This window comes from Paraflavisolibacter caeni (assembly GCF_025628885.1).
GTDB classification, from domain to species: Bacteria; Bacteroidota; Bacteroidia; order Chitinophagales; family Chitinophagaceae; genus Flavisolibacter; species Flavisolibacter caeni.
Window position 1 is genome coordinate 57,672 of the sequence record NZ_JAOTIF010000021.1, and the last position, 57,671, is coordinate 115,342.

The following is a 57,671-nucleotide window of genomic DNA, read 5'->3' on the forward strand; positions in this document are numbered from 1 at the left end:
GGGCATCTTCATCGGTTAACCTTACGTTATTGATTACTTTTTGGCCTATTGCTTTTAATTCTGAAGGCTGATTTTCCACTAAGACTTCAACAGGTTCTGTACTTATTGATACCATATTAAAAAGTAAAATATTGCAGGATTGGTTCTAATGAATTGAAAGTCCTGCTCTTGTACAATAATCCGGCAAAATTACTGGAATAACATTAAAAGGCCTTTTTAATCTCTATTGATTATTATCACTTCCTATTTCTTTAAATAAGAGCATAAACTTAGCATTTCTGGATTTGATCTAAAGCTTGGAGGCTCAATACCTAAAATCCTTATCTTAACGCACCTTAAATAATCTTAAAAGTAAAAAATAATGGATATTAAAAAACGCCTCACTATAATGAACTTTATGGAGTTCTTTGTCTGGGGGGCTTGGTTGATTACAATTGGTGCTTATTGGTTTCAGAATAAGCAATGGAAAGGCGATGACTTTGGGAGTATTTTTTCTACAATGGGCGTTTCTGCTATTTTTATGCCTGCCGTTATGGGCATAATAGCCGACCGGTGGATAAATGCTGAAAGGCTTTTAGGATTATGTCATTTAATAGGTGCTGTTATCCTTTACTTTATTCCTCAGGTAAATGACCCTGGAACCTTCTACTGGGTTCTGCTGTTATATATGCTTTTTTACATGCCTACTATTTCCCTGGCAAATACTGTTTCTTATACAGCTTTGGTAAAAAGAGAAAGAAATATTGTAAAAGACTTTCCTCCAATTAGAGTGTGGGGTACAATTGGATTTATTGCTGCTATGTGGACTGTAAGCCTATTGCATATTGAAACATCGGCAAAACAGTTTTATGTCGCAGCAGCCGTATCATTTTTATTGGGCATCTATTCTTTTACACTTCCAAAATGTCCGCCTGCTGAAAGAAGAGAGGCTAATCAATCCTGGATTGATATATTTGGTTTGCGTGCGTTCTCTTTATTCAAGGATTATAAAATGGCTTTGTTTTTCATTTTTGCAATGTTGCTGGGAGCAGCTCTGCAGTTAACAAATGCCTATGGTGATACTTTTTTACACGACTTTGCCAAAATAGATATTTATAAAGATACAATTGCAGTGAAGTATCCCGCCATCATAATGTCTATTTCTCAGATTTCTGAAACTCTATTTATCCTTGCCATCCCATTCTTTCTCCGGCGATTTGGCATCAAGCAAGTAATGCTCATAAGCATGTTTGCATGGGTGCTAAGGTTTGGGCTATTTGCCTATAGCAATCCCGCTGATGGCTTATGGATGATCATATTATCCTGTATAGTTTATGGGATGGCGTTTGACTTTTTCAATATTTCTGGTTCTCTGTTTGTTGATACGCAGGTGAAGCCTGAGATCAGGGCAAGCGCTCAAGGCATTTATATGATGATGACCAATGGCTTTGGAGCTTGGCTCGGAAGTAGGTTAAGCGGTATCGCTATTGCCAAATACTTTACGAATAGTAACAATGAATTGAACTGGCAAGGCATTTGGACAGCTTTTGCCATATATTCATTGTTAGTCGCCTTGTTATTTGCCATATTATTCCGGTATAAACATAAGCGCCCTTCTGACAAGGAGATAGAATTAGCAGAAGCCTTGGAGATGACACCACGTTAATTAAATAATGAATAAATAAAAAAGTCCCGGTTCTCATATATCCAGGACTTTTTTATTTATTATTATCGTAGAAAGACAGTCTCTTTGAGACGGACTTGTATTAACAATTAATTGGTCCGTTTAATTCGAAAATTACAAGTAATTGGGAATAACCTGTTTAAGGAGTCCCTTTTCAAATTACCAGTAAAGTTTCCTGAGACATAAGCCCCCTTTGCTCCATATTCTGTGACATTCACAAAAATGGAATCTTGCATTGTATATTGTTTCCCTTCAACTGAAATACCTGAGGTATAGATGTAATACCTGCCAGTAGTGGCAGTGCCGTTAAATTTAAAATAAAAGTCCTGCCAACCTGGAGTACCGCTTGTAAAGGATTCTACATAGGTAATATTGCTATTGCGGTAGCAAGCTAAACTATCCCCTGGCCTTACTAAAGTATAGTTGGTTCCATCCAAATTGTATTTAATAAATTCACTGGCAGTGGCGCCGCAAGCCTTCAGTGATACCGTATGGTTTGATCCTCCGGATAGCGAAACTTTAACCGAATCTGTGAGTATGCTCGTACTGTTGTCAAAACCGGAAATCGTTGCCTGGCCTAAATTGTTGCTACAGGTTATTACAGATGTTGAATAATTTCCGTTGGTCACTTTGGTTCTGTAATTAGCCCCATTGATGAAAATATTGACAAATCCTTCTGTTACTGGTTCGTCATTACAGTTCTTCATAGTTCCGGAGAAATTGATAACTGTATTTCCCTTACTTGGAACCGTGATCGTTTCAAAGTTGGTGTTGCCGCTGAATGGTCCAATGGGAAGGCTTTGAACTATCTGGTTGCATTTATTATAAATATTTAATTGCAGCTTTTGATTGGCTGGTATTTTACCCGAAACTTTTCCGTTTATATCTGTATACCCCGAACCGGAAGTTGAAGCTGAATCACCCTGCATTCTAATCTCCACTTTTGTTTGGGGAAGAAGTTGTTCATTTTCATCCATAATGACGGCTTCAAAATTTATAAGGGGATATGGTTTGTCTACATTCCAGAATGAAAAGTGAGAAACCTTACCTATATAATTATTGCCTTGTTTGGTTGCAGATCCTTCTTCAGCCCATAGACCTTTTGCCTCATCAAAATACCAAAGGGGTATTGTTGGTGAAGCCTGGGCCAGGAGAGAAGCTGGGATTGGGAAAGTTAAAGTAGCCGTTTTACCTGCTGCTAATTGAAGCTGCTCTCCTCCGGAACCAGACAGTTCCACCACCAGCATTCCAAATGATTGTAATGCACTTTCCTGGTTATTGGTGGTGATGCCACGAAGGTCTCCTGGCATAGTAGCAGAAAAATTTACAGCAGAAGGATTGATAAAATGTGCTGCAACTGTCACTTCGCCTGCGTATGCAATTTGGGTGGCACCATTGATAATGCTGTTGGTTTCAAATAAAACCGATCCACCATTGGGAACCGTAATTGTCCCTCCGGCAGCAGCTACAAACTTGCCTGCAGTTTTTTTGGGAATGAGCTCAATTTCTGCAAAATGAGTGCTATTGGGTTTAGTAGCTATTGTTCGCGAACCTAAAAAGTACCCCTGTTTAACCACCTTTATATATCCGGTACTGCTATTCAACCTGATGTTCGTAAAATGAAAATTACCATCGATATCAGTTACAGTATTAGATTCACCTGCAGTTACTGATGCTCCTTTTACTGGAAGCCCATTTTCATCTAGCACTCGGCCTGAAACATTCGTGGTAATTATTTCTGCAGTTTTGGGAAAGTGGATTTCTTGCTGGCAGGAATAAATAATACTGGCAGGAATAAATAATAAATAAGCAGATGCTTAGCATCAATCCAATAGTATAGGCAAGTCTTTGTTTCATAAACAGTGGAATTGGCTTTTTGTAGATACCACAAAATAAAAAAACTGTTTCGCAATAGAAACAGTTTTTTATAAAAATGATCCGTTATTGATTAGGACATATGTGATTCTATTTTCTTAACAAAGTTTGACTTTGGCTGTGCTCCTACCAATTTGTCCACAACCTGGCCGTCTTTAATGAAAAGAATAGCAGGAATGCTAGTGATACCATAGTTCATGCTTAACTGGGGGTTTTCATCAACATTTACCTTACCGATATTCACTTTGCCTTCATATTCTTTCGATAATTCCTCAATTACTGGACCTATTGCACGACAAGGACCGCACCATTCTGCCCAAAAGTCAATAACGGTTAGTTTATCGGAACTCAATACTTCATTCTGAAAATTAGTGTCTGTGAATGCTTTTGCCATGATTATACAGTTTTAATGTTCAAACTTGATTTCTGCCTGCAAATATAAATCCAACAATCGGTTTATGCTTTGTTGGCAGTTTTAGCGTTCAGTGTGTCAGTTGTACTTTAACTATTTTACCAATTTAAACAGTTGTTACGCTGACACTTACCTCGGGCGTTTTGTCGAGGTAATCAATAAGTTCGTGGTTCATTTCAAATCCACTTTCCAGTGAGGAAAGGCTGATCTTCAGGTCTTCCTTCGGTTCTGTCAATACTACTTTTATACCGGCCTTACCAGGATGCGTTTTGAGGTTTTGTTCCAGGAAATCAATAACTCCTGGTTGTAGACTTCTTACATCCATTTCAAGTACCAACTGGCGAAGCAGCAGGCTTTTGGCATTTTCGGCTAGTGTAATTCCTGTCATACCAAATTCCAGTTCATCACGGTACTTGTGTTTATTGAAGGTTCCTGTTATGAATACGGTCTGCCCCTGTTGCAGGTAATTACTGAAGCGAACATAATTGTCACCAAAGAGGGTTACTTCTGCTTTGCCTGAATAATCCTCAATGGTAAATATGCCGAATTTATTCCCTTGCTTCGACAATCGATGGTTGGCGCCAGCAACTAGGCAAAGCAATTTCATAGCTTTGCCGGCCAGGTTGGGCGTGTTGGCTTCTTTTATTTCATTGTATTCTATAATCGTATTAATGCCGTAATGCCTGATCTCAAATTTATAATGATCCAGTGGATGCCCACTCAGGTAAATTCCTGTGATTTCTTTTTCTTTATCCAATTGTTCTACCAAAGGCCATGGCGCACAAGGGGCTATCACAGGTGGCTTGATCTCCATCACGGTAGGCATATCTCCAAATAAAGTGTTGGCCGCAGAACTAGCTTCTACTTGTACCATATTACCATATTTGACGATTTTTTCAAGTCCCGTAACGCTTTCCCCGTCAGCAACACTGAAATATTGTGCACGTTGCAACTCTGTAAAGCAGTCAAATCCACCAGCCAATGCCAAACTTTCCAGTGTTTTTTTATTGACAGTACGTTGGTTGATTCGGCGGATGAAATCATAAATATTTACAAATGGTCCGGACTTCATCCTTTCCTCAATAATACTTTCAACAGCAGCTTCACCTACACCCTTTAAGCCGCCAAGGCCAAAGCGGATTTCACCCTTCGAGTTTACTGCAAAACCTTTCAATGATTCATTAATATCTGGACCCAACACCTTAATACCCATCTTTTTACACTCTTCCATAAAGAAAGTCAGCTTTTCAATGGCATTGGCGTTGTTCAGTACCGCAGACATATATTCCCCGGGGTAGTGGGCTTTCAGGTAAGCAGTTTGATAAGCTACAAAAGCATAACAGGTAGAGTGTGATTTGTTGAACGCATATTGGGCAAATGCCTCCCAGTCGGTCCAGATCTTTTCCAGCTTTTCCTTGGGGTGACCTTTGGTCATAGCGCCTTCAACAAACTTGCCTTTCATCTTATCCAGCGTCTTCCGGTCTTTTTTACCCATGGCTTTACGCAGTACGTCCGCATCACCTTTACTAAAGCCGGCAAGTTTTTGAGCCAGCAACATCACCTGCTCCTGGTATACGGTAATACCGTAGGTCTCCTCAAGGTATTCTCCCATTTCCTCCAGGTCAAAGGATACTTCTTCCCGGCCGTGTTTACGGTCAACGTATTGTGGGATATAAGCCATTGGACCAGGTCGGTACAGGGCGTTCATCGCAATCAGGTCGGCAAACTGGTCAGGCTTCAGTTCTTTCAGGTATTTCTGCATACCCGGACTTTCAAACTGGAATGTTCCTATGGTTTCGCCACGTTGGTACAGTTGGTAAGACTTTTCATCATCTAATGGAATGTTATCAATGGTGATATCAACGCCATGGTTCTGCTTGATCATTTCCAGGGCATTTTTGATAATGGTGAGGGTCTTCAGACCCAAAAAGTCCATCTTGATGACGCCGGCATCCTCAATGATCTTTCCTTCAATCTGTGTTACTAAGAGATCTGAATCTTTTGCCGTACAAACCGGGATGATATTCATAAGGTCATCCGGCGCAATGATGATACCGGCAGCATGAATACCTGTATTCCGGACAGAACCTTCCAAACGTTCCGCTTCATGAAGTACAGTACTTCGAAGATCGTTTCCGTCGTAAATAGCTCGGAGCTGTTTTACGTTTTCCAGGTCGTCTGCTCCTAAGCCTTCTTTTTCTTCCAGCGATTTTTCGCCATCTTTTGCAGTGAGTGGCGCATGTAAAACTCTATCTAGTTCAATACCTGGTTTGTCTGGCACCAGCTTCGCCATTCCGTTAGATTCAATCAACGGTAGGTCCATCACCCGTGCCACGTCCTTGATACTCATTTTGGCAGCCATCGTACCATAGGTGACAATTTGTGCTACCTGGTTGCGGCCATACTTTTTCACTACATAGTCAATTACCTTTTGACGGCCTTCATCATCGAAGTCCGTATCAATATCGGGCATTGACTTACGGTCTGGGTTAAGAAAACGCTCAAACAGCAGCTTATACTTGATGGGGTCAATATTGGTAATCCCGATACAATAGGCTACCGCAGATCCTGCCGCAGAACCACGGCCAGGGCCTACAAACACGCCAAGGTCGCGGCCGGCTTTAATAAAATCCGATACGATCAAAAAGTATCCGGCAAACCCCATGGTTTTAATTGTAAAAAGCTCAAAGTCTAGCCGCTCCTGAACATCCGGTGTGATCTCGCCATAACGCTCTTTCGCTCCCTCATAAGTAAGGTATCGAAGAAACTCCCATTGATTCAGGTTACTGTCATTATGGGTCTGGAATTCTTGAGGTAAAGGAAAGGCAGGTAAAAGAATGTCCTTTTTAAGGTTTAACACTTCTACCCGGTCAACGATCATATTGGTATTATCAATGGCTTCCGGAACATCTTTGAAGAGCGTGGTCATTTCTTCCGTGCTCTTAAAATAGAATTGATCGTTCGGAAACTTAAAGCGTCTGTTCTTGATGTTTGAATCATCATTTACAAAATCGTCAAAACCAGGTGTGTTTTGCTTTTCTCCTGTATTGATACACAAGAGGATATCGTGGGCGTTGTAATCATCTTGATCCGTATAGTGGCTGTCATTGGTTGCAATTACCGGAACACCATATTTTTTGGCAAACTTCATCAACACCTGGTTGATGGTTTCCTGTTCTTTCATATTATGGCGCTGTAATTCAATGAAGTAGTCTTCTCCAAAGATGTCCAGCCACCATTTAAATTCTTGCTCAGCCTTTTCCTCGCTCTCGTGCAAAATGGTTTGAGGCACATAAGCCCCAATGCAACAGGTAGTTGCGATCAGGCCTTCATGGTACTTTTCGATCAGCTGTTTATCAATCCGTGGGTATTTGCTATATAATCCTTCAGTATAACCAAGCGAAGTCAATTTGATAAGATTTTGATACCCTATGCTGTTCTTGGCAAGTAACACCTGGTGGTACCGCGCATCTTTTTGCTCTTTGGTAAAGGTCTTACGGGTACGGTCAGCCACTACGTAAAATTCACATCCGACCACAGGTTTAACTTTCAGGCTGCCATCATCGTTTTTGTGCTTATAGGCTTCCGTTACAAATTCAAAGGCACCAAACATATTACCATGATCGGTAATAGCCATGGCCGGCATATTGTTCTTAATGGCCTTTTTATATAGTGATTGGATAGACGCCGCTCCATCCAGCAAAGAATATTGAGTATGAACGTGTAAGTGAGAAAATTTCATTTGATAAACCCTTCTAAATTGATTCCAGCAAACTTATTTTTATGAGATTAAGTTGAATGACCTTACGATCATGAATATATCCTAGCTAAAAGCTTGCAATTTATGACTGAACCTGTTAATAGTTGTTAACAAAAAACTCCCATTTAATTCACAACTCTGAAAGAGTTGCATTATTTTTGCTCTCATTCAATTTTAATCCTAAAACCCCTCCATGGTAAAAACCCTGATTGTATCTTTTGGTTTGCTGGGAATCACCGGTTTTAATCCTGTCTGCGCACAGAAATCCAAACAAAGTACCCACCATTCTTCTAAATCAGAGGTTAAATTTCTAGACGATATATTTTTAGATATTCCTCCTTCACCTACTGAAAAATTGGCAAAAGTTTCTGAACCTGTTATTGAAACAATAAAGAGTGAGCTAATTTCCTCTTCAATCATTGAAAGCCTTTCCAAGCTTCAATTTAAATATGCCATTTTGCTGGATGCAGAAGTCGAGCAGGTCCAAAACATTGCGCTATTTCAAAATATTGATAATTGGCTGGGGACACGTTACCGCTTTGGCGGCACTACAAAAGCTGGTATTGATTGCTCGGCCTTTGTTCAGGCAATTTTCTCCGCTCATTATAAAATAGGAATGCCTCGTACTACAAAAGAGCAATATGATGCTACCATGCCTATTACCAGAGATGAATTAAAAGAAGGCGACCTGATTTTCTTTAATACGAGAGGCGGTGTTTCACATGTAGGTATGTACCTTCAGAATAATAAGTTTGTTCATGCTTCTACGTCTGACGGCGTTACCATTACCAGCCTGGAGGATAGCTATTGGAGCAAGCGCATTGTTAGATATGGCCGTTATATCAAACAGGAAAGTAATATATTGGCAATGCTCAATTAATACAAATCATTTTCTATATTATTTGGAGGCGTATCATAGAATAGCTAAAGATCTGTGGTACGCCTTCAGCTTTTTACATATACTTATTGTTGTTTATTGCCTTTTAATTTATTGACTATTGCGTCCCATAAATGTAGCACATCAGGAGAAAGTTTCAGGATGATCGCGCCTGCACCAAACAAAACGAGGTAAAGCAAACTACGAACGATCATCCATTCGAGTCCCCTGTAAGAGTCAAACAACCAGAAGCAAATAATATAACAGCCCGCTGCAAGAATAATGGTATATAGGCTTTTGGCTGTAAATGGTTGCAGATTGAACCTTCTTAGTAAAAAGAGGTAACGGATAAAATTATAAGCAGTGAGTGCTACTAAGTTAGATATAGCGGGTCCAACAATTCCAAGGTGCTTGGTTAGAAAGTAATTAAGGGGTAACGAGAACCCCAGCAATACCAGGCTGGAAATAAACTCAAACCGCCAATATGTTGAAGTGCCAATGATCTGGCTGTTCAGACCTGTTCCCATGTCAATAATGCAGCTTAAGCCAATGAACAGGAATACATGTTTTGCTTGGAGGTAGTCCGGTTGCAAATGAAAAGTAGTAATGCCATCTTCAAAGTTGAGCCAGATCAGGCAAAACATAGCCGTTGAAAACACAAGCTGGTTGATGGAAGACCGGTGATACACCTGGTCGATCTTCTCCATATTTTTTTCACGCCACGCCTGCGAAAGTGGACCTATCGAAGCTGAAATGATGCCCCGTTGCGGTGCCTGGATCAGGCTGCTGATAAATTGACCAAGCGTGAAAATGGCGGCATGACCTAATCCATTGGGCAAAATGGCTGCAATTATTAAGGTGTCAAAAACCCTTGATACATTGGAAATCAATCCTCCTGTCCAGGTAAGAGAACAGATGGATAAAATTTTATTAAAGAACTTTTCGGTAACCCTGCTGATCTTGAAAACAAGTTTGCCCTTTTTCGTAAACAGGATATAGGCAAACAGAACTAATGCAATAAATAAGTAGTTAAACGAATATACTTTAATGAAAATATCAAATTTTGTTATAATACCAAATGTCATCGCTAATATTAAAGTTGTCGTAAATGCTCTGAAGAGAACTTCTCGAAGAAAGGTGGTGAGCACCGCTTTTCTGATCTGCCAGCCATATGATTCCAACAATGTATAAATGGTAAGACCAAAACCGAAAATAAATAACCAATTGTAATACACCTGGACATCCGGCGAGTTGTTAAAGCGTTCAATGACAATATCCTTAAAAGCAAAGCCAAAGATGATTACAAATAAAAATCCTATACAATTAAAAAGTAAAGCAACCCCAAGCATATCATTATTGCTTCGGTCAAGTCTCGCTTTATAATATGGAAAAAACTTGCTAATAAAAGATGGCATCCCAAGGCTTGCCACCGAATGCATAATATTAGCTATGGCGATGAATGTGGCTGTTAAACCATACTGTTCTTTGGTAAAGCCGCCACCTTCCCTGGTAAATAGGTAAGTGTTTAAAAAGCCGAGTGCAAAGCCAAAATAAACAACAAAAGAAGAAATAATACTTTGCCTACGGATGGTACTCATGCGGTAAAAGTAAGTCAGAACAATGATTTTGATCCATTATTTGAACTCAATCAATCTTTCAGATCTTTCCCAAAATCTTTATGCGCCATATCTATCAATTCTCCAACTTCTCTCTGAAAACAGACTTCAAACTCTGGCAAACTCGCGCCTAACTTCCTTCCAAATCCATGTTCCGATAATTCATCTCTAGTTGCAGAAGTCTACCTATCCCAATTTTCCAGACACTCCCTTCCTTTGTCCCATTCGTCATTCCGAACATTTTCCCACCCATTTGCAGTGGTTTTATAGAGCCCTTATAGTAATCTTATAGAAAACTTACAGTAAAGTTATAGTAAACTTATAGTAGAGTTATAGTAAACATTAGCCGTACCTACTCCCTAGATACTCCATATATACTCCGTATCTACTCCGTACCTAAGGCGTATCTACCATATACTTACGGCGGGGCCCTACTATGCCCTTAACTCCCCACCAACTCCAACTTCCTTTGAAAACACCCACTACAACCTTTTGACCGATATATAAAAGTTCTTATCCGCAGAGAGTCCCTTTGTCAATTCTTCTTCTGTTTTCAGCTTTCTCCATTCTGTGGTAGGGTAAAGCCATAGCCCATTCGATAGTTTTACAGGCATATTGAACCCTGAAATGCAATGACTCCATTTATATTTAAGGGAGGAGTCATCTATTTTTAACTCTAAAGTGGGTACTTGTGTTGTACGCAGATATTGGTCAAATGTTTTGGAAAAATCCTTTCCGCTTTGTTTGTTGATATAATTTTCAACCTGTTTGGTCGTAACAGTTTGATGATAGAATTCCTTATTCAATCCCCTTAAAATAGATCTGAATTGATTGTCATCATTAATAATTTGACGGATTGTATGTACCAGGTTAGCCCCTTTGTAGTACATATCACCACTGCCTTCCTGGTTGATACCATATTTCCCGATTATGGGCTTGTCGTTGAGAATATTTTTTCTTAAGCCCTGTATGTATGTGGCCCCTGCCTCTTTGCCGTAATAATATTCAGTGAATAGGGTTTCTGAATAATCTGTAAATCCTTCATGCACCCACATATCAGCAATATCTTTTGTGGTGATGTTATTGCCAAACCATTCATGCCCGCTTTCATGCACTATGATATAATCCCACTTCAATCCCCAACCGGTACCAGACAGATCCTGCCCTTTGTAACCATTTATATATCCATTTCCATAGGCTACGGCACTTTGGTGTTCCATTCCAAGATGTGGAGATTCAACTAGTTTATACCCGTCTTCATAAAAAGGGTAGGGGCCAAACCAATATTCCAGGGCTTTCAATGTTTGTATACCCTGGCTAAATTGTTTCCTTGCTTTTGATTCATTATAATCTAAAACCCAATAACTACAGGCTAGTGGTCCTTTTTCTCCTTGGTAGGTCTCAGTCCAATTTATATACTTACCTATATATGGTATAATATTATAATTATTGATTGGATTCCTGACAGTCCACTTATAGGTGGTCATTCCTGGTCTATAACTTTTTTGTTCTGCCAGTTGCCCATTGGCTACTGCAACCAGCGTATCGGGAACTTCTATTGAAATAGAAGCACTATCCGGTTCATCACTTTGGTGATCCTTACACGGGTACCAAACTGATGCGCCTAACCCTTGACAGGCAACGCTCATCCAGGGCCTTCCCAGTTTGTCTTTTGTAAAGATCCACCCTCCATCCCATGGTGGGTTATTAGCTATCCGGGGCTTCCCTTTATATTCGATAGTTACTTTTTCAATAGAACCAGGTTTCATTGCAGAAGGAAAGGTGATATGGTAAACATTCCCATTTCTAGTCATCGATAAGCCCTTACCTCTCCAGGTGACTTTTGTGATATCCATAGGGTGTTGAAGGTCTATTTGCATGACATCACCTGGCGCTGTTACTTTAAATTGAATATCATTCTTGCCTTCAATGCTCCTGTTAGTAAAATCGGGGGTTATAGCTATATCATAAGAAACTACATCCCACCAGGCTCTTTCCCGCGTGATACTTCCACGCAACGAATCCTGATTACTATACTCTTCTTTTTTATTTAAAGGTTGGGCGCAGGAAGTTTGGATCACAAACAAAATGCAAGTGAAAAGCATCAATGGGTAAGGAATAAGTCTGGAAGAAATAGGCATAGGGAGCACTTTTTTCATTTTTGTTGTTGGCCAATAAAACAAATACTTCGCTAATTTAGACGCTTGCCAGTTAAAGAATGTTCCACTCATATAAATATTTAGCATTTTTCTTTTCAATTGCCATCTTTTTGGTGTCCTGCTACAACAGTCAGAAAGAGCATGGTAGGTATTTTCATTATAATGAGGTTACTGGTATAGTGTCCCTGGACCCGGCATTTGCTAAGAACCAGTCTATTATGTGGCCTGTGCACCAATTGTACAATACTTTGGTAGAGGTAGACAGTAACCTGGAGTTGAAACCTTCTCTTTCAAAACATTGGACAATTTCAGAAGACAGGAAAACCTATTTGTTTTATTTACGCAATGATGTATTCTTTCATAATGATGCAGCATTTCCAAATGGCAGAGGCAGAAAATTGACGGCTTATGATGTTGTTTATAGTTTCCTGAGGTTAAGGGATCCCAAAACAGCCAGCCCGGGTGCGTGGATCTTTAATAACAAAATTGATTCCCAGGGATTTAAAGCCTTGAATGATACTGTGTTCCAGTTGAAGCTATTGCGCCCATATCAACCCATATTAGGCATTCTTTCTATGCAATATTGCTCTATTGTGCCCCGGGAAGCGATCGAAAAGTATGGTAAAGATTTTCGTAGACATCCAGTTGGCACCGGTCCTTTTCAGTTTGTTGCCTGGGAAGAGGGGCAGGCATTGATCCTGAAAAGAAACCCGGTTTACTTTGAAAGGGATAGTCTGGGAAGACGTTTACCTTACCTTGACGGCATTAAAGTAAGTTTTAATGATAGTAGGGCAACTGAGTTCCTTTTATTCAGACAGGGAAAACTAGAATTCATTAACGATATTGATGCATCTTTTAAAGACGAGGTCTTGACCAAGCAAGGAAAATTGCGCAGGAACTGGGAGGGAAAAGTGATACTGCAGACCCACCCTTATTTAAATGTAGAATACTTTGGTTTCCTTGTAGATTCTTCAAATGCGCTGGTAAAACAATCTCCAACCCAATATAAAAAGCTGCGACAGGCCATAAATTATGGGTTTGATAGAGGAAAAATGATCCTTTATCTCCGGAATTCTATAGGAATTCCTGCCAATTCTGGTTTTGTGCCTGCTGGTTTACCTTCGTTTGATTCTTCAAAAGTGAAAGGATATCATTACAATCCAGAATTGGCAAGAAAGCTTTTACAGGAAGCTCACTTTGGGGCCGGCAATCCACCACCCCCTATAAAACTGGTCTCTATTCCGGTCTATGCCGAAATGGCAGATTATGTTGCAAAGCAAATGGAAGAAATAGGAATTAGGGTTGAGGTAGAAATTGTCCAGAAGTCTTTTCTATTAGAAATGACTTCTAACTCGCGTGCACTTTTTTTTAGAGGTAGTTGGATAGCGGATTATCCGGATGCAGAAAATTATTTATCAGTATTTTATTCAAAGAATCCGGCACCGCCTAACTATACCAGGTACAGAAACCCGGCTTTTGATGATTTGTTCGAAAAGGCTTTGGCGGAAACTAATGATACACTTCGTTATCAACTTTATAGATCTGCAGATCAGCTTGTAATAGATGATGCTCCAGTTGTACCGCTCTGGTACGATGTGGTAATCAGACTTGTGCAGCCTAATGTTGAAGGGTTTAAACCTAATGCATTGAATCTCCTGGAGTTACGACATGTGAGGATAATGAACTAAAAATAAAGAGAAAAAGAAAGATCAGGTTTTTATAAGAGTGAAGCCCATTGATCGAAGGGTAAATTTAACCTGACCCTCTTTTTCTCTTTTAATTGTTTTTCTTGAAACGGTTTTAGTTATTCTTCATCCTCCTCATAATAAGCGCCTTCATTATTATTGTAATGTTTTTCCCATTCTTCCACAGCTTCATCGGTCAAACATTCAATAATATCATGAATGGGATCGCCTTTGCGCCTCCAGCCGGTTACCATTTGGTCGTCATAAGTAAAAACATACATGCAATGATCAGTCTTCATGGTCACCTTGATCAAAGAAATAGCTGAATCACTTTCTTCCTGGATTAGATAATAACAACCCGGTTCCAGCAAACCATACGAATACATACACATCTCTCCTCCAAATTTTGGTGGTTTTATTAACTCTTACAATGGGTTTAGTCTGATATTAATGGGTAGTGGGGTAGGGGCATTACTGCCCTCTAAATAGCTGTAATCCGCGCCAAAATTAGGGTTTTTGGTTTTATTGATTCAGTGTAAATTCTAAGAAAAAGAAAAAATTTAGTTAATGGCTGATAATCAATATGTTACATGGCTGTTGCAAAGAATGGAATTATGGTTTTAGGCTAAAATTATTAGCAATTTAACCTGTCTTTTTTGTATATTTGCATGTATTTTTAAGGTGCCTTTAGGTACCCTCCAAACTGGAAATTTTATAGTTTGTTAGTAAAAAGTAGGAGAAATAAACCAATAGATAACCTAAGTTTGGAGCTTAATTTAAATAAACTTTTTCAGAGCGAGGATTCAAATGGCAGAAGTTAAAAAGCAGTTATTTGATTATACCGAGGATAGTATTAAAAGCCTCGACTGGCGGGAACACATCAGGTTGCGCCCCGGTATGTATATTGGTAAACTAGGAGATGGTTCTAGTCCCGATGACGGCATTTATGTATTAGTTAAGGAAGTGGTTGATAACTGTATTGATGAGTATACCATGGGGAATGGGAAGACAGTTGAAATTACTATTCAGGATAAAACTGTTACAATCCGTGATTATGGGAGAGGGATTCCTTTAGGAAAAGTAGTTGATGTAGTAAGCAAGATCAACACAGGTGCCAAATATGACAGTAAGGTCTTTCAGAAAAGTGTTGGATTGAACGGTGTAGGTACAAAAGCAGTTAATGCTTTAAGTAATTATTTTAAAGTAGCATCTGTAAGAGAGGGCAAAATCAAAGAAGCTGAATTTGAAAGAGGCTTATTGATTAAAGAGCATAAGGAAAGGGGAACAGACCAGAATAATGGTACTATGGTGACCTTTATTCCGGATGATTCTGTATTTAAGAACTTTCATTTTATTCCGGAGTACCTTGAAAAGCAAATCTGGAACTATTGCTTTTTAAATGCCGGCTTACGCATCATCTTCAATGGAAAGTCTTACGTCAGTAAGAATGGTTTACGGGACTTGCTGGAGAGGGAAGTGAATGAGGACGAGCGCCGATATCCGATTATTCATTTAAAAGGAGAGGATATTGAAATAGCCCTTACACATAATAATGATTATGGTGAGGATTATTACAGCTTTGTGAATGGTCAGCATACAACCCAGGGTGGTACGCACCAGGCAGCTTTCCGGGAAGCTTATGTAAAAGTGATTAGGGATTTCTTCAAAAAGGATTATGATGCTTCAGATATCCGCCAGAGTATAGTTGCTGCTGTAGCAGTTAGAGTAGTAGAGCCGGTGTTTGAATCCCAGACAAAAACCAAATTAGGATCCATTAATGTTGATGAAGGTGGTCCAACCATGCGTCAGTTTATGCAGGATTTCCTGTCAAGGGAACTGGACAACTTCTTGCATAAGAACCAGCCAATAGCTGAAGCTCTAAAGAAACGTATTGAGCAAAGCGAGAGAGAACGCAAAGAACTCGCTGGCATTAAAAAACTGGCAAATGAACGGGCTAAAAAAGCTAACCTGCACAACCGTAAGCTGCGCGACTGCCGTGTGCATTTTAATGATGAACCTCCGGTAAAAGGTAAAGAGGCCTTTTTTGCTCTGCAGAAAGAATCTACCATATTTATTACAGAGGGAGATTCTGCGAGTGGTTCTATTACAAAAGCTAGGAGTGTAGAAACACAGGCCGTATTTAGCCTAAGGGGTAAACCTTTAAACTGCTATGGCCTTACTAAGAAAGTGGTTTACGAGAATGAGGAATTGAACCTGTTGCAGCACGCACTGAACATTGAAGAAGGTCTGGATGGATTGCGTTTTAACCGCATTGTGATTGCTACTGATGCCGACGTGGACGGTATGCACATTCGTTTGCTGGTGATGACTTTCTTCTTACAGTTCTTCCCTGATCTGGTAAAGAAGGACCATATTTATATATTAGAAACGCCTTTATTCCGTGTTCGAAATAAACAAGAGACAATTTATTGCTATTCTGAACAGGAGAAGCAAAAGGCTGTCAAAAAGTTGGGTGGCAAACCTGAGATCACCCGCTTTAAAGGATTAGGAGAGATTTCTCCTGACGAGTTTGGCAATTTCATAGGTGATGAAATCCGACTCCAGCCTGTAATTCTTGACCATGGTGATCATATTCAGCACCTTCTTGAATATTACATGGGGAAAAATACTATGGAGCGTCAGGAGTTCATTATTAATAATTTGAAAGTTGAACTGGATGCAACTGATGTTGCCTAATGATTCCTTTTACCGCTATATGACCAAGGCTTTTAGTTAATGGGGTAAGAGAATGTCTTTTGAAATAAAATTGATCAAAATTGTCTGCTCAAATCAAAAATAACAAAGAGAGCAAGGGCCGGAAACGCTCTTCCTCTGAATCAGAGGCCCCGGGTGATCATTTGTCTGCTCTCCTCCACATCGTTTTTCAGGAAGCTGATATCGATGTACTGAAAAAAGCAATTGAGCTGGATGAAAGCCTGCAAGGAGAAGTGTTGTTGATTCGTGATGATTATGCTGTAGGCCCAATTGAAAACCTGGATGAGGCAGAAGGTTGGCAGCAACGTAGGGACTGGTGGAAGGAGTTGCTCCTATATTCTCCTTATGGTGATATTACTGATATGGTAAATGATCGCCTTACTGTCCATAATCTCAAAAAGCAATTAGAAGAAGATGCGGCTTTGAACATTTGGATCTGGATGGGCCAGAATCAGCATGATGTATGTGGTTATTATTGGTTGATATCCCAATTAAAAGAATTTCAGGGACGGATCTATGTTCTGTACATGAATAATCTTCCTTTTATTAATGATAAGGGATCAATTTTTTATCCCACAGCTATTCACGAAATCCCGCCCAAAGAGTTTCTAAAAGCTAAGAAGCTAAACCGGACTATTACGCTTAGCGAATTTGAAGTGGATCCTGATGAGTGGAGCCGTTTGTGCACAGAAAACGGGATGGTGCGTATATTAGAAGGAGGGAAAAAGATTGTAAGTAAAGAAGCCAGCTTTTATGATCAGGAAATCCTGAATGCGCTAACCCCTGAATGGCAAAAGGGCCACCGTTTTATGCATCATGTTTTAGGAAAGATGAAAATTAAAACAGGTGATGTTTTTATGCTTTGGCGCATGAAGGTATTGGCAGAGGAAGGTAAACTTGAAATTAATGGCGAGCCGGCAAAAGGTTGGAAGGAGTTCGAGGTAAAGGTGAAAACGGCATCTGACATCTTAAACACAGTAAACTCCAATTAAAATACTAAATAGTTAATTACTAGTTACAATAATGAGCACTACGAAAAACAAAAACTTCGAACACGTTCAAACAGACAATGGCATTAATGGCCAGTATAAAACATGGTTCCTGGATTATGCATCCTATGTTATTCTTGAGCGAGCTGTACCAGCATTAGAGGATGGTCTTAAACCTGTTCAACGACGTATCCTGCATTCCATGAAGGAAATGGATGATGGCAGGTTTAACAAAGTTGCCAATATTATTGGTCAGACAATGCAATATCACCCTCATGGTGATGCATCTATTGGTGATGCATTGGTAAATATGGGGCAAAAGGACCTATTGATTGATACCCAAGGTAACTGGGGGGACATACGCACAGGTGATGATGCGGCCGCAGCCCGTTACATTGAGGGACGTTTGAGTAGGTTTGCTCTTGATGTCCTCTTCAATCCAAAAACTACTGATTGGCAATTGAGTTATGATGGACGTAAGAATGAACCTATTACACTTCCGGTTAAATTTCCGCTATTACTGGCTCAAGGTGCAGAAGGGATTGCAGTTGGTTTAGCTACCAAAATTTTGCCTCACAACTTTGTTGAACTCTGCGAGGCCTCAATCAAATACTTAAAGGGAAAAAAGTTTGATCTCTATCCGGACTTCCTGACAGGAGCAATGATTGACGTTACAGATTATAATGAAGGTAAACGTGGTGGTAGGGTTAAAGTGAGGGTCCATATTGAAGAAATGGATAAGAAAACGCTTCTGATCAAAAGCGTTCCTTATGGTGTGACCACGGCTCAAATGATGGATAGTATAGTTAAGGCCAATGATCAGGGAAAGATCAAGATTAAAAAAGTTATCGACAACACTGCTGCCGAGGTAGAAATACAGGTTGATCTTGCACCAGGTATTTCTCCAGATATTACTATCGATGCCTTATATAAATTTACTGATTGTGAAATTTCCATAGCGCCAAACACTTGTGTTATCATTGACCAAAAGCCACATTTTGTTAGTGTAAATGAGCTGTTGCGGGTTTCTGCTGATAATACAAGGAATCTACTGCAAAGGGAATTGGAAATTAAGCTGGCTGAATTAGCAGAAAAATGGCACTATACCTCTCTTGAGAAAATATTCTTTGAGGAAAAGATTTACAAGGAATTAGAAAAGAAACATGAAACCTGGGATAAAGTAATTGATGCCATAGGAAAAGCATTTGTTCCTTTTGCTAAACAATTACGCAGGGCTATTTCCCGTGAGGATATTTTGAAACTTACAGAAAAGCCTGTTCGTCGCATTTATAGATTGGATATTGATGAATTAAACAATCAGATAAAAGGATTAGAAGATGAGATGGCCCAGGTGAATTTTGACCTGGAGCATCTGACTGATTTTACTATCAAATATTTTGATAATCTTTTAAAGAAATATGGAAAGGGTAAAGAGCGGAAGACAGAGATAAAAGTTTTTGAAGTTATTGAGGCCAAGCATGTTGCTATCGCCAACAGTCGTATTTTCTTGAATAGGATAGAAGGTTTTATTGGAACCAGTTTGAAGAAAGACGAATTTCTCGCTGAATGCTCTGATCTTGATGATATCATTGCTTTTACAAAGCGTGGCGTTATGAAAATTGTCAAGGTTCAGGATAAAGTGTTCATTGGCAAAGACATTATTTATGCGGCCGTTTTCCGTAAAGGCGATGAACGTACTACTTATAACATGATCTACACAGATGGCGAAAGTGGTATCACTTTCGCAAAGCGTTTTAATGTTACGGGTATTACGCGCGATAAAGAGTACGACCTTACCAAAGGAAATGAAAAAAGTAAGGTGCACTATTTTTCTGTCAATCCAAATGGCGAAGCGGAAGTGGTGAGAGTGGTTTTAAGTCCAAATTGCACTGCCCGTAATAAGGAGTTCGAATTCTATTTTGAAGAATTAGAAATTAAGAGCCGAAACAGCATTGGCAACCAGGTTACTAAATATCCTGTTCGACAAGTGAAATTTAAAGAAGCTGGTGTGGCAACCTTAGGTAGCATTAAATTATGGTTTGATGATAAGTTTGGAAGGCTCAATCATGATGGAAAAGGTATTGAGTTAGGCGACTTTAATGCCGAAGACAGAGTACTTGTTATTTATACTGATGGATCATATGAAATTACCGATCAAGAATTGACGCAACGATTCAAACCTGAGGAAGTTTTATTGGTAGAGAAGTTTGATCCTGAGCGCATTATTACTGCAGTTTATTATGATAATGATAAATTGCAATATAATGTAAAACGATTCCGTATTGAAACTTCCTCTTTGCGTTCGCGCTTTATTTTCATTAAGGAAGGTAAAGGCAATCTTTTGGAAGCTGTTTCAACTTTGGAAGAACCAGTACTGATTGTTCACCAGGGCAAGGGAGCGCAACTCCGCAGCACAAAATTCAAGTTAGCTAAGATGGTGGATGTAATGGGATGGAAGGCTGTTGGTGCCAAACTGATCGATCAAAATAAGAATGTCATGATGGAATGGGAGATCAAGCTGGATGGAAAACAGCCCGAACTGTTTTAATCTTTTTAATCCGATAAATATTTATGATAGCAACATCCAACTAGTTAAATAAGGCTGCTGTTATCATTAATTGAAAAGTAGATGTTTCAAATACAATATGATGGAACTGAGAATTGCTTAAATGAAAATTGATTCCATGACCTACCCAAATAAAAAGGGGCTGTATCAAAAGTATGATACAGCCCCTTTTTATTGTCAAAAAGTGTTTAAGGATGTGCACCGCTTGTTGATGATGTATTGGCAACTGGCTTGCGTTTTAACCGCACAGTAGCACTTTTTTGCAGGTTACTTGATAATCGGATATCAAATCTGTTTTTACCATCATTTACCAACATTAAAGCGGTATTTGGTGGAATAGAACCAAGGTTGTCGGCAAACATAGTTATCTCATTGACTTCCTTGGTTGGATCTAGGCCAAGTCTGAATTGAATAGACCTGGTACTAAGCTTCCTGTTAAAAGTGATCAGTTGATCATTATAAAAAACAGAAATAGAATCTCCATCAACTTCCCCATTATCGTAAAAGTCAACTGTCACAGAATCTGCATCAACCAAGATTTCTTTTTCTACAACCTTATCTCTTTCTTTATACTGCGCATTGACAACATAATTGACTACCGGCCGTTGAATCACTGTGGCAGCAACTATAGTATCTTCTGGAGCAGGTTGCCAAACTTGGTAAACTTCTTTAAACTCCTTTATTGCTGTTACGACTGAGTCATGTTGTGAAATATTTTTATCCAAAGCAAGGTTAAAGGAAATTTCAGGGCATGTCGCTCTATATTCCTTTTTACTCATAAAAGTTCCATTCAATATTGAGCCAGCTTGCGCAACACGTAGAGTCGCAATAAAGTCCATCATACAATCTACTTCCATAGTGCTGGTTGATGCAAAATAGGTGATTGGGATGTTTTGCAATGCTAACTTCCTGGTAGTAGGGTTATATGAACCATTGAGTTGTATGCTCCGGAAAGTATTGCGGAAATAATAATTTAAAATACCCTGAACGTTGCCTTGGTTTTGCTTTAGTATTAATTCAATTAGATAATTATTAGCAGAACCACCGTTAGTGATATTAGCATTCCCATACCAGAAGCCTACAATGTTTTGACTGTAAGTAATGCTGCTCAGAAAGAGTAGGATCGGAAAGAATATTTTTATTTTCATTTCAGTAAGGTTTGGGTTAACCTAGTATAAAATTATTTTATATAGCGTTTTAACTCTCTGTCCGACTCTCTCTGTTTGATTGTTTCTCTTTTATCGTGTAGTTTTTTCCCTTTGGCGAGACCTATTTCTACTTTTGCAATATTTTTCTCATTGAAAAAGAGTCTAAGTGGAACTATGGTATATCCTTGTTCTTTTAATTTATTTTCTATACGTTTTAATTCGCGCTTACTCAAAAGCAATTTTCGTTCCCTTAATGGATCATGGTTATTAAATGTACCATGTGTGTATTCTGCAATGTGGAAAGATTTAATCCAAAGTTCTCCTTTTTGAAAAATACAATAGCTATCATTAAAACTGGCCTTGCCGGATCGTAAAGATTTTACTTCCGTTCCTGTAAGTACAATGCCAGCAGTATATTTATCAATTATGAAATATTCATAAAAGGCATTTCGGTTTTTAATTTCTGCCATAACCTTAAACTAACAGGTTTTTTTATTGCTAACACAATTTGCAATAAAAGATAACATTCAGAAAAAACAGCATTGGATGAGCTGTTTTCAATTTTGGAATAATGAAAGTACTGTACTCAACTTTTGTTTCAACTCTTTCCTGTCTGCTATGAAATCAAGGAAGCCATGCTCTAAAATAAATTCACTTCGCTGAAATCCTTCAGGCAAGTCTTTCTTGATAGTCTCTTTAATTACCCTTGGACCAGCAAAACCAATTAGAGCTCCGGGTTCCGCTATATTCAGGTCGCCAAGCATACCAAATGAGGCTGAAATACCGCCAAAAGTTGGGTCTGTTAACATGGAAATATATGGAAGTTTGGCATCTGATAATTGGGAAAGTTTACCACTGGTCTTTGCTAATTGCATCAGTGAAAATGCACTTTCCATCATGCGGGCTCCTCCACTTTTGCTGATTACCATATAAGGAAGTTTATGCTCAATACAGTAATCAACTGCCCGACTAAACTTTTCACCCATGACACTTCCTAATGAGCCGCCTATAAATTCAAAGTCCATGCAGGCAATTACCATTTCTATTCCATTTACTTTACCAACAGCTACGCGCATGGAATCTTTCAGATCGGATTTTGCCCAAGTTTCCTCAAGCCGCCTTTGATAGGGTTTAAGATCTGTAAAGCCAAGAAAGTCTTTTGATATTATATTAACAAAGAGTTCTTGATATTCTTTGTTGTCAAATAGGATTTCATAGTATTCAGAACTACCTATCCGATGGTGGTAGTTGCATTTCGGGCATACAAAAAGAGCTTCCCGTAAATCACTAACTGTACAGATGTAATTACAATCAGGGCATTTTGTCCATAAACCTTCAGGAGCCTCTTTCTTTTCCGAAGAGGGCGTTAAAATACCTTTCTTAATACGTTTGAACCAGCGGGTTTTCGTCTCTTCTGTTTTTCCTTCTTCCCCGGCAAGATTCGCATCAAAGTCCTCGATTTGTTGAGCCATATTACGAGTTTGGAGGAAGCAAATATAATGGTGTAGTACGAACAAATTACAATGTGCAAAATTTGTATCTTTTATCAGCGGGCATTTTCACTCCTAATTTCAAATTTTGCGCATGTAAAATTTTAGATTCTTTCCTCTAAATACGGGTCAATAAATAGTCCTTCATATTATGATTGTTAAATTAAAAAAATAAATTTTTAAATGAATGGTAGAGTTTTTTAATTGTTTTTTGGTTTCTATATTTAAATTATATTAAAAAATAAGAAAAGTGGCCAAACGTCTATGAAGCTCTTTTACTGTAATTAAAATTAAAAATAATTTTAATTACAGTAAAATCAATAAAAAGCTATATAATTATTCTAATTAAAATTGTCCCGTTTCAATGGGAAATCAAGGATGTGATTATTGGTTGTTATTAAAACTATTTTAGGCTCCCAATTGTTTTCTGGGAGCCTAAAATAAAATTGTTAAATCCAGAGTTAGTGTAGTCGAACTAATTTATCATTGAAAGTTGAGTTTGACTATTCACTAACCTTCTCTCTTATTTCTTTGATCTTCTCTTTTGGTTTCTTTTTTATTATGCGTTGAACTATTTCCCTTAGCTAATTGTTCTTCGTTATTCCTACTGTCCAGGTTGTCTCTTATTTCTGGCCTTGGCCTGTGGCCAGTCACCTGTTTGTTTTGCATATTATTGCTACTTCTTGACCCTTTCATAACAATAAAGTTTTATGAAGGGATGTCAAAAAACCGTACCAATTGCCAAAAGCTTTATAATTATCAGTACTTTTCTAAAATTGTTCTTAATCTCTCATTTCCCATACCAGAGCGCTGGCACCGAGGATTGCTGCATCAGCTTCTTTCAGTTCACTAAAAATCAGCTTTACTTTATTTTGAAAAATGGGTAATAGATTTTTTTCCATGTGTTCTTTGGTGGGCTTCATAATTAAGTCTCCTGCCTTTATTACGCCCCCAAATAAAATAATGGCTTCAGGAGAGGAGAACATTACGAAGTTAGCTAACGCTTCGCCCAATATTTGCCCTGTAAAGCGATAAACTTCTTTCGAGATTTCATCCCCTTTCATTGCGCAATCATAAACTATTTTCGAATTGATTTTCTCAGGTTGGTATGCACTTAATAGACTTGATTTATCTGAGTTTTCCAACATTTCTCTTGCAGTTATGGCAATTCCTGTTGCTGAAGCATAAGCTTCCAAAGATCCGTCAAGGCTAGTTGACCAGTGTTTTCTGCCCCCAGGGCGAATAATTGTATGTCCTAGTTCACCAGCAAAGCCATCATGGCCATATATAAGATGACCATTTGCAACTATACCACTACCTACACCGGTTCCTAGGGTAATAACAATAAAATCTTTCATGCCCTTAGCAGCTCCATACATCATTTCACCAACAGCAGCTGCATTTGCATCATTGGTAAGAGAACTTGGCAATCCAAATCGTTCAGAAATCAATTTTGCAAGGGGGACAATGCCTCTCCAGTGTAAATTCGGGGCATATTCTATAGTGCCGCTATAATAATTGCCATTCGGGGCACCAATTCCAATACCCTTTAAATGGTTAATACCGATTTGATCAATTGCTGGCTTTAATGCGATATATAAAGCATCTACAAAATCTTCTACTTTTTTAAAAGTATTTGTCGCTATGTCATCGCCTTTATGAGAAATGACTCCTCTGTGGTTTACTATACCAAATTTAGTCCCTGTGCCTCCTATATCAATGCCAATTGCAAACTGTTGTGTTCTTTCCATTATCTGTTAGTGTTTAACTATATTAGAATCGGTTTGTCCATCGTAATCAATTCCTTGGGCTTTGAGAATAGCTTTCGCTTTTATTGCATAGAAAGCAAGGTATGCAAAGCATGCAACTCCAACCAAAAAAGACATTTGAATGCCTAGGAAGGCATCACCTGCAAGAAAGCCTTGAAGTAAACTAATAATTCCTCCCCCCATAATCATCATGATCAAAAAGCTTGCACCTTCATTTGTATGACTTCCTAATCCAGCAATAGCTAACGTAAAAATACATGGCCATAAGGTGGAGCAAAAAAGGCCAACACTTGTAAATGCATAAACACTTACCATTCCATCAGCTAAAATACCAATACTCAAAGAGGTAATACCTAAAAGCGATAGAATAAGCAGCAGGCGTGCAGGATTACCTCTACTGAGGAGGTCTCCAAGAATCAAAGCAATAATTATGAAAGCATATAAATAAAATGGAGAGGTATCGTGACCTGCGATTCTATTGATCAGTAAAAATACCCCAAATGCTAAGTAAGGCATGATAAAACGGAGAATAGATTTCGCTTTACTGCTGATGTCGAATGCTCCTACTGAAGTGGTCCATCTGCCCATCATAAGGCTGGCCCAGTAAAGTGAAATAAAAGGGGCAATTTTTTCAGTCGGAAATGGCTTCCCATCAGCAGTATGAACGTGCTGTTTCATAAATTCAGGCAGATTGCTGGCAGTCGCAACTTCTACGCCAACATATACAAAGATGCCAATCATCCCTAAAAGTAACTGGGTATAATTTAAAGCACTACGCTTTGTAGGCACTGCAATGGGTTCTGTGATATCCGTAGGTGTTGCTACTTTGCTGGTATCTTGTTCCAGATTGATTTTATTGGGAACTGATGAGAATCTAAAAATAATTGCAACTAAAATAAACACAGCACCTAGCACCAGATAGGGAATCTTCACCGCGCTTATATCGGCTACTTTTTCAGCGCTGCCTGTTACTGCACCAAATATGGTTAAGCTTACCAAAATAGGCCCTAAAGTAGTGCCCAGGTTGTTAATGCCACCAGCCATGCTTAAACGCTGTGACCCTGTTTGCATGTCCCCCATAACTATCGCCAATGGGTTTGCTGCAGTTTGTTGCAATGAAAAGCCAAGCCCAACAATAAATAGCCCACTAATCATCAATAAAAAAGATTCAGCTTCTGCTGCTGGGTAAAATAACAATGTCCCTAACGCTGAAATAATCAGCCCAAGTGAAATTCCATTTTTATACCCTAGACGGTTTAAAATGTCTCCACCGCTTGCTTTACTGATCAAAAAATAAATTATTGAACCTACTGTATATGCAACATAAAAAGCAAAAGAGATCATTTGTGACTGCCATTGCTCCAGATGTAGCTTTTCTTTAAAAACAGGGATGAGGATATCATTACTAGCGGCTACAAAACCCCAGAAGAAGAAAACGGATATTAATACGCTAAACTGAGGCCATTTGGTTTCTTGTGCCATAAGCAAGTCGTTTGAAGTATTTTAAATTATAAAAATTACTTCAAATTAAATACAATTTACTAAAGCAAACATTGATGAATGCTGATTATTCAAAAATGATCGGAATTGAATAAAAAAAGTTACATGTTTTTCATGAAATGCAAGTTTTAAATGTGTGGTAAGAAACGGATTGGATTAAACGTAAAATATTGATTATTAATTTGTAGCAATGAATGATAGGCTGTCTTTGGTATTATTTGTCTAGAATTATTTTGGATTTGGATACTAAGCAAACTCAAGAATTAGGGCATTAGGGGACTTCCTTTTCTTTATTTCTAAAGATGTAATACCTTTTTTCAATCTACATTCTTATCTTTCATTCTTTAATTATTATTGATAATTTACTTATCTATGGAAATAATTCATGTCACTGCTGAATGTTATCCTGTTGCAAAAGCCGGAGGTCTAGGCGATGTTGCCGGTGCCCTGCCTAAATACCAAAATGGATTAGGGCATACTTCAAAAGTTGTTATGCCCATGTATCGAACCAAGTTCCTGTATAATAATGAATGGGATCTTGTACATGAGGGGGGGCAATATTTGGGGCACCAATGGTTCCATTATAGTATTATTAAAGAAAGAACAAGCAAATTGGGCTTTGACTTATTTCTGGTAGATATTAATGGACTATTGGACCGGGAAAAGATTTATGGGTATGATGATGATACAGAACGGTTCGTGGGATTTCAGATTGCTGTTTGCGACTGGATCAACAGTTGGAACAATAAACCAGATATTATCCATTGTCATGACCATCACACTGGTTTGGTTCCGTTTATGCTTAAGTACTGTTATTCTTTCAACCGCCTGGAAGATGTTCCATCCGTTTTTACTATTCATAATGCAGAGTATCAAGGTTGGATGGGATGGGATAAATCCTATTTATTGCCATCTTACGATTCTTGGAAAAGTGGAATGCTTGAGTGGCAAAATACGATCAACCCCCTTGCTAGTGCTGTAAAATGTGCATGGGAAGTAACGACAGTAAGCCCTAACTACATGAATGAACTGCGGTATAATGCAAATGGCCTGGAAGCATTGTTTGAATATGAAAAAGGCAAGTGTAAAGGTATTTTAAATGGTATTGATAACGTAGTATGGAATCCGGCAACAGATCCACTTTTGGTCAAGAACTATGATAATGGAGGTGTAAAAGAAGGAAAACTGGCAAATAAAATAGAAGTGTGCCAACGTTTTGGCCTTGACCCTGAAAAACCACTGTTTATATTCATTGGACGATTGGTAGGTGAGAAGGCCGCAGATGTTTTGCCTGATGCTATCCGTAGCGCTAAATACCATTATCACGGTCAGGCATGCTTTTTAATCTTAGGATCAGGTGAGTCGGAAATAGAATCAAGATTAAATGCGCTTGTACATCAATTTAGTGGATATGTAAATACATTTATTGGATATAATGAGGCGCTTGCTCATCTAATGTATGCTGGTGCTGATTTCTTGTTAATGCCAAGCCGTGTTGAGCCATGTGGTTTAAATCAGTTGTATGCGTTGAGGTATGGTACTGTCCCCATGGTACGCAACACCGGAGGTTTGAAGGATACTGTAAAGGATTTTGAAGACTTTCAAGGTTTCGGTATTTGTTTTGAACAGGCCAATATTGAAGATATCTCTGATTCAATCGGACGTGCTCTTCACCTTTACAATAACCAGTCGGAAGTATTTAGTTGGATGCGTAATTACATGATGAAAATTGACCATTCCTGGAATACATCGGCCAAAGAATACATCGAACTTTATGGATCATTGAAAAAAGATGTTGGCAAACATTCTTTAGCAAATGTTATCGATAAAAAGGATAACACAGGTGGTGATGGAGCGCAAGAAGTGAAAACTCTATGATTTTTTTATTGAAAGATAAAATGTACTCTCTAGTTATTTAAGTTTTCTTGTATTTTTATCTCAATATGAAATTGCTTCGAAAGAGTTCTTAGCCTATGGAGATTTCACCAAACTAACATCTTTTATCATTAATAAATAAACCATGAACCAGGAAATTTTATCTGTTATCTTAGGTGGCGGTGCCGGAACAAGGTTATTTCCCTTAACTGCAACTCGTTCAAAACCTGCAGTGCCAATAGCTGGAAAATACCGTTTAGTTGATATACCCATCTCTAATTGTCTTAATTCAGATATGAGCCGCATGTTTGTATTAACAATGTTCAACTCGGCATCTTTAAACAGGCATATTAAAAATACTTATCGGTTTAGTGCTTTTAGTACAGCGTTCGTGGATATTTTGGCTGCAGAACAAACGCCAGACAATCCGGCTTGGTTCCAGGGAACTGCCGATGCTGTGCGTCAATGTTTGCGACACATCAATCCTTTTCCAAGTGAATATGTGTTGATTCTTTCGGGTGACCAACTTTATCAAATCGATTTCCAGGCAATGCTGCGTAACCATAAAGAAAGGGGTGCTGATATCACAATCGCAACAATACCAGTTTCTGAGAAAGAGGCTTCTGAATTCGGAATTCTTAAGCAAGAAGATGGAATTGTTAAATCTTTTATTGAAAAACCCAAGAGTGGGCTTGAGGACTGGGTAAGTGATACAGGCGACAGAATGCGCAGCATGGGTAAAGTGTACCTGGCTTCAATGGGTATTTATATCTTCAATCGTAAACTACTTTTTGACTTATTACAGAATGAGAATAAAGATTCTGCTGATTTCGGTAAGGAGATCATTCCCCAATCTATACACAAGTATAAAGTAGCGAGCTACCAATATGAAGGGTATTGGGAGGATATTGGAAACATCAAAGCCTTTTATGATGCCAACCTGGCGTTGACAAACGAAATTCCAGACTTCAATTTATATGATGTTAGCCATGCTATTTACACAAGGCCACGTATGTTGCCCCCTGTAAAATATAATGGTTCCACGCATACTTCTCATGCTTTGGTTGCTGAAGGTTCTATTATCAACTCTGCAACTATTGATCGTTGTGTGATTGGCATCCGCTCTCGTGTTGGTCAGGATTCCTATTTAAGTAATACTTATCTAATGGGTAATGATTATTATGAATCTTTAGAACATATAGCTATTGCTAAGGAAAGCGGTACTCCATTGATCGGGATCGGCGAACGTTGTGTAATCCAGGGTGCTATTATAGATAAGGACTGCCGCATTGGAAATGACGTTAAAATCTCAGGCGGGAGTCATTTGGCAGATACAGACAATAAATTATATGCTGTCAAAGAGGGTGTCGTTGTCATTAAAAAGGGGGCAATTTTACCTGATGGCTTTACCATTGGTCAGTAAATAGCAGACCTTTATAAGTAAATAGGAAAAGTTCAAAGTTCATTGCCAAAAACTAGAAATTGGCAATGAACTTTGAACTTTTCCTATTTTATGATTTAATCTGTTTAATTGGGTATGCTTACTTCAAGCCAAAAATGTAAATTCAATTCTGGATGATTATTTTATGGTTATATGCATTGTGTAATAAATACACTATCTTCATTTTTAATAATTACGATTGTTTATGCCTGCATTTTCAGTTCCAGAAGGTAAACCTAAACTTCGTTTCTGGCAAATCTTCAACATGAGCTTTGGATTCTTTGGGATCCAGTTTGGATGGGACCTTCAGCGTGCCAATATGGGACCAATCTATGAATTTTTAAAAGCCTCACCGGAAGAAATCCCATTACTCTTTTTGGCTGCACCTCTTACAGGATTGCTTGTTCAACCTATAATTGGCTATTTGAGCGACCATACCTGGCATCCAAGGTGGGGTAGACGTAGACCTTATTTCTTTATTGGAGCAGTGTTGAGTACTGTTTGTCTATTTTTTATGCCAAACAGCAGTGCACTATGGATGGCTGCTGGTTTGCTTTGGATTTTAGATACTTCGGGCAATATCGCTATGGAACCATTTCGCGCTTTTGTTGCAGATAAATTGCCTGACAGCCAAAGTACTAAAGGCTTTGCAATGCAAAGTTTTCTTATTGGCCTAGGGGGGAGTATTGCTTCTGCACTTCCCTGGATACTTTCCAATATATTTCATGTTTCCAGAATTTCGGTTGGTGGAGCCATTCCCAATTCAGTTAAATACGCTTTTTATATAGGCGGTTCTATTTTTTTAATAGCCATTTTATATACTATTCTCACTTCAAATGAATACCCTCCAACTGAAGACAGCCAGGAAGAGGCAAGTGCAGGAGGTTTTAGTCATGGATTAAAAGAAATTTCAAGTTCTATTTCTAATATGCCATCAAAGATGAAGCAATTGGCTCTTGTTCAATTTTTTACCTGGCCAGGATTATTTTTAATGTGGTTCTATTATAGTACTGCTGTAGCTAGAAATATATTTGGTGCAGAGAGTGAAAAAGACGTGTTATATACACAGGGAGTGGAGTTTGCAGGTCTGACACTATCTTATTATAGTATAGTTACTTTCTTATTCGCCTTACTATTGCCAGCAATAGCAGGACGCCTCGGACGAAAGCTTACCCATTCACTTTGCCTGATTTGTGGTGCATTAGGACTTATAGGAGTGGGGTTTGTGACTGATAAAAATATGCTTTATGTATGTATGACAGGAGTAGGAATAGCATGGGCAAGCATCTTATCAATGCCTTATGCAATGCTAGCAGGTAGTCTTCCGTCAAATAAGGTGGGCATTTATATGGGTATTTTCAATTTTTTTATTGTTCTGCCGGAGATCATAGCCTCACTTTTCTTTGGTTGGATCATGGAGCACCTGCTTCATAATAATCGAATGACAGCTGTACAGATTGGAGGTGTATTAATGATTTTAGCTGCGGTTTTTTGTTACTTTTTTGTCAGTGAAAAACATGAGAGAGTTTCAAAATCCAAAGTTGCTAAAATTGAAATTGAGGAGCAACGTCCTATTTGAGCTTCTTCTCCATAAGTAATTCTACATCCAACTTCAATTTTAAATTGTTTGATGACACAATGAGAAAGCTTATTCTTTTATTTTTTTCCTATTTGGTTTTTGTATGGGCTAACGCTAATGAATATAAAGTTGATGGTATATATCCTTCCAATTGGTGGGTTGGCATGAAGAACCCTAAAGTGCAATTAATGGTTCATGGCTCCAATATTTCTGAAAACACATTTACGATTAATTATCCCGGGGTAAAGCTTGTAAAGGTCAATAAGGTTGAAAATCCTAACTATGTTTTTCTGGATTTGACAATTGCGCCTTTGGCTAAACCTGGACAATTGAAAATCCATATCAATGGTTTTAATGGAGATGGTGATATTTCATTTGAATTGAAACAGCGGCGAAAAGGCAAAGGAACATTATATGCACAAGGTGTTACTTCTAACGATTTTATTTACCTGCTGATGCCTGATCGGTTTAGCAATGGCGATTATTCAAATGATAAAGTTCCTGGCATGAAAGATCAGTCGTTAAACCGTGATTCTTTGTATCACCGGCATGGGGGAGATTTGAAAGGTGTCATTAATCATCTTGATTATTTACAGGATTTGGGCGTTACAACTCTTTGGATGACACCAGTTTTGGAAAATGATATGCCAAACAGGACAGAACATGGCTATGCTATTACTAATCATTATAAAGTAGACCCAAGGCTGGGTGGAAATGATGTTTATAAAAGATTAAGCGATGAACTACACAAACGAGGAATGAAACTTATCCAGGATGCTGTTTACAACCACACAGGACTTCAACATTTTTTTGTTCAGGATTTGCCTATGAAAGACTGGCTAAACCAGTGGCCTAAGTACACGAACACTACATATAAAGATCAGCCATTGATGGATAGTTATGCTTCAATAAAAGATAGAGAAGTGATGAGCAATGGATGGTTTACACCACAAATGCCTGATCTGAATCAGAATAATCCCTACGTAGCTAATTTTTTAATTCAACATGCAATCTGGAGTGTTGAAGAATTTGGTGTAGATGGTTGGCGTATTGATACTTACATCTATAATGACTTGCCTTTCATGAATCGATGCAATAAGGCTTTAATGGATGAATATCCCAAAATAACCCTGTTTGGTGAAACCTGGGTACATGGCATGCTAGACCAGGCTTTTTTTACTCAGAACAACATGGGCAACATTCCATTTAAGAGTAATCTGCCTGGAGTAACCGATTTCCAAACCAATTTATATGGCATCAATCCAGCCTTGACTCAGAACTTTGGCTGGACGGAGGGGGTGAACAAACTTTATCAAACGCTGGCTAATGATTTCATATACGTTGACCCTATGAAGAATGTGACATTTTTGGATAATCATGATATGACACGTTTTTTGTCGCAAGTGGGAGAGGATATTGATAAATTAAAAATGGGAATTGGATGGTTGTTCACAACCCGTGGTATTCCCCAATTGTATTATGGAACTGAAATTTTAATGAAAGGAGTATCTAACCCAGATGGTTGGGTGCGTTTAGATTTCCAAGGTGGCTGGAAGGAAGATGCTCAAAATAAATTTACAAAGGAAGGAAGAACTGAGCAGGAAAACGAAGTGTTTAATTGGACTAAAACATTGGCCAATTTCCGTAAAAGGTCTTCTGCCTTAAAAACAGGGAAGCTGATGCAGTATGTTCCGGAAGATTGGGTATATACCTATTTCCGTTATGATAACAATCAAACTGTGATGGTAATCATGAATACTGCAACAGAAGAGAAAACTATAGATGTCAGCAGGTTTTCTGAGCAAACAAATGGTTTCCGAAAGGCTGTCAATGTAGTTACATCTTCTTCAAATGAATTTTCCAATATCAAATGGATAATACCAGCAAAGACACTCTGGGTATTAAATCTTGAAAAATAACCAGGATCTCGAATTTATCTGAACCTGGATTTGGGGGTTTGAGAGGAGATGACAGATGGCTAATGATAGAATGGATATTAGAAATTGGAGATTAGGAGATTGGTGGTGTAAGGCTGGTTTTGTAACTTTAGGCACAGTTCCATTGACTCCATTTAGCCCTTTCAGGGCGTTCTGCCGATTGGTTGTTTTCCCCTTCTTGATGAGCATTTTCTGAATTTTTATCGAAGCATAGTCGAAAGATGGTCGAAGGATGGTCGAAGTAGCCTAGGCTTAGATACGGCTAATGTATACCTAAAGTACGGTTTAAGTATGGGGAATGGAGGGATGCTGTTGGAATACTGTAGCCCTACTTTAGGTATACCGTATGTATACTGAATCTACGAAGGATGTGTTTTTTCTGGTTGCTTTATTCATTTTCAGTCAATATTGATTATTATTTAAATGTTTTTGAAAAAGGGACCGGTTGGGAGTTCCTGTTGTCTTGAATTTTGTAAGAGTATAATTGTGTCCTTTTTTTGTAATCATGTAGTATAATTTATAGCGAGTGGTGAAGGTATAAATTCTGCAAATTGTACTATTTCATAGGTGGTAATCCTACGAGTTGTTTCTGGTAAGATTTCTAGTGATTAGGGTTGGATTTCAGTAATTGCTGTATATGAAAATCGAGCAAAAGTGCAATTGCAGAGCTTGTTTTGGTTAATTATTTTTGTATTGAAGTTGATTGATGAATATCTCAATTATCCGTATCCAAAAGTCAAACCATTTTCGTAAGTAGTTATTTGAGAATCCAATCCGAGAAAAGCCAAAAGTTTAATCCAATATCAGTCAACTTCTTTTTTCCATTTTCCATATTTAGCGAACCGTTTTTACATCCGTATCTGTATCCAGTCCTTGAAAACGAAGGCGTCCCTCTGTCCGATGAAAATTTAGAGGAAAAATTATTAATCGCCTGATAAACAAGAGGCTGACTCAAAAGTATGAGTCAGCCTCTTGTTATTCGGGTACCTGATGGAGTCTAGTACGCATTTAAGTGATTCTCAGGGGCTTCATTTACTTTTGATACGGCCTCCTTCTTATTTCTGGCAAGTGATTAATGCTTGTTCAATTAGATGATTTTGAAAGCTTTGATATTCTTTAAGTGCCGTTTCTTTTTGATCCTTTCTATTGAGGAGAATCATATGTTTTTGAAATTTGATTTGATTTTTTATACTATGATCGTCGTAAGTTTGGCGCTTTAATTCCCAAAATAGTTAAGGTAGACAGATTTTTATTGAAACGGAAAATCAAAAAATGAGTATACAGCGTTTATTTGACCTTTCAGGTAAAACAGCATTGGTCACCGGTTGTGCTCGTGGTATCGGTAAGGCAATGGCTGCTGCTCTGGCTGAAGCTGGGGCTGATATAATAGGGGTGTCATCAGGACTAGCAAGTTCGGGAAGTGAGGTCGAAAAAGAGGTTACTGCTTTTGGTAGAAAATTCACCGCCTATCAATGTGATTTTAGTGACCGGAATGCCTTGTATGGATTTATTAAAAAGGCTAAAGAAGAGAATCCTCCTATTGATATTTTGATCAATAACGCTGGTATAATTATGCGCAAGCCGGTGGAGGAGCATCCTGATGAATATTGGGACCAGGTGATTGCTGTAAATCTTGATGCACAGTTTGTCATTACCCGTGAAATTGGTAAAGACATGTTGGTCAGGGGTTCTGGTAAAGTTATTTTTACCTGCTCGATGCTTTCATACCAGGGTGGAATCAATGTACCAGGATATACAGCAAGTAAGTCTGCCGTTGCAGGTCTTGTGAAAGCATTTGCAAATGAATGGGCTAGTCGTGGTATTAATGTCAATGGTATTGCACCGGGATATATAGAAACTGACAACACGCAAGCTTTACGTGAAGATCCTGAAAGGAAGCAGGCAATATTAAACAGGATACCTGCGGGACGTTGGGGCGCGCCGGAAGATTTTATAGGGCCAGTGGTTTTCTTGTGTTCAGAAGCCGGGAATTATGTAAACGGAACAATTTTAAATGTTGATGGGGGCTGGATGGCCCGATAAATTAAATTTACTATGCAAGTAAGATTTCAAATAGGTCCGAAAGAGACAAGCCAAATGAATACGCAGGAATTGCGTGATAATTTTCTGTTGGAAAGTTTAATGAAGCCTAATTCTGTTGAGTTGGTTTATACCCATTATGACCGGGTTATTTTTGGTGGCGCTGTACCTGTTGACGGTAAATTAGAGCTGCCAAATCATCCAGAGTTGAGGTCTGACTACTTTTTAGAGCGTCGCGAATTGGGTATCATTAATGTTGGCGGTGCCGGAACTGTAACTGTTGATGGTAAATCACAAGTTTTGACGAAGTTGGATTGCCTCTATGCTGGTAAAGGTAGCCAGGTAGTTTCTTTTGAAAGTGCTGATTCTGCTAATCCTGCCGTATTTTTCCTGCTGTCGGCTCCTGCACACCAAACTTATCCTGTTCAATTTTTGCCCAAGGAGCAAGCCTCTCCGATGAACCTAGGTGCAATCGAAACTGCCAACCAAAGGACAGTTTATAAATACATTCATGCGGACGGAATTAAAAGTTGCCAGTTGGTAATGGGGTTAACGGTGCTGAACACCGGAAGTGTATGGAATACTATTCCTTCTCATACACATACCCGCAGAATGGAAGCTTACTTTTATTTTGATATTCCTGAAAATCAAAGGGTATTCCACTTTATGGGAGAACCTACACAAACCAGACATATGTTGCTTGCCAATCACCAGGCAATTGTATCTCCGGCCTGGTCTATTCACTCTGGATGTGGTACCAGTAATTATTCCTTCATCTGGGGTATGGCAGGAGAGAACTACAATTATGCAGATATGGATGTAGTTGACATCAGAGAAATGAGATAATCTAAAATATTGTTGAATTCATTAAGGAAGCTGTCTCAAGACTAAAATTGAGGCAGCTTTTTTATTGTTATTGACTTCAGGTCATTGTAAATGCCCTTAGATAACATTATCTTGATGTACTCATTATTTTTCGTCATATTGGTTTGATTATCATGTTTAATCAGTAATCAGAGGTAGCTGGGTTAAATAGAAGATAACTGGAACAAAAGTCTTTAAAACAAACTGTAAGCTATTGATTCCTTAACACATATCGTTTTAGGGGCTTGCATAGGTGAAGCTATAGCAGGCAAACGACTCGGCAAAAGGGCCATGCTATTTGGTGCCATTGCACAGAATATACCTGATATCGATATTATTTCGTCCCTTTGGCTAGGACCTGCTGAAAATCTTCTTGCTCACAGGGGATTTACTCATTCCATACTTTTTGCAGTTTTAATAACTGGATTATTAGCTTTTATTGCAAAGCGATGGTATCAGCAAAGAATTTCTCTTCGAGTTTGGATGCTGCTGTTTGGTATTAATATTTTCGTTCATATTTTTATCGATGCTTTAAATGCTTATGGTACCGGGTGGTTCGAGCCATTCAGCCACCAGCGTATCTCTTTTCACACGCTTTTTGTTGTGGATCCATTATTTACTGTATGGCCGTTTATAGCCGCAATTGTATTGTTGTTTATTGTTAAAAACCATCGAAGGAGGAGGTTTTGGTGGAAAATTGGTGTTGGTTTAAGTTCATTGTACCTTGTTTATGCAATTATTAATAGAGTAAATGTTAGTGTAGAAGTAAAGCATAGTTTATCGAAACAGGATATTCCATATCAGAAGCTTTTAATAACTCCAACGCCCTTCAACAGCTTATTGTGGTATGTAGTTGCAGGTGATGCGCAGGGATTTTATATAGGCTACCGTTCTGTCTTTGATACAAAGGAAAGAATGGATCTGACGTATTTTCCTCGCAATGATTCTTTGCTCAGTACAGTTCATGACCAAGAAAGTTTACAGCATTTGCAACGATTTTCGCAAGGGTATTATACTATTGAAAAGTGGCATGATTCCTTAGTTTTTAATGATTTGAGATTTGGTCAAATGGCAGGCTGGTATAATCCAAATGAGAAATTTATATTTCATTATTTTCTTCAACATCCCAATGAGAATGAGTTGGTGTTACAGCGGGGCCGGTTTGCAAAATGGAATGAAGTAACTGTAAAATCTCTTTTAAAAAGGAGCAGGGGGAATTAGTTAATTGATATGAAATACGAGCTTATTCCTCCTGTTTGAAATAAAATGTAAACAGATACAAGAGCAAGCGGATCAATTCGTATGAAAGCCTTTGCAGAAGGGTGCCAGGAAAGGTAACATTGTTATTTGGATGTTTTATCCTAATGCAGTCATTTATAATAATTTGGTCTAATTCATTTTGCACATGGTTTGCAAAGGGTTTGTTGCGGATATCCAAATTAAGCTCAATACTTGCATAAGCACTAATGTTGTTAATGTTATAGGAGCCGATTGTTACCCAATGATGATCGACAACAGCCATTTTTGCATGAAGTATGGTTGGCTGGTATTCATAAATTTCTATATGATGTCGCAGCAGCCAATTGTATAAATACCGTTCTGCATGTTTGACGAACACCACGTCTGAAGGACCCGCCAGAATGATTCTTACTTTAACTCCTCTCTTAACGGCTTTGCTCAGTGCTTTGCGTAGTTCCTGACCAGGCAAAAAGTAGCTGCACATTATTGTAATGCTCTCCATAGCGTTATTGAAAAGGCAGAAATAGGTTTTCCAGATTTCCCGCTTTGCCTTTATCCAGTCATTACGCCTTACACGGACAGAGCATTTTTCATTATAGGGTATTAGGTGATGCAATTTTTCATAGTAAGGGGGCAGCGTGGTTGGTTCCTTTTCTTTACTCCATAATGAATAGCAATAATGATAGAGTTCGGCAGCAGCTTCACCTTCAACCATAATAGCCATGTCCAACCAGGCTCGACTGTTTGGAAGATCATTATATCGATTAGCAATATTTAATCCTCCTACCAAAGCGAACTGCGCATCAATAACAACCACTTTATGGTGGAGTCTCCGGCCGAAGTAGAAGTAATTGCTTTTAAGGATAGGCTCGAAAAACCGGAAGTTGATTCCTGCATTTTTCATTCTGGCAATTAAAGCGACCGGAATATGTCGAGAAGCATAACCAACAACAAGCAGGTAAACAGGTATCCCTCTTTTAGCCGCTTTTATCAAAGCTGCAGCAATTGTATTTCCTGTCTCATCAATGTTGAAAATGTAAGTTTGGATGTGTACTGAGTGGATAGCGGCATCTATCAATTGTTCTAATAGAGAAAAGTACTCCTTTCCACCATTAACCAGTTGAACTCTGTTGTTTTTATAATAGTTGCCATTGCTCTGTTTTGGGGTCCGATGCATATGTCCTACTATTATTCTTGCAATTATTCAATAGTAGTGTTTCAAAAAAAATGACGAACTGATGTTTGTCAGTTTGCTGTATGATGGTGATCAATTCGGAGTGCATTAAAAAATTTGTAAATTACATAAGAGTGCATTAAAGCTCTGGTAAAAAGGGTATTGTTTTCTATTGCATAAGTTTTAGGACTATCCATTAAAAAACTTAGGAATCTATGATTTTACGCATTGATGACAATAAGAGTATTTCAGATTTACAGGAAAAGTTTGAATTATGTTTTCCTGGACTGAAAATCGAATTTTACCGCAAGCCTCATAATTGGTACGAGGCAACTTCATCCAAATACTTATATCCAAGCGAAAGCTTAATAGGTGATATAAGAAAGATACATGATCGTGGGGAGTTGGAAATCAAATCATGGTTCAAGACTGGCAAAGTTGAACAAGACTTTAAAGAAGGGTTTGGTTTATATGTACAGGTTTTTCGATATAAGAATAATAAATGGGTACAAACTACATTATGCGATAATCTTACATTGGCGCAATTAGTTGGTAATGTTTTCGAAAGTAAGAGCGCGGTAAAATGATCTGCTAAAAATTATATGTAGTTATTAATAATTTAAAATGATGATTTTCGTTTTGGGGTGAGGAAGCGTCATCTTGAATTGATCACCTAATGAAATCTTAACGAATTTCTAAATTATAGATAACCACAATGGTGGAGATATATTAAGGTAAAACTAGATTAAATTTATATACTGTTTCCGATTGAAAAACACCTTAAACCCACGTACCATGCAGTCAAATGTATTAAAAAATGAAATGGCTGTTATTCGAGAATTGAAGGTTCAGCCTTTTATTACCCTCTTACTACCATTTGAGCCTAAAATGACTCCAAAGTACATTTTAGAGAAACGTATAAAGTCTACCCTAGAAAAGATTAAAAATGAGCTTTTTGAGCATTATTCTTTTGTGTCTGCAAAGGAAGTCAATGACAAGTTAGTGAGTATTATCAGTAATCTTGATTATAACACCCATAAAAAAAGCGTTGCAGTCCTGGTATCCTCTGAAGAGTGTAAAACCTTTTACATGGATGTGAATGTTGAAGAAAAGTTTTTTGTAACTACTTCTTTTCAATACAGGCAATTGGTAGGGCACCAAAAAGATGATAAAGAATATCTTTTGGTTGTTATGAATGACGATTATGCTGCTGTTTACAGAGGGCAGGGAGAAACAATATCAAAAATTTTACATAATGTTCCTGAATATAAAAGACAGGGAACATTATTGGATAAAAGTCATTCAAAGGATGCGGGAATTAAGGATCAACAAACATCATATTACAATTTTATACGCTTGATAGACAAAAGTTTGTCAATTTTGCTCAATGCATTTCCATTACCTGTATTTCTACTTGCACCCACAAAAATTGCTGAAAATTTCGGACAATTAACTCATAATAATGATTTTATTGTTGCAACTATAGAAGAAAATTTTTACAATATTTCAGAAGACGAAATTGAAAAATTTATTCAGCCTTTCATCAGTCATTGGCAAATCTTAAAAGATCGTTTTTGGTTACATCAATTAGGGAGTGCTCTGGAGAATGGAACACTTGAAGTAGGGATCGAAGATGTTTGGAGCCTGGCCAAAAGAAAAAATATAAAAATGCTTGTAGTAGAAGAGGATTATGAATATAAAGCATTTTTAGGAAAGGATCTCATTATCAGTGCTGAAGAAGCTGCCAATAATATTTATATCAAAGATGCTGTAGAGGATGTCATAGAAAAAGTATTGGCTGATGGAGGGAAAGTTACTTTTGTTTCAGGTGCAGCACTCCATAACTTTATGCATATTGCAGCCATCAAGAGTTACTAACGTAATATTGATATAAAAGCGTTTCAATAAAGTTATATTTTTCAGTATACTTGATTTATACTGATCAAGTACATACATAGCTGTAAAATCAAACAATATGGTAGGAAATTTGACAGAGGAAGAAATGAAGGAGGTTTTGAGAAACAATATTATTGGGAGAATTGGATGCAATGATGGCGAGAGGACCTATGTGGTACCTGTTAGTTATTTATTTGATGGAGATAATATCATAGCTCATTCTTTAGAAGGGATGAAAATCCATATGATGCGTAGAAATCCTGAAGTATGCTTTGAAGTGGATGAAATGACAAGTTTTACCAATTGGCGTAGTGTTATATTATGGGGCCAGTATGAAGAAATTAAAGACGAAAGGGAAAGAGTAGAGGCAATGGATTCATTTGTGCACCGTATGCTTCGGTTAAAAATAAGCGAGACAGCTCAAACACCTGAAACATCCCGAATAAGATTGCATCCTCGAACAGGGAAACTGAGAACAATTGTTTACCGAATAGTTGTTAATAAAATGACGGGGAAATTTGAAGATGATATTGAAAGGGTTGATTAGAGAAAAAAGGGCAGTTTTTTAATTCATAAGTTTTATTAATTTTTCTCTTTCCAGGATAATTACATTTCCTTCCCTGATATCAATCAGTTTTTCGTTTTTAAAATCAGAAAGTGTCCTTATTAAAGATTCTGCTGCAGTACCAGCAATGGCTGCCATATTTTCACGGCTGATATGAATGGGTGCATTCTCATTTTTTTCTTCAATCAACTTGTCTTGTATCATGATCAAAGCATCTGCTACTTTTTTGCGAAGTGAGTTGTAAGCAATATTCAGTAATTGCTGTTCTTTATCGGTTACATTTTTTGCCAGCATTTTAATAAACTTATTTGAAACAGCCTGGTTTTTATTGAGCAGGTTTTCAAAATCAGCCTTTGGAATAATGGCTATTTCGCATTCTTCCATTGTCTCAGCTGTTTCCTTGTAAGAAGATACTTCCATTAAGGCAACATATCCAAAAAAGTCTCCAGCATGATATAACTCTGTAACAAATTCTTTACCATCTTCATTTCTCTTATAAGTTTTTACCTTTCCCCTGATCAGGTAAAATAAGTACATAGGCCTGTTTCCTTCATAATATATGATCTGTTTTTTCTTGTATTTATTCAGGTTTCTTCCCTCCAGGAATAAGTTTAGTGTTTCTGTATAACCTTCAGAAAATATAGAACTGTTATTACTGTAATTTCCTGAAGTAAAATCCTGCATGATCAATTCATGTTTTTTTATTTGGGATTCTACAGCTTGTAATAATTCGGTAGCGCTGAAAGGTTTAGTTATAAAATCATCTGCTCCTTGTTCCATTGCAGCCCTGAAATCGCTGCGTTCCGTTTTAGCTGTTAAAAAGATCAGAGGCGTATGTTTTACTTCAGGATTTCTTCGCAGCATGTGTAATACCCCATAGCCATCCATTTCTGGCATGGCAATATCACACAAAATAAGATCAGGTTTTGAAAGAAGAATCTGTTTAATTCCCTGCATGCCGTCTTCTGCAGTAGTTACATTGTAGCTGGATAGTTCTAGAATTTCAGCAATGTTTTCTCTAACTGCTGCATTATCTTCTATAACAAGTATTTTTTTCATATGGAATGATCCCTATGAAATTACAACTATATTGTTTTATCTTATTATGATTTGCATCAATTGTACTTCTAAAGAACCGGGAGTGGAACTGCCTTTATCTGGATAATTTGCTGAAACAAGGTTGAAAAAAAATATTCTTATTTCAGGTATCATCTTGAATAACAACACCTGAAATAAGAATATTATACCAAGAGTCTATTTATTTTTTGTCTTTTACTACAAAAAACTTCCAACCTGGCATACCTAAAAACGATGGTCCCATTTGAATTATTTGCACTTCCATGTCAGGTTTATCATTGGAAGCTTCCATTGTGGTGTTTTTTCGAGGGGCTGAATCGTTTTCTATTCTGACATACTCACTACTCTTTTTTTCAATAGTAGTTTTCATGCTATTTTTTTTACAAAGCACTAAAGAAAAAACATTTTGTACAATGAAAGTGATCAGTACTAATTGTGATAATTGTCAATAATACATCAATATGTTATAAAGCGTTATTAATAAAGACTTTATTATACGAATTGAAGAGGTTATAAAATAATCAGTGAGGTCCATCAAAGAAATTGCTGATAGCGATCATTGCTTCTCCTTTTAAAGAAGTTATAAATTAGAATAATGCTTATAATTATCTAACTATGAAGCTGCATAACCAAGTTATTGTTTCATTACGTGATATGCTTTTAATAGACGGGAAAAAGATTGTTGATGTCGAAAACAATATAGAAGAAGTGTTGCCCGAATGGATATCAAAGATTAGTTCGAAGATTTTAAAGGAAGAGTTAGAGCACTATCTTTCTGATATACGATCTCACCAAAAGGAAATGAAGGACTGTGAAAAAAATGATAGTTCTATTCCAGATGAGTATAATAGCAGAATTGTGAAAGCATATTTAGATGAAGCAAATGATAAGCTAAGTGCCTGTGCCGATGCCAAGATTTTTGATGCCTACCTGATCTATGCTATACAAGCTATTAACCATTATAAAATAAATATCTATGGAACTTTAGCTACTTATGCTGATTCCCTCGGGCAACAAAAAACAGCAGAGATATATCATAAAGCAATGCTTGATGAAAAGGTTTCAGATATGCGCCTTTCAAATATTGCAGAAAGAAATATCAATGTGATCGCTACACTAACCTGTTGAAAAATCATTGTTTAAGACTTGATAATGTAAATTACTGATTACGCTCATGATTTTTGGTGATGGCGGTCTTTGGAATGCTCTTGTGTATTTATGTAGGTTTATAATGTCAAAATAATCCTTAACCAACATTTTAATAAGGAGGTCTATATGACAACTAAAGCATTATCAAGACCTGTAACATCCATTCCTGCTTTGTTTGAAGATTTTTTTAAGCCTTTAGATACCTGGTTAGATTACACAGGAACAGTTAGTAAAATGACAACTATACCTGCTGTAAATATTGTTGAGCTACCAAAAGAATTTAAAGTTTCACTTGCAGTGCCAGGCATGAAAAAGGAAGATTTTACTATTGATGTGGAAGATGATATGATCACTATCAGCTCCCAAAACGAAGAAAACAAGGAAGTGAAGGATGAAAAGTACACCAGGAAGGAATACAATTATTCTTCATTTTCCCGCAGTTTTACTTTGCCTGAAAATGTAAAGCAAGATGCCATAGAAGCAGTATATACGGATGGTGTTTTGCAATTGGTATTGCCCAAAAAAGCAGAGGCAAAAGCAACAGTAGCCACACGTAAAATCCCTATTAAATAATGCCGGTATATTAATGCGTGTATGGCTTTCAGGCTAGTTTTCAATAGCCCTGTTGCTACTGCAACAGGGCTATTGTTGTTTTATAATATATTATTCTATTTTAAAATTCAAGGTTATGCGTGGTTCAATTAAAATAGCGACTCTAAAAGATATCCATGTTTACATACATTGGACTTTTTTGCTTTTAGTAGGATGGGTGTTGATTACGAGTTTAATTGCTGGTTTTACTACTATGCAATTTTTATGGGCAATTATTTTATTACTTGGAGTTATTGCATGTATATTGCTGCATGAATTGGGCCATGTTCTTATAGCTGCAGGATATGGTATTTTTTCTAAAAGCGTCATTTTCTTACCTATAGGTGGAATAGGCTGTATTGAAAAGTTTCCGGATAGTCCAAAACAAGAATTAGCTATCAGTTTTGCGGGGCCTATTGTAAATATACTTATAGCTATGAGTATATCGGCATTTCTTCCATCGCATGTTCAATTTTGGGGTAAGGATGGATTCGAGGGAATTGTTCATAAGGATAACATTTTATCTTACTTGTTTGTTGTTAATATATTTCTTGCCATTTTCAATTTATTGCCTGCGTTCCCTTTAGATGGAGGAAGAATCCTACGTGCACTTTTGGGATTTAAGTTCAATTATATAAAAGCCACTGCTTTGACTACACATGTCAGTAAAATAATTGCCTGGTTATTGGTAGCAGCGGGCATTTTATTAATTAATCCATTCATTCCAATTGCAGGTGTATTTATCATTTTTCTTGCCAATACCGAAGAAAATTATTTACGCATCAACTCTTTAATTAAAGATATTCAATTGAAAGATGTTTTGATGTATGATTACAACAGCCTGGACGCCAATATGACGGTTGCAGAAGCTTCAAATTTCATATTGAATAACCATAGCAAATATTATATTTTAATGGAAGGAGCAGAACCTTATGGCAATATTAGAAGGTGGGAGATCATCAGAGCTATAGCTGATATGAATTACAATGCGAAACTGAAGGAACTGAAAAATAAGGACTTGAAATTTTTCGATGGGAACCAAACATTAGAAGATGTTCTTGGAAAAATGTCTGCTGACGAAGAAAAGATATACCCGGTTTTAGTCAATCATCAGTTTTCTGGGATAATCAGCTTTCAGCATATACTTGAATATTTATTGATCCATCAACATAAAACAACTGAATACCATAGGATAAGATCATTAGCAGGGTTGCTTTAATAGATAGAGTTCTACTATTTACAAAAATAAAAATGGCTTATGTGAAACGTGCCATATTGTTGTATTTCTTACTTGTTACTTTAATAAATGCACTGAGCCAAATATCAACTGATGGTATGCGGCAATTTGTGTTCAGTGCAGAATACCAATCTTTAAGCCTTCAATTTCCTGACCTGGTAAAATCTTTTTATGAGCAGCATCAATTTACACCTGTTTGGATGAAACCTGAAGGCCTAACAAGAAGAAATGCGATGTTTAAATTGTTACAGTCTGCTCCTGATCTTGGATTGTGCACCAGAGATTATCTTCCCAGGCGATTTTCTGGTTTAGGTTCGTATATTTCTTTTCTCAATGACCAGCCTGATTCCATTAGAACAGAAATCATTCTAACTGATGCCATCATTCATTTTTTACATGATGTAAAAAATGGAAATAATAAACCAATGTTAGATTTTGATGGCTTACAGTACACTCCATCTGATTCCGGTTTAATTTCCTGGCTAACCCTCGGCATTCGTCTTGACAGGTTTGATACCGTTGTTGAAAGACTTGAGCCCAATAATAAAATATACCGGCAGATGAAAATGAAGCTAATTGAATGGAATAAAGTTGTGGAGGATACCAATTTCCAGGAAGTCGTCATTGAATCTGATGATGTCAATTCCAGCAATAACATTCTAATGATAAAGCTGAAGCAATTGGGTTTTCTAAGTGCAAGTGATAAAATAGAGCAAAAGTTGATAATTGAGCGGTTAGTAGAAGCTCAAAGGTTCTTTGATTTATTGAGTGATGGCAATTTGGGTAAATATACACTGAGTGCCTTAAATGTGCCTCTGAAAACCAGGATATCTGAATTGAGCTTAGGAATCAACTGTTTTCGTTGGATTCATGAGATGAAAGAAAATGGAAATGTAGCCCTGTTGAATATACCCTCTACCCAGTTATTTATATTTAAGAAGGGTAGATTGATTTTCGACTCTAAAATTATTGCGGGAAAACCATCCACACCTACTGCAACATTAACCAGCTCCATAAACGAAGTTATTGTATATCCATATTGGAATGTACCATATTCCATTGCTACTAAAGAACTCTTACCTCAAATTAAAAGGAATATTGGGTACCTGAGTAGGAATAATTACCAGGTGCTCAACCAGAGAGGAGAGATCGTAGATCCTTATACAATAAAATGGAATGCATTGAGTGAGGCATATTTTCCTTACCAAATCCGTCAGTCAACTGGTTGTGATAATGCTTTAGGCATATTGAAGTTTAATTTTTATAATCCTTTTTCCATGTACCTACATGACACACCAGGCAAAAGTTTATTTTTATTGAACAGGCGTTTTTTTAGTCATGGATGCATGCGTGTAGAAAAGCCTGTAGAGCTTGCCAGATTATTATTGAAAGAAAAAATTTCCTCGGTTGAAGCATTAATCAATCAGTGCCTTGAAAATCAAAAACCCGTAACTATCCAATTGGAAAATCCGTTGCCAATAATTGTTTTGTACAGTACAGTTTGGTTTAATTTAAAAGGCCAGGTTAAATTTTATCCGGATATTTATCATAAGTTGATTCAGTCTGAGCTGTGTTACGATGCATTACAATGATTGTTTCAATACAGGTTTACCGATTCTGCTTTAATGTATGTTTTAACCTTTTCTTTAAATAGATCTCCAGCCTGATGTAGCGTGTATTTTTACATTTCCCTTATCTTACCGGCCGGAATACTATGATACAAACTATTTCTGCCGAGACTATCTACCGGGAACAATTACATGATCTCAACAGCAAACTAGCTACTTACAAAAAGAAGCAAAACCTGTTTGGATGGCTACGCCTTTCACTTTTTATTATTTCAGCAGTCATTGCTTTCAGTCTTTTTACATTTTCAATAACAGGAGGCGTTGTCAGTATTGTTTTAACCATTATTAGTTTTATTATCCTTGTTTCTGTTGACGCAGATAACAATAAAGAAATCATCAATACCAGGAACCTGATCCTGATCAATGAAGAAGAATTGTTGATATTAAAAGATGAATACAGTAATCGATACGATGGTAGTTCATATGCCCCATCTGTACATGATTATGCTAATGATCTTGATATTTTTGGTCCTTCATCCGTATTCCAATACATTAACCGGTGCAGTAGTGAGCAGGGAAGGGCTTTATTAGCAAACAACTTCTTAATTCCTTTAGATAAAAAAGAAATATTAGAGCGGCATGAAGCTATCAAGGAATTAGCGCCAATGCATCAGTGGCGACATCAGTTGGCTTCCTACCTACTGAAAACGCCTGTGACTGTAAAATCTCAAGAAAGGATTGAATCATGGATCGATGATCCTGACGAAATGTTTATACATAAAGCATGGGATTGGATTGTTCCTGTTTACTCCATAATATCGGTTAGTATTGGCCTGGCAACTATATTCGGCTTCATCAGCATCACTGTTTTTTCATTGTTTTTTATTTTATTTTTTCTTGTTTCGGGAAATTTCAGCAGGAAGGCGAGCAAAACATATTCACTATTAAATGGTGTTGCCAAGGAGATCGACACTATACAAGAGATTGTTGCCTGGGCTGAAAACAAAGAGTTTAAGGCTTCTCTACTATTGCAACTGCAGCAATCAGTAAAATCAAATGAAAAAACGGCATCCTTTCAGATCAAGCAGTTAAAAGATATATTAAACAGGTTTGACATCAGATTAAATTGGCTTGCTTTTATTTTTCTGAATTCCTTTTTACTATGGGATGTACGCCAGGTGAGAGCGTTGAATAGCTGGAAACATAAAAACAGATATAAAGTAAGAGGCTGGTTTTACTTTATAGGGCAATTTGAAGTTCTTCATAGTCTTGCTACACTCTTTTTCAATAACCCTCAATGGTCATGGCCTCTCTTCGAAAATTATTTTCAATTGAAAGGGAAGGCCATCGGGCATCCTTTAATTCCTGTATCAAAAAGAGTGACCAGTGATTTTAGTCTGAAGGGTTCTCCTAAAATAGCTATTATAACGGGGTCCAATATGGCAGGTAAAAGTACATTTTTACGTAGCCTCGGTGTTAATGTATTGTTGGCTCAAATGGGCGCTCCGGTTTGTTGCGAAAGTTTTTGCTTATCACAAATGCGTTTATTGAGCAGCATGCGCATTGAAGACAACCTGGCAGAAAGTACATCGACATTCTATGCAGAACTTAAAAAGTTGAAGACAATTGTTGATGCCGTAAATCGACATGAACCTGTCTTTATACTTCTGGATGAAATCCTTCGTGGCACCAATTCACTGGACAGGCACCAAGGTTCAAAGGCATTAATCAGACAGATGATCAGAAAGCGAGGTGTGGCTGTATTAGCAACACATGATGTCGAGTTGGCAAAAATGGAAGAACTGTTTACTGACGGAATTGAAAATTATCATTTTGATGTACAGGTGAAGGGAGAGGAACTATATTTTGATTACCTTCTTAAAAAAGGAGTTTGTACCAATTTAAACGCAACGATTCTTATGAAGAAGATAGGAATTGAACTTTAATAGCCAATCTACCCCCTTTAGCTGGTATAATTCTAAAGTAAACACTTATTCAGTGCAATTTTAGTTTAAAGTTTCCCGTTAAGCATATGACGTTTTATGGGAAACTTTTATTTTTGGATAAGCCGTTACTGCAAATAGTTATGGCCCGTAATCCTGACCATTGAAAACTATATAAAAATAACTAGTATCCATGCGTAAATTTATTTTGACAGCTGCTTTCGCTGGTATATCTACTGTGATGTTTGCTCAAAGTGATAGCGCTGCTATCTTTCTCCAGAAAGGATTAGAAGAAAAGCAAAAGGGACGCCAAATGGAGTCTCTGAAACACCTGGAGAAAGCTTATCAATATAACTCATCTGATAAGCAGGTTGTGATGGCATTAGCTGCTGCTTATTACGATTTACGCCGCTATGGACAATCACGGGAAAAGTACCAGAAACTGGAGCAGATGGGAGAAAACTCTGCAGCTACTTACAAGCAATTGATGCTTCTTTCATTTAATATGCGCCAGTTTGATGATGCCATCAAGTACGCTAACCTCTTAAAAAAGGTTGATCCTTCCGAGAAGGTTGCATTTTACATCGGTAAGGCTCATTATGAAAATGAAAATTATGGAGAGGGTATCAAGCAACTGGATATAGCAGCTAAGGAAGATCCCAATAATGCAGAAATTCCATATATGGTTGCACGTGCTTATGCCGATATGTTGAATTATAAGCAAGCTGTGCCTTACTTCCAAAAAGCGCTTACTTTAAACCCAACACAAAACAGGTGGATTTATGAATTAGCGTTGATGTATTATGGCATGCACGATGACCAAAACTCCCTTAAATATATGTTAGAGGCTGCAGAAAAAGGTTATAAAAGGGATAATGAGTACCTCGAAAATTTGGGAATAGCCTATTTGAATGCTAAGAAGTTTGATGAGGGTACTGCTATTTTAAAAGAAGCACTTCAAAGACGTCCAAGCGATATGAATTTGCTGAATATGCTGGCTGAAGCTCATTATGATGCCAAGAAATACGTGGAAGCTATTGATTATTGGGATCAAATTTTGGGACTGGATAAAGAAAATGCATCTGCTTTATACATGATAGGCCTTAGCTATCAAAAGAAAGGAGAAAAGGAAAAAGGAGTTGCATTATGCGATAAAGCTATCGAAATGGATCCAAGCCTTGCTAAGAACAAGAAAAAGATCGAAATGCCTTAATTCTCTGCAATTAGTTTAATAATAAAAAATGGTCCGCCAGAGGCGGACCATTTTTTATTCATTACATGTTTTTTTCACATTACATCCGTTCTGGGACTTTGATGCCTAATAATTGCATGCTGCTCTTGATCACATTTGCTGTCAGCTGGCAAAGTCTAAGCCTTAGTAGTTTCTTTTCTTCTGATTCTGCATTCAATACAGAATGTTCTGTATAGAAAGTGTTGTAAGCTTTCGCTACATTAAAGACATAAATGGCAATAACAGATGGATTATGTTCATCGGCTGCCTGTTGAATGATGCCAGGATATTGTTCTAATAAATGCAGCAATTCTTTTTCCAACTTCAGCAATCCTCCAGTTCCCGGGGCTAATGGCTTCTGTTCGTTTACAGGCTCTTTTCTTAGGATAGACTTGATCCTGGCATGTGTATACTGAATGAAAGGTCCTGTAAACCCATAAAATTCGATAGATTCTTCAGGGTTGAAGATCATTTTCTTTTTAGGGTCAACTCTTAAAAGGAAATATTTAAGCGCACCTACGCCAATGGTTTCATACAACTCTTTCAATTCTTCTGGTGTAAAATCCTCAATGCGGCTGTGTTCCTTTGTTTTCTTCTCTGATTCGGATGCCATTTCTTCAACCAAATCATCCGCATCAACAACAGTACCCTCCCGGCTTTTCATACGACCGCTGGGAAGCTCCACCATTCCATAGCTTAGGTGATAAATGCCATCAGCATAAGGCATTCCCAACTTTTTGAGGATCAGTTGTAAGACCTTCATATGATAGTTCTGTTCGTCAGCAATCACATAAATGCTTTGATCATATGGGAAGTCTTCATATTTCTGTTGCGCAAGACCCAGGTCTTGTGTAATGTAAACGGAGGTGCCGTCCCGGCGCAGGAGTAGCTTTTCATCCAACCCTTCATCTGTAAGATCTATCCAGACACTACCATCTTCCTTCCGATAAAGGATTCCTGTTTCCAATCCTTTTTCCACAAATTTTTTGCCTGGCAGGTAAGTTTCGCTTTCAAAATAAGTTTTATCAAAATCAGAACCGATGCGGTGATATGTTTCATCGAATCCTGCATATACCCAACTATTCATTTTTTTCCACAACTCGATCACTTCAGGTTTGCCCGCTTCCCAATCTATCAGCATTTTTTGGGTTAGTTTCATTATCGGAGTGTTTGCGCGCAGCAGATCTGTACGCTCCTCATTCAATTTTTTCCTTTTTTCGTTTTCCTTTTCTCCATTTCCGATAATGGCGCTGATTTGCGCGTGTAAACCCATCAGTTTTTCCCTTGCATCGTCATCAAAATCATCATAGTCACCCTTTTCTGATTTTGCTGCAAGTTCAGCTGCTTGTTTCTTGATTTCATTTTCGCAACGAACGTAATAGTCCCCAACAAAATGATCACCTTTCACTCCTGTGCTTTCGGGGGTTTCTCCGTTGGAAAATAATTGCCAGGCGATCATGCTTTTGCAAATGTGCACGCCGCGATCATTAACGATACAGGTTTTTAATACGTTATTTCCAGTAGCTTTCAGGATCTCAGAAACACTCCATCCTAAAAAGTTGTTGCGCAGGTGGCCCAAGTGAAGTGGTTTATTGGTATTAGGAGAGGAGTACTCGACTATTATTTTCTTACCATTAGCTGGCGACTTGCCAAGCAAAAGGTTATTGAAATGTTGTTCAAGAAAATCAGTGTAAAATGAATCGCTAATGGAAAGATTTAAAAAACCTTTAATAACATTAAAGCCAGTGAATAAAGCCTGCTGTTTGTCAACAAGGTATTGTCCTATTTCATTGCCAAGTTGTTCAGGTGATTTTTTTAATTGTTTTACATAAGAAAACAGAACTACAGTATAATCACCTTCAAATTCCGGTTTTGTGGTATTTACCAAAACATCATCTGCAAAGGCTGGAATCTTGTAAATTTCTTCAATTGCTTTGGCTGTTTCGGCTTTAATCTGGGCTACAATACTCATTAGGCTATGTTTGCAGCGCAAGATAGATGATAGCAAGGATATATTTTTTCAAAACAGTTAACGAAAAATCGGCCTTTAAAATTCAAGAAGGATTTAATTTCGCCATTTTATGCATAAAATTCACCATCAAATAAGGAAAGGAATATTAGGGTTGGTAGACTTTTTTTACCCGGTATTCCGCAGGTTTATGCCTTTGCAAACATACCGCTATGCGGCCTGTGGTGGTGGAAACACAGTATTAAATATTTTTATTTTCTTCTTTGCTCACAATTTTATTCTTCAAAATAAGGTAGTTGAATTGGGCTTTATAGCAGTGAGCTCGCATATAGCGGCCTTCATTATTGCTTTTTGTATCACTTTCCCAATTGGTTTCTACCTGAGTATGTATGTAGTGTTTCAGGGCTCATTTTTACGCCGCCGGACCCAGTTTGTACGTTATTTTATGGTTGCCATGGCATGCATAGGGCTGAATTACTTTTTTTTGAAGCTATTTGTTGACGTTTTTGGTTTGTATCCTACGCCATCTATGATTCTCAATACTGCTATAGTAGTGATATTCAGTTATTTATCACAGAAATACTTCTCCTTTCGAACACAAAAGGTTAATGTTCCTATTCAGGTAGAGGCTCCATCAGAATTAAGGGCATGATTTCCAATCCATAGCCCGTTTTAACATTAATGAGCGAATTCAATAAACTTATAGTGCCCAATTCAACTCATTAATCTTTAAAGTAAGATTCCCTGTGCAATTACTCCTGATTATTAAGTGTTGAGGTTTTACAAATACATCTGTCAATTTCAATTCAGCTACGCTTCCCGAACTCTGCATCCCTTTTCTCCATTCCTTGTTCAACCAGGTATTCAAGGTTTTTGATGCGGTGTCATAGTATTGGGAAAGATTAAAAGATGTATATTTAGATAATTCATTTATTATACGCTTATTATAAAGCCATTGTGCAGTTTTGAGTAAAAAGTCACGGGTTTGCAAGTCGTAATGCAGGTTGTGAACAACTAATGATTGTTGAGCGCTATCATAAACAGGGTTTCCAACGAAATAGACGATTCCTTTGTGCGAGCCTGAAAAATCTACTTTGATTTTTAACCTGCCGTCCTCATTTCCAGATAATTGGCAGTTTTGAATCACAACATATTTTTTTATAAATCCTTCCTGGAAATTAAATCTTTTGCCTTTCAAATACTGGTTGACTATTTTACTGAGCGAATCATATTGCAATACCGCATCCAAATAAATGTTGAAGTTGTTTTTTGTTACAGCAGGCGTTAGCTCTGGTACCGGGGCTTCATTAACTTCAGGTATTTCAAAGCTGACCAGGGGGGTAGCTGTGATTCCAATATTTATATTTAATAAATCGTCTTTGGCATCCATATTTTGTATATATATTTTTCTTGGGTAAAGTGAAAAGTAGCCTAAGTTCCCCACAGCAAAAACATCATTTAATTGGTCCCAGGCTTTTTGTAAGTATGGCTTTAAGTCAACCACTCTAAATGAATCCTGTAGCGTTTTCCGGGCCAGATCAAGCTGTACTTGTATTTGTTTCATAATTTGTGCCGTAATGTCTTGCTGCCAAAAGCAAATAGTACATTTATTTAGAGCAATTGGTTTCGCCTGATCAATTTTCATACTTAAGCTATGTCTCGGAAGGATATTGAACCTGCTTTTGAAACCTATTTTTACCTGTCGGTCTCCCTCGGTGAAACCGCATTTGCAGGGAGGTGTCCAGATTGATAAAATTTTGTCTGCAATGCATACCCTTGTAGCCCCTACCATTTTATAATTTCCTGTAAATGTTATATTCAACTCATTTCCTGAAGCAGAAATACTGAAAGGGGAACGGTGGAAAAAGTATTTATAACGTGTAGCGCAATCTGCTTCTACCCAACCCTCTGGCCAATTTGGGGTAGAGAAGACAGTGTCTACTTTATTTTCAACTAAAGAAAAAATAGGTTTCAGATCAATTTGGATTGGCACATTGATTTCAGATTCTGGCATTGAGTCCAGAGCTGTTACAGAATAGGTAGACTGATTGTGTTCTGCATCAATCCCACCGCTGCAGGAAATCAGGAAGGGGAGCAGTATTAAAAAAGTTATTAAAGCTTTCATGACAGTGAGTGGTTCGTCTAAAAATCAAATCTGTTTCTACTCTATTAAATTAATACAGCCTGATCATAAGTAAAACGATTCTGACATATAAAAATTTTCTAGTTGAAAACTCTATTTTTACTGTAGTTATTTCAGTATAAGTATGACATTTAAGTGATATATTGAGTTGATCAGCACTGATTTAAGCCATTCTGTTCGTCCTGAAAATTCTCTCGGCAAAGGCTACTGCCAAAATTTCATATTTATCCTCCGCGGCATAATCATTGATAAACCCTATGTAAACATTAAATTCATTAATCAATGGGAAAAATAATTGGTATTGATTTAGGCACTACCAACAGTTGTGTGGCTGTTATGGAAGGTAATGAGCCGGTAGTAATTGCCAACGATGAAGGAAGGCGTACCACTCCTTCGGTTGTTGCTTTTTTGAAAAATGGTGAGCGAAAAGTAGGTGATCCCGCAAAACGTCAGGCCATTACCAATCCTCATAATACGATTATGAGTGTGAAACGTTTTATGGGCCGCAGGTTTGATGAAGTGACAGAAGAGATCAGCCACTGGAGTTATAAGGTTGTAAAAGGTGACAATAATACCCTTCGTATCGATATAGATGGCAGATTGTATACTCCACAGGAAATTTCTGCCATGGTACTTCAGAAGATGAAAAAAACTGCTGAAGATTATTTAGGACAGGAAGTTACCGATGCGGTGATCACTGTTCCTGCTTATTTTAATGATGCTCAGCGCCAGGCTACCAAAGAAGCTGGTGAGATTGCTGGATTGAATGTTCGTCGTATTGTGAACGAACCTACAGCCGCAGCACTTGCTTATGGTCTGGATAAAGGTGGCAAGGATCACCATATTGCTGTGTTTGACCTTGGTGGTGGTACATTCGATATTTCTATTTTGGAATTAGGTGATGGGGTATTTGAAGTGAAATCTACCAACGGTGATACGCACCTGGGTGGTGACGATTTTGATAAAGTAGTCATGGATTGGTTGGCTAATGAGTTCAAGGCTGATGAAAACGTAGACCTTCGTAAAGATCCGATGGCTTTACAACGCCTTAAAGAAGCCGCCGAGAAGGCTAAGATTGAATTGTCGTCTTCTTCAGAAACAGAGATCAACCTGCCTTATATCACAGCAGTAGATGGTGTTCCTAAACACCTGGTGAAGAAATTGACACGTGCCAAATTTGAACAACTGGCAGACACTTTGTTCGATCGTTGCCTGAAACCATGCGAACAAGCTTTGAAAGATGCTGGTTTGTCTACCTCTCAAATTGACGAAGTTATTTTGGTGGGTGGTTCTACCCGGATCCCAAAAGTTCAGGAAATAGTTGAAAGATTTTTTGGCCGTAAACCCCATAAAGGCGTAAACCCTGACGAAGTAGTAGCTGTAGGTGCTGCAATTCAAGGGGCGGTCTTGACCGGTGAAGTGAAGGATGTATTGTTGCTTGACGTTACTCCGCTGAGTCTGGGTATTGAAACCCTGGGTGGTGTGATGACAACATTGATCCCGTCTAATACAACAATTCCTACTAAAAAATCAGAAACTTTCTCAACAGCTTCTGACAACCAGCCTGGCGTACAGATACATGTACTTCAAGGAGAGCGCCCCATGGCTAGCCAAAACAAGAGCCTGGGTATCTTCAACCTTGATGGTATCCCACCAGCCCCACGCGGTGTTCCTCAAATTGAAGTCATTTTTGATATCGACGCCAACGGTATCCTCCATGTAACTGCAAAAGACAAAGGAACTAGTAAAGAGCAAAAGATCAGAATTGAGGCTGGTAGTGGCTTGACTAAAGAAGAAATTGAAAAAATGAAAGCCGAAGCCAAGGCAAATGAATCCCTGGACAAAGCTGAACGCGAAAAAGTTGAGAAAATCAACCAGGCAGACAGTCTGATCTTCCAAACTGAAAAGCAGTTAAAAGAGTTTGGTGATAAAATCCCTGCAGATAAGAAGGCTCCAATTGAATCTGCTTTAAATAAGTTAAGAGAAGCTCATAAGTCTCAGGATATAACACAGATCGATGCAGCTGTTGCTGAAATGAATAATGCATGGACAGCAGCCAGCGAAGAAATCTATAAAGCTACTCAACAAGCTGGTGGAGAACCTGGAGCTGAAGGCGGTCAACAACAAAATGCCGGAAGCACTGGTTCAGAGAATGTTACAGATGCTGAGTACGAAGAAGTAAAATAACCCTGATCTTTCAGGATCGATTGAAGTTAATAAATAAAAAGCCCACAGTCATTACTGTGGGTTTTTTATTTGGACTGCCTGCGCTTCAGGCCGTGGTTTAATCTTTGCATCCACGGTCATAAAGACAAATCCGTAGTTATATGATATCCATTGCCAGCACAAAGAATGTGGTTACAAAAGGAATAATTAAAGTAAGCCAAGGCCAATGTGTAAAAATGGCAAATAAAAAAAGAGCTGTAGAAATAAAGAATAATAACCAATATAAGCCCCTTGATTTTCTTTGTACTTCCATGTCTGTAATTTTGAACGCAAAAATAGGAGGAGCTTTTGAAATTATGAGTAAAAAAATCTAATCCAGGCTTTTCTAGTCAATAGTTCATTTTAGGTTTCTTATATTCGTTACCTAATGTGTTCTTGATACATAAAACAACTTGCCTTAACCCTTTAATTCAGCTTGAATGAAAATAAATTTTCTCATACGCTTCAGCACAAAGTTTGGCCAAAATCTTTCTATTACGGGTAATATACCTGCCCTTGGTCTAAATAAGCTGGAGAATGCCCTACCTATGAGCTATTTGAATGAGAACTACTGGCAGGCAACTATAGAACTTAAATCCGGAGGACAGGAATCTATTCAATACCGCTACATTTTTCAAACAGAAACTGGTGAAAATATATTAGAAGGTGAACAGGAGCGGATTCTTTTCCTTGATAAAAATTCAAAAATTATAACCGTCATCGATACTTGGGTTTATGCCGGTTCTTATGAGCTTGTTTTTCATACCTCACCTTATCAGAAAATTTTCTTTAAAGAATTTAAAGGGCTTTCTAAAGAAACTTCAGGCGAGTATACTCATTTATTTAAAGTAAAGGCTCCATTGCTTTCGGAAAATGAATGTGTATGCCTGTTAGGCAGTTCGCAAAGTTTCGGAAATTGGCAGACAGAACGGCCGGTCTTATTAGAAAGGAAGGACAAGTGGTGGCAAGTTGGTTTAGACTTCTCTAGTGACCAAACACCTGTGTCATATAAATATGGGATATTCAATATAAAGGATAAAAAATTTGTTCGCTGGGAAGATGGAGGTAATCGCATACTCAATCTAAACCATCCGGCAGATCAGCCAGTTGTGCTTCATGATGGTTTTGTACGCCTGCCTGCTAATACCTGGAAAGGTGCTGGTGTAGCCATTCCAGTTTTTAGCTTACGGAGTCAAAATAGCGGCGGGATCGGAGAGTTCTCTGACTTAAAATTGCTAGCCGATTGGGCCGCTGATACTGGACTGAAATTAATCCAGGTCCTGCCTGTAAATGATACAACAGCAACTTTTACACCCAAGGATTCTTATCCCTATTCGGCGATATCAGCCTTTGCCCTCAATCCTGTTTATATCAACTTACAACAGGTTGCTGGTAATCAATATGCTGCAGCCTTGAAGGCATACGCTAATCAGTTGCAAAATCTGAACAGCCTTAGCGAAGTGGATTATGAGGCTGTTATCGAATTGAAACTAAAGGTGTTACGCGAATTGTTTGACATTCAAACAAATGACTTCACAAAGGAAAAAGAATACCAGATGTTTTTCGAGGACAATAAGCACTGGTTACAACCTTATGCTGCTTTTTGTGTTTTCCGGGATCAATTTGGTACTTCTGAATTTCAAAAGTGGAAGCATAGTGGCACATTCAATAAAAATGAAGTGGAGAAGCTCTCAACTAAGAGTTCTGAATATTCTAATAAGATT

General features: G+C 37.9%; 44 protein-coding genes (2 of these 44 cut by a window edge). 26 read left to right on the forward strand and 18 right to left on the reverse strand.

Features of this window, described 5'->3' with window-relative positions; genetic code table 11:
- A protein-coding gene (gene mqnE, locus OCK74_RS20585; RefSeq protein WP_279298972.1) for an aminofutalosine synthase MqnE crosses the window boundary here: on the reverse strand, window positions 1–115 show its 5' end (the start). Its footprint begins 1,019 nt before the window's first position; the window shows 115 of its 1,134 coding nt (coding positions 1–115); its start codon is at window positions 113–115; its stop codon lies beyond the left edge, outside the window.
- 246 nt (window positions 116–361) lie between these two features.
- On the opposite strand from mqnE, the gene OCK74_RS20590 reads away from it, so the two are divergent.
- Window positions 362–1,645 carry a nucleoside permease gene (locus OCK74_RS20590; RefSeq protein ID WP_279298973.1) on the forward strand — a complete coding sequence of 428 codons (1,284 nt, stop codon included), beginning with the start codon at window positions 362–364 and terminating at the stop codon, window positions 1,643–1,645.
- 107 nt (window positions 1,646–1,752) lie between these two features.
- Here the strand turns inward: OCK74_RS20590 and OCK74_RS20595 are convergent, their stop codons facing one another.
- The 3 genes from OCK74_RS20595 to dnaE form a co-directional block, all read right to left on the reverse strand.
- Window positions 1,753–3,372, reverse strand: coding sequence for a hypothetical protein (locus OCK74_RS20595; RefSeq protein WP_279298974.1), 1,620 nt, complete (start codon window positions 3,370–3,372; stop codon window positions 1,753–1,755).
- A 239-nt stretch (window positions 3,373–3,611) separates the two neighbouring features.
- Window positions 3,612–3,932 (reverse strand): thioredoxin, encoded by a 321-nt coding sequence (gene trxA / locus OCK74_RS20600; protein ID WP_279298975.1) that lies wholly within the window; start codon window positions 3,930–3,932, stop codon window positions 3,612–3,614.
- Window positions 3,933–4,056: 124 nt separating this feature from the next.
- Window positions 4,057–7,692 carry a DNA polymerase III subunit alpha gene (gene dnaE, locus OCK74_RS20605; protein WP_279298976.1) on the reverse strand — a complete coding sequence of 1,212 codons (3,636 nt, stop codon included), beginning with the start codon at window positions 7,690–7,692 and terminating at the stop codon, window positions 4,057–4,059.
- Between the two features lie 211 nt (window positions 7,693–7,903).
- Between dnaE and OCK74_RS20610 the strand changes: the two genes are divergently transcribed.
- Window positions 7,904–8,590, forward strand: coding sequence for a C40 family peptidase (locus OCK74_RS20610; protein ID WP_279298977.1), 687 nt, complete (start codon window positions 7,904–7,906; stop codon window positions 8,588–8,590).
- 83 nt (window positions 8,591–8,673) lie between these two features.
- On the opposite strand, the gene OCK74_RS20615 is transcribed toward OCK74_RS20610, so the two are convergent.
- Both OCK74_RS20615 and OCK74_RS20620 read right to left on the reverse strand, forming a co-directional pair.
- Window positions 8,674–10,185, reverse strand: coding sequence for a lipopolysaccharide biosynthesis protein (locus tag OCK74_RS20615; protein ID WP_279298978.1), 1,512 nt, complete (start codon window positions 10,183–10,185; stop codon window positions 8,674–8,676).
- 500 nt (window positions 10,186–10,685) lie between these two features.
- The gene (locus OCK74_RS20620) at window positions 10,686–12,434 is read right to left on the reverse strand and encodes a M1 family metallopeptidase (protein ID WP_279298979.1); all 1,749 of its coding nucleotides are present in this window, start codon (window positions 12,432–12,434) and stop codon (window positions 10,686–10,688) included.
- A gap of 41 nt (window positions 12,435–12,475) precedes the next feature.
- On the opposite strand from OCK74_RS20620, the gene OCK74_RS20625 reads away from it, so the two are divergent.
- Window positions 12,476–14,050, forward strand: a complete 1,575-nt coding sequence (locus OCK74_RS20625; RefSeq protein ID WP_279299024.1) for an ABC transporter substrate-binding protein — start codon at window positions 12,476–12,478, stop codon at window positions 14,048–14,050.
- A gap of 116 nt (window positions 14,051–14,166) precedes the next feature.
- Here the strand turns inward: OCK74_RS20625 and OCK74_RS20630 are convergent, their stop codons facing one another.
- Window positions 14,167–14,439, reverse strand: coding sequence for a hypothetical protein (locus OCK74_RS20630; protein WP_279298980.1), 273 nt, complete (start codon window positions 14,437–14,439; stop codon window positions 14,167–14,169).
- A 415-nt stretch (window positions 14,440–14,854) separates the two neighbouring features.
- Between OCK74_RS20630 and OCK74_RS20635 the strand changes: the two genes are divergently transcribed.
- The 3 genes from OCK74_RS20635 (at window position 14,855) to OCK74_RS20645 (ending at window position 20,299) form a co-directional block, all read left to right on the forward strand.
- A complete protein-coding gene (locus OCK74_RS20635; RefSeq protein ID WP_279298981.1) occupies window positions 14,855–16,744 on the forward strand; it encodes a DNA topoisomerase IV subunit B in 1,890 nt (629 codons plus the stop codon).
- An 80-nt stretch (window positions 16,745–16,824) separates the two neighbouring features.
- Complete coding sequence (locus tag OCK74_RS20640) at window positions 16,825–17,754, forward strand: DUF1835 domain-containing protein (RefSeq protein WP_279298982.1); 930 nt, start codon at window positions 16,825–16,827, stop codon at window positions 17,752–17,754.
- A 31-nt stretch (window positions 17,755–17,785) separates the two neighbouring features.
- Window positions 17,786–20,299 (forward strand): DNA gyrase/topoisomerase IV subunit A, encoded by a 2,514-nt coding sequence (locus tag OCK74_RS20645; RefSeq protein ID WP_279298983.1) that lies wholly within the window; start codon window positions 17,786–17,788, stop codon window positions 20,297–20,299.
- A gap of 206 nt (window positions 20,300–20,505) precedes the next feature.
- Here the strand turns inward: OCK74_RS20645 and OCK74_RS20650 are convergent, their stop codons facing one another.
- The 6 genes from OCK74_RS20650 to OCK74_RS20675 form a co-directional block, all read right to left on the reverse strand.
- Window positions 20,506–21,465 carry a hypothetical protein gene (locus OCK74_RS20650; protein ID WP_279298984.1) on the reverse strand — a complete coding sequence of 320 codons (960 nt, stop codon included), beginning with the start codon at window positions 21,463–21,465 and terminating at the stop codon, window positions 20,506–20,508.
- 32 nt (window positions 21,466–21,497) lie between these two features.
- A complete protein-coding gene (gene smpB, locus OCK74_RS20655; protein ID WP_279298985.1) occupies window positions 21,498–21,935 on the reverse strand; it encodes an SsrA-binding protein SmpB in 438 nt (145 codons plus the stop codon).
- Between the two features lie 87 nt (window positions 21,936–22,022).
- Complete coding sequence (gene accD / locus OCK74_RS20660; protein WP_279298986.1) at window positions 22,023–22,937, reverse strand: acetyl-CoA carboxylase, carboxyltransferase subunit beta; 915 nt, start codon at window positions 22,935–22,937, stop codon at window positions 22,023–22,025.
- Between the two features lie 528 nt (window positions 22,938–23,465).
- Window positions 23,466–23,651: a hypothetical protein gene (locus OCK74_RS20665; protein ID WP_279298987.1), complete on the reverse strand. Its 186-nt coding sequence runs from the start codon at window positions 23,649–23,651 to the stop codon at window positions 23,466–23,468.
- Between the two features lie 86 nt (window positions 23,652–23,737).
- Window positions 23,738–24,706: an ROK family protein gene (locus OCK74_RS20670; RefSeq protein ID WP_279298988.1), complete on the reverse strand. Its 969-nt coding sequence runs from the start codon at window positions 24,704–24,706 to the stop codon at window positions 23,738–23,740.
- Between the two features lie 6 nt (window positions 24,707–24,712).
- Window positions 24,713–26,206, reverse strand: a complete 1,494-nt coding sequence (locus OCK74_RS20675) for an MFS transporter (RefSeq protein WP_279298989.1) — start codon at window positions 26,204–26,206, stop codon at window positions 24,713–24,715.
- 390 nt (window positions 26,207–26,596) lie between these two features.
- Between OCK74_RS20675 and OCK74_RS20680 the strand changes: the two genes are divergently transcribed.
- From OCK74_RS20680 to OCK74_RS20710, 7 genes are all read left to right on the forward strand, one after another.
- Window positions 26,597–28,102 (forward strand): glycogen synthase, encoded by a 1,506-nt coding sequence (locus OCK74_RS20680; RefSeq protein WP_279298990.1) that lies wholly within the window; start codon window positions 26,597–26,599, stop codon window positions 28,100–28,102.
- Window positions 28,103–28,244: 142 nt separating this feature from the next.
- Window positions 28,245–29,522 carry a glucose-1-phosphate adenylyltransferase gene (locus tag OCK74_RS20685; protein WP_279298991.1) on the forward strand — a complete coding sequence of 426 codons (1,278 nt, stop codon included), beginning with the start codon at window positions 28,245–28,247 and terminating at the stop codon, window positions 29,520–29,522.
- A gap of 223 nt (window positions 29,523–29,745) precedes the next feature.
- The gene (locus OCK74_RS20690; RefSeq protein WP_279299025.1) at window positions 29,746–31,119 is read left to right on the forward strand and encodes an MFS transporter; all 1,374 of its coding nucleotides are present in this window, start codon (window positions 29,746–29,748) and stop codon (window positions 31,117–31,119) included.
- 59 nt (window positions 31,120–31,178) lie between these two features.
- Window positions 31,179–33,038 (forward strand): glycoside hydrolase family 13 protein, encoded by a 1,860-nt coding sequence (locus OCK74_RS20695; RefSeq protein WP_279298992.1) that lies wholly within the window; start codon window positions 31,179–31,181, stop codon window positions 33,036–33,038.
- A 1,290-nt stretch (window positions 33,039–34,328) separates the two neighbouring features.
- On the forward strand, window positions 34,329–35,099 hold the full coding sequence (locus OCK74_RS20700) for an SDR family NAD(P)-dependent oxidoreductase (RefSeq protein ID WP_279298993.1): 771 nt from the start codon (window positions 34,329–34,331) through the stop codon (window positions 35,097–35,099).
- A 12-nt stretch (window positions 35,100–35,111) separates the two neighbouring features.
- A complete protein-coding gene (gene kduI / locus OCK74_RS20705) occupies window positions 35,112–35,942 on the forward strand; it encodes a 5-dehydro-4-deoxy-D-glucuronate isomerase (RefSeq protein ID WP_279298994.1) in 831 nt (276 codons plus the stop codon).
- Between the two features lie 231 nt (window positions 35,943–36,173).
- On the forward strand, window positions 36,174–37,181 hold the full coding sequence (locus tag OCK74_RS20710) for a metal-dependent hydrolase (protein ID WP_279299026.1): 1,008 nt from the start codon (window positions 36,174–36,176) through the stop codon (window positions 37,179–37,181).
- Window positions 37,182–37,203: 22 nt separating this feature from the next.
- On the opposite strand, the gene OCK74_RS20715 is transcribed toward OCK74_RS20710, so the two are convergent.
- Window positions 37,204–38,376, reverse strand: a complete 1,173-nt coding sequence (locus OCK74_RS20715) for a phospholipase D-like domain-containing protein (protein WP_279298995.1) — start codon at window positions 38,374–38,376, stop codon at window positions 37,204–37,206.
- A 212-nt stretch (window positions 38,377–38,588) separates the two neighbouring features.
- Between OCK74_RS20715 and OCK74_RS20720 the strand changes: the two genes are divergently transcribed.
- The 3 genes from OCK74_RS20720 (at window position 38,589) to OCK74_RS20730 (ending at window position 40,816) form a co-directional block, all read left to right on the forward strand.
- The gene (locus tag OCK74_RS20720; protein WP_279298996.1) at window positions 38,589–38,960 is read left to right on the forward strand and encodes a hypothetical protein; all 372 of its coding nucleotides are present in this window, start codon (window positions 38,589–38,591) and stop codon (window positions 38,958–38,960) included.
- 208 nt (window positions 38,961–39,168) lie between these two features.
- Window positions 39,169–40,251, forward strand: a complete 1,083-nt coding sequence (locus OCK74_RS20725; protein WP_279298997.1) for a baeRF3 domain-containing protein — start codon at window positions 39,169–39,171, stop codon at window positions 40,249–40,251.
- A gap of 97 nt (window positions 40,252–40,348) precedes the next feature.
- Complete coding sequence (locus OCK74_RS20730) at window positions 40,349–40,816, forward strand: pyridoxamine 5'-phosphate oxidase family protein (RefSeq protein WP_279298998.1); 468 nt, start codon at window positions 40,349–40,351, stop codon at window positions 40,814–40,816.
- Between the two features lie 18 nt (window positions 40,817–40,834).
- Here the strand turns inward: OCK74_RS20730 and OCK74_RS20735 are convergent, their stop codons facing one another.
- Together OCK74_RS20735 and OCK74_RS20740 are read right to left on the reverse strand one after the other, a co-directional pair.
- Window positions 40,835–41,893 (reverse strand): response regulator, encoded by a 1,059-nt coding sequence (locus OCK74_RS20735; RefSeq protein WP_279298999.1) that lies wholly within the window; start codon window positions 41,891–41,893, stop codon window positions 40,835–40,837.
- A 199-nt stretch (window positions 41,894–42,092) separates the two neighbouring features.
- Window positions 42,093–42,281 carry a hypothetical protein gene (locus OCK74_RS20740; RefSeq protein WP_279299000.1) on the reverse strand — a complete coding sequence of 63 codons (189 nt, stop codon included), beginning with the start codon at window positions 42,279–42,281 and terminating at the stop codon, window positions 42,093–42,095.
- Between the two features lie 245 nt (window positions 42,282–42,526).
- Between OCK74_RS20740 and OCK74_RS20745 the strand changes: the two genes are divergently transcribed.
- The 6 genes from OCK74_RS20745 (at window position 42,527) to OCK74_RS20770 (ending at window position 49,612) form a co-directional block, all read left to right on the forward strand.
- On the forward strand, window positions 42,527–43,039 hold the full coding sequence (locus tag OCK74_RS20745; RefSeq protein ID WP_279299001.1) for a YciE/YciF ferroxidase family protein: 513 nt from the start codon (window positions 42,527–42,529) through the stop codon (window positions 43,037–43,039).
- Between the two features lie 147 nt (window positions 43,040–43,186).
- Window positions 43,187–43,633 (forward strand): Hsp20/alpha crystallin family protein, encoded by a 447-nt coding sequence (locus tag OCK74_RS20750; RefSeq protein ID WP_279299002.1) that lies wholly within the window; start codon window positions 43,187–43,189, stop codon window positions 43,631–43,633.
- A 115-nt stretch (window positions 43,634–43,748) separates the two neighbouring features.
- Window positions 43,749–44,870, forward strand: a complete 1,122-nt coding sequence (locus OCK74_RS20755) for a site-2 protease family protein (RefSeq protein WP_279299003.1) — start codon at window positions 43,749–43,751, stop codon at window positions 44,868–44,870.
- Window positions 44,871–44,911: 41 nt separating this feature from the next.
- Complete coding sequence (locus OCK74_RS20760) at window positions 44,912–46,480, forward strand: L,D-transpeptidase family protein (RefSeq protein ID WP_279299004.1); 1,569 nt, start codon at window positions 44,912–44,914, stop codon at window positions 46,478–46,480.
- Window positions 46,481–46,602: 122 nt separating this feature from the next.
- Window positions 46,603–48,402 carry a MutS-related protein gene (locus OCK74_RS20765; RefSeq protein ID WP_279299005.1) on the forward strand — a complete coding sequence of 600 codons (1,800 nt, stop codon included), beginning with the start codon at window positions 46,603–46,605 and terminating at the stop codon, window positions 48,400–48,402.
- Window positions 48,403–48,592: 190 nt separating this feature from the next.
- On the forward strand, window positions 48,593–49,612 hold the full coding sequence (locus tag OCK74_RS20770; protein WP_279299006.1) for a tetratricopeptide repeat protein: 1,020 nt from the start codon (window positions 48,593–48,595) through the stop codon (window positions 49,610–49,612).
- 79 nt (window positions 49,613–49,691) lie between these two features.
- Here OCK74_RS20770 and argS read toward each other — a convergent pair whose 3' ends face one another.
- Entirely contained in the window at window positions 49,692–51,602 is a 1,911-nt protein-coding gene (gene argS, locus OCK74_RS20775) for an arginine--tRNA ligase (protein ID WP_279299007.1), read from the reverse strand.
- Between the two features lie 109 nt (window positions 51,603–51,711).
- Here argS and OCK74_RS20780 point away from each other — a divergent pair, with 109 nt between their 5' ends.
- Window positions 51,712–52,251, forward strand: a complete 540-nt coding sequence (locus OCK74_RS20780; RefSeq protein WP_279299008.1) for a GtrA family protein — start codon at window positions 51,712–51,714, stop codon at window positions 52,249–52,251.
- Between the two features lie 48 nt (window positions 52,252–52,299).
- Here OCK74_RS20780 and OCK74_RS20785 read toward each other — a convergent pair whose 3' ends face one another.
- Window positions 52,300–53,724, reverse strand: a complete 1,425-nt coding sequence (locus OCK74_RS20785; RefSeq protein ID WP_279299009.1) for a DUF4403 family protein — start codon at window positions 53,722–53,724, stop codon at window positions 52,300–52,302.
- 300 nt (window positions 53,725–54,024) lie between these two features.
- Between OCK74_RS20785 and dnaK the strand changes: the two genes are divergently transcribed.
- From dnaK to OCK74_RS20800, 3 genes are all read left to right on the forward strand, one after another.
- Window positions 54,025–55,929 carry a molecular chaperone DnaK gene (dnaK, locus tag OCK74_RS20790; protein WP_279299010.1) on the forward strand — a complete coding sequence of 635 codons (1,905 nt, stop codon included), beginning with the start codon at window positions 54,025–54,027 and terminating at the stop codon, window positions 55,927–55,929.
- A 140-nt stretch (window positions 55,930–56,069) separates the two neighbouring features.
- Window positions 56,070–56,282 carry a hypothetical protein gene (locus OCK74_RS20795; RefSeq protein WP_279299011.1) on the forward strand — a complete coding sequence of 71 codons (213 nt, stop codon included), beginning with the start codon at window positions 56,070–56,072 and terminating at the stop codon, window positions 56,280–56,282.
- A gap of 105 nt (window positions 56,283–56,387) precedes the next feature.
- On the forward strand, window positions 56,388–57,671 hold the beginning of the coding sequence (locus OCK74_RS20800; RefSeq protein ID WP_279299012.1) for a 4-alpha-glucanotransferase. The gene runs 1,446 nt beyond the window's last position; the window shows 1,284 of its 2,730 coding nt (coding positions 1–1,284); the start codon lies at window positions 56,388–56,390; its stop codon lies beyond the right edge, outside the window.

Coding starts and splice junctions, on each gene's coding strand:
- kduI (WP_279298994.1), top strand. CDS start 35,112: ATGCAAGTAAGATTTCAAATAGGTCCGAAAGAGACAAGCCAAATGAAT.
- OCK74_RS20650 (WP_279298984.1), bottom strand. CDS start 21,465: ATGAAAATAAAAATATTCTTTCCGATCCTACTCTTTCTGAGCAGCATT.
- OCK74_RS20630 (WP_279298980.1), bottom strand. CDS start 14,439: ATGTGTATGTATTCGTATGGTTTGCTGGAACCGGGTTGTTATTATCTA.
- OCK74_RS20715 (WP_279298995.1), bottom strand. CDS start 38,376: ATGCATCGGACCCCAAAACAGAGCAATGGCAACTATTATAAAAACAAC.
- OCK74_RS20690 (WP_279299025.1), top strand. CDS start 29,746: ATGCCTGCATTTTCAGTTCCAGAAGGTAAACCTAAACTTCGTTTCTGG.
- dnaE (WP_279298976.1), bottom strand. CDS start 7,692: ATGAAATTTTCTCACTTACACGTTCATACTCAATATTCTTTGCTGGAT.
- OCK74_RS20770 (WP_279299006.1), top strand. CDS start 48,593: ATGCGTAAATTTATTTTGACAGCTGCTTTCGCTGGTATATCTACTGTG.
- OCK74_RS20785 (WP_279299009.1), bottom strand. CDS start 53,724: ATGAAAGCTTTAATAACTTTTTTAATACTGCTCCCCTTCCTGATTTCC.
- OCK74_RS20795 (WP_279299011.1), top strand. CDS start 56,070: ATGATATCCATTGCCAGCACAAAGAATGTGGTTACAAAAGGAATAATT.
- smpB (WP_279298985.1), bottom strand. CDS start 21,935: ATGGCAGAAATTAAAAACCGAAATGCCTTTTATGAATATTTCATAATT.
- OCK74_RS20765 (WP_279299005.1), top strand. CDS start 46,603: ATGATACAAACTATTTCTGCCGAGACTATCTACCGGGAACAATTACAT.
- accD (WP_279298986.1), bottom strand. CDS start 22,937: ATGGCTCAACAAATCGAGGACTTTGATGCGAATCTTGCCGGGGAAGAA.
- OCK74_RS20620 (WP_279298979.1), bottom strand. CDS start 12,434: ATGAGTGGAACATTCTTTAACTGGCAAGCGTCTAAATTAGCGAAGTAT.
- OCK74_RS20750 (WP_279299002.1), top strand. CDS start 43,187: ATGACAACTAAAGCATTATCAAGACCTGTAACATCCATTCCTGCTTTG.
- OCK74_RS20700 (WP_279298993.1), top strand. CDS start 34,329: ATGAGTATACAGCGTTTATTTGACCTTTCAGGTAAAACAGCATTGGTC.
- trxA (WP_279298975.1), bottom strand. CDS start 3,932: ATGGCAAAAGCATTCACAGACACTAATTTTCAGAATGAAGTATTGAGT.
- OCK74_RS20590 (WP_279298973.1), top strand. CDS start 362: ATGGATATTAAAAAACGCCTCACTATAATGAACTTTATGGAGTTCTTT.
- OCK74_RS20610 (WP_279298977.1), top strand. CDS start 7,904: ATGGTAAAAACCCTGATTGTATCTTTTGGTTTGCTGGGAATCACCGGT.
- OCK74_RS20740 (WP_279299000.1), bottom strand. CDS start 42,281: ATGAAAACTACTATTGAAAAAAAGAGTAGTGAGTATGTCAGAATAGAA.
- OCK74_RS20675 (WP_279298989.1), bottom strand. CDS start 26,206: ATGGCACAAGAAACCAAATGGCCTCAGTTTAGCGTATTAATATCCGTT.
- OCK74_RS20725 (WP_279298997.1), top strand. CDS start 39,169: ATGCAGTCAAATGTATTAAAAAATGAAATGGCTGTTATTCGAGAATTG.
- OCK74_RS20665 (WP_279298987.1), bottom strand. CDS start 23,651: ATGAAAGGGTCAAGAAGTAGCAATAATATGCAAAACAAACAGGTGACT.
- OCK74_RS20735 (WP_279298999.1), bottom strand. CDS start 41,893: ATGAAAAAAATACTTGTTATAGAAGATAATGCAGCAGTTAGAGAAAAC.
- OCK74_RS20730 (WP_279298998.1), top strand. CDS start 40,349: ATGGTAGGAAATTTGACAGAGGAAGAAATGAAGGAGGTTTTGAGAAAC.
- OCK74_RS20685 (WP_279298991.1), top strand. CDS start 28,245: ATGAACCAGGAAATTTTATCTGTTATCTTAGGTGGCGGTGCCGGAACA.
- OCK74_RS20780 (WP_279299008.1), top strand. CDS start 51,712: ATGCATAAAATTCACCATCAAATAAGGAAAGGAATATTAGGGTTGGTA.
- OCK74_RS20635 (WP_279298981.1), top strand. CDS start 14,855: ATGGCAGAAGTTAAAAAGCAGTTATTTGATTATACCGAGGATAGTATT.
- OCK74_RS20745 (WP_279299001.1), top strand. CDS start 42,527: ATGAAGCTGCATAACCAAGTTATTGTTTCATTACGTGATATGCTTTTA.
- argS (WP_279299007.1), bottom strand. CDS start 51,602: ATGAGTATTGTAGCCCAGATTAAAGCCGAAACAGCCAAAGCAATTGAA.
- OCK74_RS20680 (WP_279298990.1), top strand. CDS start 26,597: ATGGAAATAATTCATGTCACTGCTGAATGTTATCCTGTTGCAAAAGCC.
- OCK74_RS20720 (WP_279298996.1), top strand. CDS start 38,589: ATGATTTTACGCATTGATGACAATAAGAGTATTTCAGATTTACAGGAA.
- OCK74_RS20615 (WP_279298978.1), bottom strand. CDS start 10,185: ATGAGTACCATCCGTAGGCAAAGTATTATTTCTTCTTTTGTTGTTTAT.
- dnaK (WP_279299010.1), top strand. CDS start 54,025: ATGGGAAAAATAATTGGTATTGATTTAGGCACTACCAACAGTTGTGTG.
- OCK74_RS20645 (WP_279298983.1), top strand. CDS start 17,786: ATGAGCACTACGAAAAACAAAAACTTCGAACACGTTCAAACAGACAAT.
- OCK74_RS20695 (WP_279298992.1), top strand. CDS start 31,179: ATGAGAAAGCTTATTCTTTTATTTTTTTCCTATTTGGTTTTTGTATGG.
- OCK74_RS20670 (WP_279298988.1), bottom strand. CDS start 24,706: ATGGAAAGAACACAACAGTTTGCAATTGGCATTGATATAGGAGGCACA.
- OCK74_RS20755 (WP_279299003.1), top strand. CDS start 43,749: ATGCGTGGTTCAATTAAAATAGCGACTCTAAAAGATATCCATGTTTAC.